Below are 57,671 nucleotides of genomic sequence, written 5' to 3'. Positions count from 1 at the left end.
AGACGATGCGAAACGAATGCACCGTCTCAGACAAATGGGCATACCACTGGCCGCCACGGGAGATGTATATTATCATGAAGCCAGCCGCCGGGAATTGCAGGACATCCTCACCTGTATCCGGGAAAAATGCACGATCTATCATGCAGGATATCGATTACATCCGAATGCAGAACGCTATCTTAAGCCTGTAAAAGAGATACATCGCCTCTTCCGTGATTATTCTGCAGCGATAGACAACACTCTGACCATTGCGCAATCCTGCACTTTTTCACTGGACACACTTCAGTACATTGAGCCTGAAGAAAAAATCATAGACGGGCTTACACCTCAGGAGCGATTAAGGAAACACACGGAGGAAGGAGCTCACAAACGCTATGGCAGAGATATCCCGGACCAGATCGGTAAGCAGATTGATTTTGAACTGGCTTTTATTGAAAAGCGTAAACTTGCCCCTTATTTTCTGCGGGTATATAAATACACACAAAAAGCGGAAGAACTGGGCATCCTTCACCAGGGCCGCGGCTCTGCCGCCAATTCAACCGTCTGTTATTGTCTTGGCATCACTGCAGTAGACCCTATGAAATCAAGGCTTCTCTTTTCCCGCTTTATGTCGGACGCCAGGGAAGAGTGGCCGGATATTGATGTTGATTTTGAACACGAACGGCGTGAAGAGATCATTCAGTACATCTACGAAGATTATGGACGAGAACACGCCGCAATTGTTGCCACCGTCTCCCAGGAAAGACATAAGGGCGCGATTCGCGATACAGGCAAGGCGATGGGGTTATCTGAAGATATGATTAAAAGTATTGGAGCCACCATATGGGATTTCCATGATGAGGGCTTTGATGAAAAGCGCTTAAGAGAACAAGGCCTCAATCCGCAGGATCCGCACATCAGAAAAGTATTGGAGTTAACCGCCTTGCTGATGGGCTTTCCGCGCCAGCTGGGGCAGCATACGGGAGGTTTTGTGATCACCGACAATAGGCTGTCTGACATTTGTCCGGTACTGAATGCCCGCATGGAAAACCGCACCCAGCTGGAATGGAATAAAGACGACCTGGAGGCCCTCGGCATATTGAAGGTCGACGTGCTGGGACTGGGTATGCTGACCATGATACGGAAAGCTTTTGATCTGGCAAACCTCCATTATGGGAAAGAGCTAACGCTCGCCAATGTGCCTCAGGATGATGAAAAGGTCTATGAAATGATCAGTCATGCCGATACTCTGGGAGTCTTTCAAATCGAAAGCCGGGCTCAGATGGCCATGCTGCCCCGCCTGAAACCAAAATGTTTTTACGATCTCGTCATCGAGGTCGCCATTGTAAGGCCCGGCCCTATTCAGGGAGATATGGTGCACCCTTACCTGCGCAGGCGTAAAAAAGAGGAAGACCCGGACTTCCCTTCAGAAGAGTTAAAAGAGATCCTGGGACGGACTTTAGGCGTCCCGCTATTCCAGGAACAGGCAATGGAGATCGCTATTGTGGCTGCCGGCTTTACACCAGCAGAAGCCGACCAACTGCGCCGCAGCATGGCAACTTTCAAAGCAAATGGCAAGCTCCATCTCTACGAAAAAAAGCTGGTGGAGGGGATGGTGGCCAGGGGATATGAAGAAGACTTTTCACGCCGGGTTTTCAAGCAACTGCAAGGTTTTGAGGGGTATGGCTTCCCGGAAAGCCATGCAGCTTCTTTTGCCCTGCTGGTTTATATTTCCTCCTGGTTAAAGTGTCATTATCCTGATGTATTTGCAGCATCCTTGCTTAACAGTCAGCCCATGGGATTTTACCAGCCTGCTGAGATTGTAGACGACGCCAGGAGCCATGGTGTTATTGTCAGGCCTGTTGATATTAATCATTCAGCATGGGATCATAAACTGGAAGAGAAACAAGGTGATCATCATGCCTTGCGACTGGGATTCCGCCTGGTGAAAGGGCTGGGGGAAGATGAGATGAATTTATTGGCCGCTAATGCCCCTTACCGGCACATCACCGATCTGTCAAAAGCTGGCATCCCGCAACCGGCACTGGAGAAACTGGCCGATGCGGATGCTTTCCGGTCTATTGGCCTCGACCGCAGACAGGCACTTTGGGAAATAGCAGCCCTGGCTGACCGTCCATGCGCTTTACTGGAAACCTTGCCACCGGCCAGCCTGGGGGAACAAATAGAATTACCCCTGATAACGGAAAGTGAGCATGTAGTACAGGATTTTGCAGCAACCGGATTATCTGTTAAAGCCCACCCGCTTAGCTTTTTACGATCAGACCTTAAGCAAGCTGGGGCTATTCCCCTGGAGAAGCTAAGATCTATGAACAACGGAGATACACTGCGCATTGCGGGAATGATCACCGTACGTCAGCGTCCCGGCACAGCCAAAGGCATTGTATTTATTACGATTAAAGATGAAACAGGATTTGCCAATGTGGTCGTATGGGAAAAGTTCTTTCGTAAATACAGGAAAGAGATCATTCAGTCGCAATTAATCCTGATAGATGGGCGCTTGCAGGTGGAGGGAGAGGTGGTTCATGTGGTGATGCAGAGGTGTTATAATTATAACGTACTTCTTAAGAAACTAACAAATCCCGCGAGTTCCTTAAATGGATTAACGAATGATGATACAGGTACTAAAGTGCAGGACGTGCCAGGAAAAGGGCAGAAGAGGGTGTTCCACAAAGGACGGAATTTCCATTGAGATAAGCGCCCAAGCCGAATTCCTCTTATCCTGTCAGACCTCATATTCTAGTCCATTATAGCCCACCGGCACATCCATTTCAAATTGCCTCAGTAAGCTGCTCACATCTGCCTGCCTTCCATCTTTATCCGGATAAACTTCAACAAATTCGATGCTTCAGTATCCATTTCTACCTTATACTGAATGGTTCTCCCCTCCGCATATTTTTTTGCATCGATCAACTCCTGTTTATTAAATCCGGGAAGTTCCTCTAACATAATCTTCTGAAAAGCCGGTTCTCCAAAAGTAAAGGAGGCTCGAAAATGCCCGGCCAATGGTATCAGGAATAAAACGTTCCTTTTTTTACAATAAAGCTTCAGTATCCATCCGGATTTCTTTCCGTAGAATTTCCATTCTGTGGTTGTCTTGCCGTATTGATCTTCTATTAAAGAAATGGCCTGATCGAAGTAAGGTTTTGTGTGACCCAGCGCTGCAGTGAACATATCCCGGTCCGGTTCAACAAGAGGATTGTCAAATATACTTACAGACATGATATCTTAATTTAGTTTTACAATCTTAAAAAAAGGCTTTAACAAGGGTATGTCAGCAGCGCTAAAACCTTCAGCCAGTCATTTCCCTCTTTAACTTTGCCGGGACATCGCTTCCCTCCTCATTTCCGGGGACATCTTCTCTATGGAATATCTTAAAGCCGTACGGGGCATCAGGGACTTATTTCTGAGTACAAACTCAAAAACCGCTTGCTGATCCGCCTCACTTGCTGCTTTTAGCATCCATCCATATCCCTTCTGTACCAGGTCATCTTCGTCGATCAAAAGAGTATCTGCTATTTGGAATATCTCCTGAAGGAACATCCCTTTTCTCGCCGGTATGATCAGGCTTACAGCTGAAGCTCTTTTCATCCACCTGTTTGTGCTGCTTGCAAAAGACTTTAATTCTCCGATATATGAAGGAAACATTTCCAGAAAAGCACCTACCGTATGATTACAAAGCGTATCGCATGACGCCCAATTAGAGACATACTGGTTTATCCAGGATTTAAAAACGCCGAAATCATCTTGCTCGTACTGCTTTCTGACAGAATAAGACCAATGACAGGCCACTATTGCCTCTTCTTGATAGCCCGATTGCCAGAGCTGGGTACACAGATTAAAAATTTCATTTTTAGGCAATGTATTGATCTCTCTGAAACAGGATTGCGCAATCTTCTGCACTTTGGGCATCGTTACGCCGTATGATTTTATCGCTTCCTTAAAAAATTGCTGCGCACTTTTTCGTACTCCTTCATCACTTTGCTCCTTAAGATTTTTTCTTACAGACAACAAGACTTCATTCATGTATAATAAGCTTAGAAGACAAAGATAAGCAACCTTAGGTTATCTTTCCTTTCTGAGGAAGGACAGCACTATATTATCCTTATAATAAGTGATCTGGTGGATCTGGATGACCCCAATTAAGCTTTAACACGCCGGGCTGTAAGAGTTAAAAGTACATCCTTAAACCCAAAGTCACACAAAAAAGCGATATTCTGGTTATCCATAAAACTTAATCTTCTATATATGGATAGCATCAATCAACAACAACCCGAAGATAACTTCAAAGATTTGAAAGGGACCGAAGCAATAGAAAAGATGAAGACACTGGCTGACCATGCAGCGAGCTGTTTCTTTTGCTCAAACATCAAGACCGGCATCCCTTTTTCAACCAGGCCAATGACGGTACTCGAAGTTGACAACAAAGGCAATTTCTGGTTTTTAAGCTCCGATGACAGCTTTAAAAACGAAGAATTGAGTAAAGACCCGTTTGTTCATCTGTTATTTCAGGGCTCATCCTACAGTGACTTCCTGAACATCTACGGATTAGCCGAAGTGAGCAAGGATAAGGAAAAAATTCGTGATCTCTGGAAACCGGAACTCAAAACATGGTTCACAGAAGGAGAAGATGATCCGCGTATTTCAGTGATTAAAGTAGAACCGACAGAAGGATATTACTGGGATCATAAGCATGGGAAAGCAATCGCTTTAATCAAGCAAACTGTTGGTGCCATAGCGGGCAAAACGTATGACGATACCATTGAAGGAAAGCTTGAAGTAGAATAAGCCTGTTATCTGCAAGATATAAAAATGCCTTCAGACGAGCCGGATCCGGGTTCGTCTGAAGGTATTTACACCTGGCTTAGTTAAACTGACTAACCCCGGCGTTCAAACCATTTAGTCTTTATACGACTGATCCGCGTCAACCAGCCCTCGTTACGTTTATAACGACCATATTCCGGAATGCAGTACTTTTCAATAAGGAAAGGACAATAGCTATTAATATTTCCGTTTCCAGACTTTATACCAATGCCTGTTTAATGGATATCTCCTACTGGGTGTCATATTATTACAAACGATTGCTACTAACAGAAGGATAAGTACACCTGATAAGACGGGGTTTAATACAAAAAGAAATCCAAGCGACTGAATCTTAGGTGATCCAATATTGGCGATGAGAGCTGTAGCACCACCGGGAGGATGCAGGGTCTTCGTGATCTGCATCAATACTATTGAGACCGAAACAGACAAGGCCGAAGAAAGCCAAAGCTCTGATGGGATTAATTTGTGTATAAATACCCCGGTAACAGCACAGATCAGATGCCCACCGATCAGATTTCTCGGCTGAGCAAGCGGACTGTTTATAATCCCATATACGAGAACAGAGGAAGCTCCAAATGAACCAATTAAAAAGAGATTATCTTCCGATCCCAGAAATCTGCTGTTTAACAAACCAATCAGGCCTATTCCTAAAAAAGAACCGATAAAGGTCCAGATATGCTCCTTATAGTCAATAAGAGTTTCCTGGTATGCAACCCTCTTTACAACATGAAATCTTCGGTATATATGCTTTCTCATTTTTCGATTGCAAAGATAAAAAATGATGGCATCTGCCCATACGTAGAATACATCTGCTGATTTTATTGTAACCTTTCATTTGTTTCTCAGTAAAAAGGAGTTAGAAAAAAACAAAACATCTCATCGGGGTAATAAAACAAGTGACAATGCTACAAAACAAATCAGCAAGTAGGAAGCTCTACAAAATAAGTTTCACGGCATTACTTCTCTTTGGAGGAGTAAGTGTATTCGGGCAACAGAAATTCGGGGATAACCTGGGAAATCATCAGGCGGTAAAACCTCTTGATATGAATGGCAACAGTATCGACAAAGCGAGTGTTGTTAATGCAGAAGGAGTAGTGATTGGTACGGCTTCTGCCGTAAATAACACATCGGTAGCCCTGCAGGTAAACGGGACGGACAAGGCGATCCTCCTTCCCAGGGTTACAGATCTTTTTAATGCAACGTCTCCGTCGATTGCGAATCCCCTTGAAGGGATGATGGTATATGACGTAGCCACGCGTAAATTCTATATAAGGAACAACAGCGCCTGGGTTACATATGCAACAATGAGCCTTCCTAACGGAATGATTTTCATCGGAAATTCTGCTAATGTTCCTCAAGCAGTGGCTGTTTCGGGCGACATTACCATCAACAATACAGGCTTGACGGCTATTGGGTCGGGTAAAGTAGTCACAGGAATGCTGGCAACTGACGCGGTTACTTCCGTTAAGATCGCCGATGGTAATATCATCACAACTAAAGTCGCAGACCAGAATATCACAACAAGTAAAATTGCAGACGCAAATGTAACGCCTGCTAAACTGGCTGCCTCAGCAAATTATGCAAATAAAGTGCTGGTCACAGACGGTTTAGGAAACAATACATGGGCGGATAAATCCCAGCTCACTTTCCCGACTATGACCAGCGGACAGGTGATCGTGGCAAATGCCTCCGGTACTCCTGCTGCGGCTACCATGAGTGGCGATGTGACCATCAGCAATGCTGGTGCGACTACTATTGGAGCAAGCAAAGTGGTTAATGGAATGATCGCTACTGATGCGGTTACTACCTTGAAGATCAAGGATGCCAATGTTATTCCAGCGAAATTAGCCACCAGTGGAAGTTATGTAAACAAGGTACTGGTGACCGATGGCCTGGGAAATAATACATGGGCGGATAAATCACTTCTGACAATCCCAACTATGACCAGCGGACAAGTGATCGTGGCGAATTCCTCCGGCACTCCTGCTGCGGCTACCATGAGTGGCGATGTGACCATCAGCAATGCGGGTGCGACTACCATTGGAGCAAGCAAAGTAGTGAACGGAATGATTGCAGCTGATGCGGTTACGACTGCTAAAATCGCGGACAATAGTATAACCAATACAAAAATAACAGATGCCAGCATCACGACAGCTAAGATCGCTGATGTTAACATTACCACTAATAAAATCGCAGATGCGAACGTAACGCCTTCAAAACTGGCTACATCGGCCAATTACGTTAATAAGGTCCTTGTTACTGACGGTTTAGGAAACAATACATGGGCGGATAAATCTCAGCTCACTTTCCCGACCATGACCAGCGGACAGGTGATCGTAGCTAATGCCTCCGGCACTCCTGCTGCGGCTACCATGAGCGGTGATGTGACTATCAGCAATGCCGGGGCTACTACTATCGGTGCAAGCAAAGTAGTGAACGGAATGATTGCTGCAGATGCGGTTACAAATGCTAAAATCGCAGACAACAGCGTAACCAATACAAAAATAGCAGACGCCAGCATCACGACAGCTAAGATCGCTGATGTTAACATTACCACTAATAAAATCGCAGATGCGAACGTAACGCCTTCTAAGCTGGCTACATCGGCCAATTATGTTAATAAGGTCCTCGTTACTGACGGTTTAGGAAACAATACATGGGCGGATAAATCCCAGCTCACTTTCCCTACCATGACCAGCGGACAGGTGATCGTGGCTAATGCCTCCGGCACCCCTGCTGCGGCGACTATGAGCGGTGATGTAACCATCAGCAATGCCGGCGCTACCACCATCGGTGCAAGCAAAGTGGCTAACGGGATGATTGCAACTGATGCTGTCACTACCTTGAAGATCAAGGATGCCAATGTTACTCCTGCGAAATTAGCAACCAGCGGAAGTTATGTAAACAAGGTGCTGGTGACCGATGGTTTAGGAAACAATACATGGGCAGATAAATCCCAGCTCACTTTCCCAACTATGACCAGCGGACAGGTGATCGTGGCGAATGCCTCCGGTACGCCTGCTGCGGCTACCATGAGCGGTGATGTAACCATCAGCAATGCCGGCGCTACTACCATTGGAGCAAGCAAGGTAGTGAACGGAATGATTGCAAGTGATGCTGTCACTACTTCTAAGATTCTTGATTTAAATGTAACGACAGAGAAAATTGCTGATGCAAATGTAACACCGGCAAAGCTGGCGGCATCGGCTAATTATGTTAATAAGGTCCTCGTTACTGACGGTTTAGGAAACAATACATGGGCGGATAAATCCCAGCTCACTTTCCCAACTATGACCAACGGGCAAGTGATCGTGGCGAATGCCTCTGGTACTCCCGCTGCGGCGACCATGAGCGGTGATGTGACCATCAGCAATGCCGGTGCGACCACCATCGGTGCAAGCAAAGTGGTTAACGGGATGATTGCAACTGATGCTGTCACTACCTTGAAGATCAAGGATGCCAATGTTACTCCTGCGAAATTAGCAACCAGCGGAAGTTATGTAAACAAGGTGCTGGTGACCGATGGCTTAGGAAATAATACATGGGCAGATAAATCCCAACTCACTTTTCCAACCATGACCAGCGGACAGGTGATCGTAGCGAATGCTTCCGGTACTCCTGCTGCGGCGACCATGAGTGGCGATGTGACCATCAGCAATGCAGGCGCTACTACTATTGGAGCAAGCAAGGTAGTGAACGGAATGATTGCAAGTGATGCTGTCACTACTTCTAAGATTCTTGATTTAAACGTAACCACAGATAAAATTGCTGATGCGAATATAACACCGGCAAAACTAGCTGCATCTGCTAATTACGCGAATAAAGTGCTGGTTACTGATGCCTCCGGAAACAATACATGGGCAGACAAATCCCAGTTAACTTTTCCAACTATGACCAGCGGACAGGTGATCGTGGCTAATGCCTCCGGTACTCCTGCTGCGGCTACTATGAGTGGTGATGTGACCATCAGCAATGCCGGCGCTACTACCATCGGAGCCGGAAAGGTAGTGAACGGAATGTTAGCAGCAGATGCCGTTACGACCGTAAAAATCACGGATGGGAATGTTACCACTAACAAAATCGCAGATGCCAACATAACGACAGTTAAAATCGCAAATGCGAATGTAACACCTGCCAAGCTGGCTACATCTGCCAATTACATCAATAAAGTCCTGGTGACTGATGGTTTAGGAAACAATACCTGGGCAGATAAATCCCAGCTCACTTTCCCTACCATGACCAGCGGACAGGTAATCGTGGCAAATGCTTCGGGTACTCCTGCTGCGGCTACCATGAGTGGCGATGTGACCATCAGCAATGCCGGGGCTACTACTATTGGAGCAAGCAAGGTAGTGAACGGAATGTTGGCAAGTGATGCTGTCACTACTTCTAAGATTCTTGATTTAAATGTAACGACAGATAAAATTGCTGATGCGAATATAACACCGGCAAAACTGGCTGCATCAGCCGATTATGTTAATAAAGTGCTGGTTACCGATGCCTCCGGAAACAATACCTGGGCAGACAAATCCCAGCTTACCTTCCCAACTATGACCAGCGGACAGGTGATTGTGGCTAACGCCTCTGGTACTCCTGCTGCGGCTACCATGAGTGGTGATGTTACCATCAGCAATGCTGGTGCGACAACAATCGGGGCTGGAAAGGTTGGAACCAACAATATAGCTTCGGGAAGTATTACATCGGACAAAATAGCTTCCGGTGCGGTTACTACTTCTGCAATAGCCTCGCCGGCAACCGGAGATGTGGTACTCGCAGCTGATGCATCACAAACAGTAGGTTGGATTAACAAAGCAGACTTATTGCCAAGCAGCCTGACCGGCAAGGCTAACGGAACGTCCACCATTTCCAACTATAGTGCTGTGTTCAATGCTAAGACAGCCACCTATACATTGGATCTGACTGATAATGGTAAAATTATTACCGTAAATAATTCTGCAGCGGTTACTATCTATGTACCCAGCCTGGCAACCGGTTTTAACTGTATGATCATTCAAACTGGAAACGGAGTGGTTTCTATCCTGCCAAGCCCGTCTTCGGGTGTAGTGATCAACAATCGTTTAAATTTAACAAAGACCGCAGGCGTAAACGCTGTAGCAACAATCATTGCTACTTCAGCTACCAGTTTCATTACGTCAGGAGACATGCAATAACCCCGCTGATAAAAGATAATCTATAAAGACAGCATCTAAGATGATCAGAATAAAAATCATGAAAAAACAATTTTTTTTAATAGTAGCGTTGATATGTTTCCTAAGCGGATACTTAAATGCCCAGACACAATCTCAACCACCATATCAATTCAACTATCAGGGAGTATTAAGAAACCCCGATGGAAGTGTAGTGGCCAATAAAATGATAAGATTACGGCTGTCTGTACTGGACGGTTCGGCAACAGGCACCTCCGAATACACAGAAGAACGCCAGGTAACAACAACACCACTTGGACTATATGTGGTTGCCATAGGCGGCCAGGGAGCAATCTCGACCCAGGGAAGCATTGCAGCAGTAAATTGGGCATCGGGTCTTAAATTTCTGAAAGTAGAAGTGGATCTGGATGGCGGCACAAACTTCGTCACTGCAGGAACTTCTCAGCTTTTGAGTGTACCCTACTCTCTTTACTCTGTAAAAGCTGGTACCGCTGCTCCTGTCGGAACAGCTTCCGGTGACCTTTCCGGTTCCTATCCGAACCCGCAGGTTGCTAAGATCAGGGGTATTGATGTAAGCAGTACTGCTCCGTCAGAAGGGGAATTCCTGAGATATGATGGTAACGCATGGACTCCCGTGAAACTTACGCTCGGAGATCTGGCAGGGAAGGATGTAACAACATCAAATCCTGATATCATTCAACTTACAAATGCAACAGGAGCGGTTCTTACAGATTTGAGCATTAATGTAAAACCCGGGAATGCAGGCAGCGTACTGGTTACTGATAATGACAACAAAGTAAGCTGGCAAAAAGCAACAGATGCTCACCTGGTAACCGGCACACTTTCTAATATTACGCTGGACAAATTGGTTGACAACAGCTCTGACATTGCTGCCAATACCTCTGCTCTTGCTAAAATCACTGTACCTGGTGCAAAGCCTGGTGATCCTGTCTTCATTACAGTACTTGAAGACTCCGGAGATTTTTCTGTCGCAGCCTCCTGGGTAAGCGCCTTGAATGAGGTAAGTGTAAGGTTCGCAAACTATCAGCCTGTTCCGGTATCGATCAGCGGCAAAAAATACAAAGTACTGCTGATTCAATAATTCAACAGATTATACACAACCTGGATAAACAGGAGAGTTTTATTCTCCTGCCAGTACAGGGACAAAAAGAAACACCGGTACTCTCAGCAAGGAGTGGTACCGCCAAGGAAATCCGACATGAAGAAAATACTACTTTGTGCTCCTTTGCTAATCTTAGCAGGATCAGTTTGGGCCCAGAATAACACAGATGGGAACCTCCTGACAACAGCAGGCGGAAGCACAAGAATTGGTACATATTTAACAGATTGGTCAGTGGGAGGAACAGCATCCTCTGATTCGTTTCAACTTCCTTCCGGTCATTATCTGACTCAGGGATTTTTGCAGCCAGCCTCATCGCTGATCCAGTTGCTGCTAACATTTGACAGTCTTCCGGGTAAAACGTATGGGGACGTAAATTTTGAGCTTCACGGAATTGCAAGTGATGGAACTGATCTTGTCTATACAAGTGAAGACGAGAGCATCGCAAAGATCGTCAACGGCAATACCGTTGTTATTGTCGGAGCCGGAACAACTTCCATCACAGCAACGATAAAGAATACCAACATCTCGAAGAAACAAATACTAGCGGTTGATAAAGCAACGCAGACAATCACCTTCGAAGTAATTGACGTATTGATGAAAAATGGCTCACCCGTAACGCTAAAAGCCACGTCAACAAGCGGACTTCCCGTTCAGTTTACGAATAAGAATCCGTTTGTTGTAAAATTAAACGGTGCTGAATTAACTCCGGTAGATATCGGTACAGCAACGATGGAAGCTTCGCATCCGGGCGACAAGAATTACTATCCGGCGTTGGTTTCGCAAACCGTAAGAGTGATAGACCCTTCAGGAGCCCAGCTTTCGGTGCCACTGGTTGTTAGCCCGAACGGAGATGGAATTAATGATCAGTTTGTGATTAAAGGTATAGAGAATTTCCCAGACAATCACCTTGTGATTGTGAACCGGAATGGCACAAAAGTGTATGAAGCTAGCAATTACAACAACAGCGAACTGATATTTTCAGGCGCTGGAGATGCCCGTTATGAGTTTAAGGGCAAACCAGCACCCTCACAGTCTTTCCTTCCGCAGGGTACCTATTTTTACGTAATAGATTACAAAGACGGTGCAAACAGAAAGAGGCATACCGGATATTTCGTTTTAAAGTTCTAAGCCTTTTGCAAAGACTGAGGAATCAATTTCCCTGTCTGGCTGATCCTGAAAGATAGTTATCTTTTTATCAGCCTGACAGGGATTTTTTTATTAGTGAATATCGAATACAGACTTAGGACACCATTTAGTAAAAACGCTGTTCACTACGGATTACGCAATTAGTTTCTTCAGCTTTAAAATGACACAATTTAAACAGATTGCAAAAAATTAAATTGCGTACAATATTTATCTTTGACCGATGGAAAAGAGAACAGGAAAAGGAATGGAGAATCAGTTGCCGGGTTTGGATAGTCAGGTCTGTTTTTCTGTATATGCTCTTTCAAGGCAAATTACTCAGCATTACAGGCCAATCTTGGATGAACTGGATATTACATATCCGCAATATCTCACTTTGCTCGTTTTATGGGAAAAGGAAAGGCAAAGTGTCAATCAGCTTGGAGAGAAGCTATACCTTGATTCGGGTACTCTCACTCCTATGCTAAAAAGGCTGGAACAAAAGGGCCTGATTAAAAGAGAGAGAAGTATCAGGGATGAAAGAGTTGTTGAAATATCTCTATCTGAAAAAGGCAGCCAGCTACGTCACCTCGCATGTGCTATCCCGCAAAAGCTTCTTGCTTCTTTGAATATTACCAGAGAGGAACTTTCTCAATTACACCTTATAGTAAACAAGATCCTGGGCCAGACACGGCAATCATAACAAAGGAATTTATTATTGACATATATGAAAACGTTGTATTCAGCAGTTGCAACTGCAAATGGAGGCCGGAACGGCCATGTTAAATCTGATAACGGGGTTTTGGACCTTCAAGTGAGGGCACCCAGAGCACTGGGCGGAGCTAATGATGACTATACTAACCCCGAGCAATTATTTGCAGCTGGTTATTCCGCCTGCTTTGACAGCGCACTGAGCCTGGTTATAAAAAATCAAAAGATAAAAGCCGGCGAAACGTCTGTAACAGCAACGGTAAGTATCGGCCAGCTCGACAACGGCGGATATGGTCTGGCAGTCGAACTCCACGCTAATATCCCGGGAGTATCTGAGCAGGAGGCAAAAGAATTAATAGAAAAGGCTCATCAGGTTTGCCCGTACTCTAATGCCACCAGGGGAAATATTGAGGTTAAGCTTACGGTAAGTACCAACTAAAACATGTAAGAGACTGCATTTTAGCAGTCTCTTACATGTTTTTCCGGATTCTTTATTCAGCTAATTCTGCGACCATGCAAAAACTGCTGGTACTAGTCTACGGGGTTCACATACTTTGAAATCTTCGAATAAAGCTCCCTGGGGGTAAAGGGTTTGCCCACATAGTCGTTAAATCCAACAAAAAATGCTTTGTCCCGGTGATCCACCATCACTGATGCTGTTAAGGCAATTATAGGCAGCTTCTGATATTTTTCATCAGTGAGCTCCCTTATTTTTTTCGTAGCCTCATATCCGTCCATTACAGGCATCTGAAGATCCATCAATATAACAGAATAATGATGCTGCTGTACCATATTCAATGCCTGAAGTCCATTTTCAACTACATCGCATTCTACATCCCAGTGCTTCAAAAACTGCCGGGCGACTAACACATTAATCTTGTTATCCTCCGCAATAAGAACTTTTACACCCTTGAATGATTTGAACTCAACCTGCTCCGTAAGGATCTTCTCGTCGAACGGATGCTTATCACTGCTGTCCAGGCGTAAGGTAAAATAGAATCTGGCTCCTTTGCCTTCCTCGCTTTCCAGGTAGATCTGACTTCCCATCAGCTGCAGAAGCCGCTTTGTTATTGCAAGACCGAGTCCGGTGCCGCCATAATTACGGGTGATATCTACACTCGCCTGGGAAAATGATTCAAAAATCTTCTCTTGTTTATCGGGGCGGATACCGATACCGGTATCACGAATTTCAATTTCAACTACAGTATCTGTAGTATTCCGGCTGATAAGATGAGCTGCGATTGTTACCTTGCCCTGGTTTGTAAATTTAACAGCGTTACTGATCAGATTGTTTAACACCTGCCCGAGGCGAACAGGATCCCCTTTTACCATGGGAGGAAGGTCATCGTCAAGAAGCAGTTTTAATCCAATCGCTTTTTCTGCAGCCTTCTCCTGAAAAGCTGCTTTAATATTACTGATCAATCCTGCTATACTAAAATCTACGTTTTCAAATTCAAGCTTGCCAGCTTCTATCTTATTAAAATCAAGAATATCGTTAATGAGAACGAGAAGATGCTCTGCTGAAAATTTAAGTATGTTAAGAGATTCAGTCTGATCCGGCCGGGGATCTTTAAGTAATAAATGTGTAAATCCAATCACGGCATTCAGGGGGGTCCTGATTTCATGGCTCATGGTCGAAAGGAAAAGAGATTCCATTCTCGCAGCATTTTCGGCTTCCTCCCGTGCTCTTATCAAAGCCTCCCTGGTTTTCACATAGTCGGTAATTATTTCGGTAAAGATGATGATCCCCCCGATCTGGCCAGACTCATTATACCAGGGCCTTATCTCATATCTTATCCACTCCCGCTTACCGGAACCCATAAATTCATCTTCATCACACTTTACTACTTCTCCGCTTAATCCCCTCCGGTGTGCGTCTTTCCATCGCTGTGGAATCCAACTAAACAATTCGTAATGATTTTTTCCTGAAACGTCACGGTCTGGCGCTCCATACAAAGAGATCCATAGATTGCTGGCCTCTATGTAATTCATATTGTGATCAAGCATAGCTACTGCTACAGGACAATATCTTATAAAATTTCTGAGTTGTTCCCTGCTGTGTCTTATGCTTAATTCTGCTTCATAACTTTTTGCCTCCGCTGCCTTTTGCTTTGTAATATCAACATGACATCCAACTGCTCTTAACGGCTCACCCTCAATACCCCATTCTACTACCTTTCCCAAGGTTAAAAGATAGATATATGATCCATTCTTGTGACGGTACCGGCCCTCCACCGTAAACTTTATTTCTCCCCGGGATTGTACATGCTCTTTAAAAGCTAGATTTACGCCTTCTTTATCATCAGGATGTATCAGGTTCTTCCAGGCGTCAAGAGAATTTTCAACTTCATAGTCCTGATATCCCATCATTGCCTTAAAAGCAGGAGTCATGTAAATAACGTTACTCCTGAGATCCCAATCGAAATAGCCGGCCAATGAATCTTCGACAATTGTTTTATACAACAGGTCCATAAAAAGAGAAAACTTGTGCGTTTGCAGCGTGTACGTATGTTTTTGTAACCCCGATATTTACACGCCAAGATAGTAATATATGTTAAAACAACCGGTTCAGGAGCCACTGATGACACGAAAAGCCACGTTGCGATGAGCGCGATCATAAGCGCCTAAACCACATCATGTTTAAAACAAACAACCAAGAAGGATAGTTTTGAATGAATGAATATTCCTGTCCCCCTATCCACTCAAATGCACTAAAACATTTACCCTTTACAGTCTGCAAAGTTTTCTATCTTTAAATATGCAGATCGGCAAACGAATTATTCTCCTGATTTTAATGCTTACTTTCTCTTTTACGGGTCAATCTCAGGACATAAAATCCCTGATAACAGAGGGGAACCAATTGAATGCAAGCGGAGACTTTAAGGGCGCTATAAACCAATATGAATCGGCTTTAGCCATAGAACCAAACAATATTACAGTTAAATACAATCTTGCTTTTTCGCTGGAAGCAGCGGGACGGGGAAGGGAATCAATTCCTTATCTCGAAGATGTGGTAAGGTCGGATGCATCGAAAACAATTATTACCAGTTCATACCAGCTTTTGGGGGGAATCTACGACCAGCAGGGGCTTACCAGGCAATCAATTGACAGCTACTTAAATGGTCTCAGGATTGCCCCGGCAGACCATCATCTCCTTTACGGGCTCGGGCTTGTTTATTTTCGAAGCCGGCGGTATGATGAAGCTGAAAAGGCAGCTGTCAAAGCATTTGCATCGGACCGTGAACACGCGGCGACTATACGGCTTTATTCATTAGTCTCTTTTCATCAGAATAAACGGGCTCAGGCATTACTTGGTCTTTGTACGCTTCTCTTACTCGAACCCAGAGGGCCTCACGCGGAAGAAGCATACAACAACATTCAAAGCATCCTGAGAGGGGGGACTTTGAAACAAGAGCCGGGAATAAAGCTCCCAAAGCTGGATTCCGAAGCGATCGCTTTTAACCAGATAATCCGGTCTGCGGTACAGATTGCAGCTAACAAACCGGTTAAAAAACCAGACCTGTTTACGGAACAGTTACAGTCAATTTTTTCTATGATGGGAGAATATTCTGAAAAGCAACAAAAGAGTTCTTTTTTCACTACAGAGATAGTGCCCTTCTTCCATAAGCTCAGCCAGTCTCCCGATCTCATTACTTATTCGTACTACATCAGGCAGAAGACAGATAAAAATGCGGCAACCTGGCTTACTGCTCACGGTCAGCAGACAGAACAGCTAAAGGATTGGATAGCAAAGTATGAAAAAGGGAATTGAGTATCTCCCATATGAAAGGAAAAAAGTATAACTCGCCGGCGAAGAGTAATTTTCTGACTCTGAAAGTATCAAGGCCATTAAAAATTACCGTTTTATATGTTACGGTTAGCATAATCTGGATTTTAACCAGTGATCCGCTAGTCAGCGTCCTCGCACAGAAGGGAATTTCACTTCAGGCACTAAATTCAGGAAAAGGTATTTTTTTTATCCTTCTTACGGGCTGGCTTCTTTTTGTTACTATAAAAAAACAGTATGTCTCCTTACAGGAATTACACGAAAGCGACCAATGCCTGAAACAGGAACTCGAAAATAAAATTATAATTATACAGAGATCTCTCGCGGAAAACAAGAGGCTTGCCGATGTAATAGACCGCATTAATAACATCGTTATTATAACCAACAGCGAGGGATTGATAACTTGGGTGAACCGTGCATTTGAAAAATTCACAGGGTATTCTTTTGAAGAAGCCAGAGGAAAAAAACCTGACTTCCTTCATGGAACTGGCTCCGGAATGGAAGAACTGAACAATTCACAACCATGGGATAATAAAGATTTTTTTAGCATGGAGGCCCTCCACTATACTAAACAGGGGGAAGAATATTGGGTTAAAATAAATGTCACTTCTGTATACAATTCTCAGAGCACTGTGGAGAGTTTCATTTTAGTTCATGATATCATCACAGAGCAAAAAATAAGAGAAGAGAAAATAAAAGAGCAAAACAACATACTCAGGAAAATCGCATGGGCCAACTCTCACGCTATCAGGAAATCTGTGGCATCGATCCTGGGACTTACCTATCTGATCAAAGAATCGCAAAGCCCGTATGAGCTTGCCGAATTGAATAATCTTCTTGAACAAAGTGCGACAGACCTTGATTCTGCCATCAGAATAATTGCTAAAGATATTAATACCGGAGAAAATGACACTCCCCCGAACATAATGGCTTAAGACTAAAACTTTTCTTTAATGATGTAAAACTTATGCCTGCATGAGCCACACGCATATCTCTTTACCGGCTTTCGGAACAAAATCATTTTAATGAACCATTGCCTTTTAATTCTTGCTGTTAAAGGAAGTCCGCAAAATGGACATATTAACAGAGAATCACCTTTCTTTTCTACTTTAACTCCTGACATCGAATCCACCCTATTATAATTGGTTTTTGCAATGTCCAAAAATAAGATCTTTTAGCCTTAATCTGAAATACGAAATCTTATTCTTCGGAAACGAACAACATCAAAAACATTGCAGTTGACCAGACAGCGCTTCCTGGTAGGTTAAGGGGCTGGCTGATTCAGCCGGGCTTACTGTGTAAACTGCGGTCTCTGCATAGCGCGATGCAACAACAATAGTTGTGTCTTCAGAATGGCCGGTAAACATTGAATGAACTAAATCGGGACAATTATTATTCTCGGACAAATGAGAAAGCAGAAGGTGACGCAATTGGGGAGACCGGTAAGAAATAAAAAGCTCCAGCGCCTGTTTGTTGGAAAGATGCCCCATCCCTCCTCTTATTCTTTGTTTCAGAAAATATGGATAACTGCTTTGGTCAAGCATCGCTTCATCGTAATTAGCTTCCAGAAAAGCGGCATGACATCTTCCGAACTGTTTTATAACATGCTCACATGGTCTGCCGATATCAGTAAAAATGCCCACATTCAGGTCGTTATAGCTTACTATAAAACTATGAGGCTCTGACGCATCATGATACTTCGGAAAGGCCAGGATACGGAGCTTACCTATCTCGGTATACGTATGCGGACTGAATGAGAATATCAGGTGGTTGGGAATTGACAGGCCACCACGCTGGAGGGTTCGCTGGGTAATATAAACAGGCAGATTATATTTTTTTGAGAGAACAGGAATCCCTTTTATATGATCGGAGTGCTCATGCGATACAAATACAGCCCTGACTTTATCCATAGAAAGCCCCAGCTTTTTCATTCTTCTTTCAGTTTCACGACAGGATATACCAGCATCAATTAGAATCGCCTCCTGCCTGTTCCCTACATAATAACAATTTCCGTTGCTGCCTGAGTTTAAAGATGTGATAAAAAGCTCCATGATCCCCCTCCGGTATAAAGATACCAAGTTAAATACAAAACTCCTCAACTGAAAATAAAAACCGTGTATACCTCACGCAAAACAGTGATGAGAATCATTTAACATAGTGTAGATTTTACACTATGTTTTCTTACCTTTAAAAATAAAAATAAACAATTATGATACTTATTGCAGACGGAGGATCTACCAAAACACATTGGATCACTACTGATTCAAGTATTGATTTTCATTCTGAAGGCTATAATCCATATTATGTGGATGAGGACTATATTGTCGCATCTCTTAGTAAAAGCCTTCCACAAAACTTTAATCCGGAAGATGTTACGGAGTTATACTTCTATGGTGCGGGGGTGCACAATGAAGAAAAAGCAGCAATTCTGAAAAATGCATTCAGAAAGATTTTCAGTAAAGCACAAATTGAAATTGATCATGATCTGCTGGCGGCATGCCGTGCGCTTCTGGGCAATAATCCAGGCTTTGCTGCAATCCTGGGAACAGGCACCAATACCTGCCTCTATAATGGTAAAGACATTGCTCTTAATATTGACTCTGCTGCTTATATACTTGGAGATGAAGGAAGTGGCTGTTATATGGGAAAAAGGCTTCTTAAGGATATTATCCGGGATACTGTTCCGCCTGAAATTAAAGAGAGATTTAATAAGATGTACCATCTCAGCAGCCATGAGATCATGGACAACATCTATACAAAACCGCTGGCAAACCGTTTCTGCGCAGGGTTCGTCAAATTCTTTGACAACAACATGGACAATGAATATTGCCGGAACCTGATCCGGTCTTCGTTTACGGATTTCTTTCAGGAACTCGTTGCTCTTTACCCTGGTTATCAGGAACTCCGGTTTAATTGTATCGGTTCAGTTGGATTTTACTTCAAGGATATATTAACATCTGTTGCGGCTGAATTTGGAATGGAAGTGGGACTGATTCTCCAGTCTCCTATAAGCGGACTAAGGGAGTTCCATGCCCAAAAGGCCCACATGATACAAGAATAATATTGAATAATGAGGGGCCTGTATGAAAACAAAGCCCCTCATTACATCATTATAGCGTACATCCGATACGCCGGCTCAGCACGGGCGCTGCCTGTCATCTTTTGTTCTTTTGAAGATCAAAGAGAAGTTCCGGCTCATTCGTTGTAATCACATCTGCCCCGGCCGCCAGCAAGGCTTTCAAATCTCCGATATCATTAACTGTCCAGAAGTTAGTTGATATACCAGCTTCTCGGGCATCCTTTACTATCCCCGGATTATTCTTAAAAGCGCTAAAATGATAATCCAGACCATCAATTTTATCCGCCTTTAACTCCAAAGGTGTTTTGCCTCCGGCCAGAAAGGCAAGTTTTGCCGCTGGGTCCAATTGCCTGACCCTCTTTAGACAATCATAGCTGAAACTGATATAGTCTACCCAAGCCTGTGCTTTCATAGCATGGACCATTGCCACCACTTTGTCAGTAAGGGCCAGTGTCCTCTCCGGACTGATAACCGAAGGCTTAATTTCCAGGATCAGTTTCGTTTTATTTTGGGCCATTCCTTCTTTTAGATAGGCCGCAAGAGTAGGCAGATATTCTGAATTTGATAGCCTTAATTTTGCCAGGTCCGAAGATTTGGTTTTCTCAATCCTAACTCCGTTCAGATCGGGATCATGATGAATGAACAAAACAGAGTCCTCTGACATATGAACGTCAAACTCGGCCCCTTCACAGCCCATTTCAATTGCCTTTCGTAAGGCGCCGATCGAATTCTCAGCCTCCCCAGTGTTCTTCCAGGCTCCCCTGTGCGCAATTACTTTATTATGTAAAAACTGATCTCTTACCAGAATAAAGTCGCACTGCCTGCGCCCCAGGCTCACACTTATCTCATACTTATAACCGGAATTCTGAGGCAGGTTGTTTTTCTTTAGCTTTAACACGTTATTCCGGTCTAGCATAAACAGGCCGGAGGTGTCTTCCACAATGCTGCCTCTACCCTCTGCATTATCTACTGACACAACTTTACCAATCTCTCTGCCTTTGACCGGAATGGTATAGCTGTCCAGCGCAAAAGGATTGGGACGATCCTGACCTTTACATGTAAATATCGCTGCCATTGCTATTATTATATGGAGCATTCTGCTGACTAAGACCCGCATTCTTTCAGGAAATGTAACTCTGTTCAAATTATACAGAAAAGACTATACAAAGTTCAACCAATTGCTTTGCTCTGAATAGTTTTCAATGATCTTAACTGAATTATCGAATTGGAAGGAACTGGCAAGTGCTGTAACTTCCTGTCTTACGGTCACAATGCAGTTATCGATTAAATCCTGACGGAATCCCTTTTCACCAAGCTCCAAAACGTATCCAAGAGACACAACGCGTGCTATAATTTTACCAAGATCGACAAGCTTCCTTTGAGAGAGGGAAGCATTAAGTGCAAAATTCAGGCTCGGTTTAAAATGCGATACCGGTTTAGCAGTAATTTCGAGAGAACTTAGAAACTCATACAGATTAGATTCCTTCTTCTTTTTCATCAATCGTGTAACGGTTTCCGCGATCTGCGAATATAACATTTCATTAGACCCTTCAAAGATCTGGAACGGACGGCTGTCCATTATTCCTCTGCCTCCGATATGGCTGATCCTGTATCCATTAGCACCTGAAAGCTGAACATTGAGTTGTGCCGATTCCTGCATCAGATCAGTCACAACTGCCTTCATGCTATTCGCTTCAACACCCTCTGTCGCTAAATTATGCTCGATTCCGCTTATTTGGCTACTTCTCGCACACATAGCAGAACAAATGGTATAAGCAGACTGTATCCGCGACAACTGGAATTGAATCTGATCCATTGCAAGAAGGTTACCTGCGCCAACTACGCGGTTAGTACAATGAGTAGTTGCCTCGTCAAGCATACGCTTAATGAACCCCATCCCCATCCCCGGGAATTGCATCCGGCTTCGGTGAAGGATATCAAGCATCATTTTAATACCGGTAGATTCCGGCTGAAGCTTATAATTGGCCGGCACTTCCAGATCCAGCTTGTTTAGCCCGTAAGGAATCATATACAGACCCAGATTATCATAGTATTCTTCTACCACTACTTTCTGACCAGGCTGCTCATTATCGGCAATAAAGAAGTCAATATCACGGCTTAGTTCGCCATCCGCGTTTTCCTTCCTGCAGGCAATCAGCCAATAATCTGCCATACCGGTCAAGCCTTGCCAGTGTTTGGTACCCTTTATCGAGAATCCGTTTGCTATTTCCTTGTTAAAGGTTTTCATATTAAGAGCATCGCTTCCATAATCAGGTTCCGTTATCATGAGTCCTCCCATATTCTGGCTTTCCAGGAAACGGCGGAATATCCCTTCCTTTACCTCGCTTTGGGCATACTTTGCAACAGGCTCAAGGAAAAGCGCTATGTTAATTCCGAAGATCAACGAAAGAGAGAGTGATTCATAAGAAGCAGCGGACAGAAGACCCAGGCATTCCTTAACGATGCTTCCCCGGCCACCATATTGCGCAGGTACAGCTACCGACAAGGGCTTCTTCAGCATAATCTCATGCATAATCTGATAAGGCAACCCCCGGTCTAAACTCAACTTATTGATGTCTTCTTTTTCCCGAAACAAGTGTTTTAATGTTTCCTCAAAATCCTTAATAAAATCCGGGAAAGAAAGCGGAGCGAATGTCATATAGAAAATATACTTTGAACTTTTGAACGTGTATTATTAAAATAAATGAACTCCCGCAGCAAACTGCGGGGAGGACAAGATAATAAAAAACGTGATAGTTTTCGCAGGAAAACTCATCAGTATCTGAATCCGTCCTACCGGACCAGAAAACTCCGGATCTTTATCAATTGATTAAGAGCGCTTTGAATGGCGATGAAAAGTATACAAGGCCTGATGATATTCAGTTGAACAGTAAATACACGTTCTGCAATGGCCATGGTATCTCCGCGCTTCCTTCACCGCATCCTCAACATTATCAAAATAGCCTAAAAAAGTTCTACTCATCGGCATGAAACAGCACCCTTCTTTGTGGACTTCATACGCTCCGTCGTACTGCCGGTTATTATTTACATAGTAGAATGACATAATGGTTTATATTAATAGTTAGAAAACAAATTATCTCTACTTAATTAAATGCTAAAAACAGAGAAATTGTTCTAAAAAAGTGCATAGTTCCCGATCTTTTTTTTTAATTCGAATGCAAAACAAACCATCTAATTATCAAACACATAAACACTTCCCATCTCGATACATCAACAATTCCTAAGTAAACAAAAAACAATGAGCCCTAATATGATTATTCCCCAAATGACACTCGTCCAAATAAATAGCTTTTCTGCACGGTCAAGAGGAACAAATTCAAAAGCATCTTCCGCAGGCTCATCTTCCTCCAATACAGGCAGATCTATTTCTTTCTCGTCTTTAATTTTAACGCTGGTCATTACTTAAGAACAAGTTTAATAATTGCAAAGAATTAAAAAAGTGATTCTTGTCACAATATAGAAAGCCAGTTTGCTTCTTAAGATAAAATCGTTGTGAAACACAGTATAAAAGTAACCCTGGGATTCTTCACTATAGAGACGGGCGCAATAGATAAAGTTGTTGAGATGCTCAACATTATGTTGTATAGAAATTAACCAACGAATAACCCGACCATCAGAACAAGCCGCACAAACACCTATTTATCAACAAATTACTCAAAAATCTATTTTTGGCACGAATTTACTGTATAGACATACATAACTAAATTAAAATATATCATTTATGAAAAAAATAATCTTGTCGGTTGCCTTTGCCGCAACTATGGGAATCACAACAATTAAAGCTCAAACACAGGACAGCACTGCTTCAGACAATGCAGCTGCTTCACAAACTGCCGCTGCTACAGGCGACGTAGTACAAGCAGTTTCGCAGTCGGGATATAATAGCGTATTAACTTCTGCCATTAAAACAGCTGGCCTCGAGAGCACATTGAACACAGGCGGGCCATATACGATCTTTGCACCGTCTGACCAGGCGTTTTCCGGAGTAACACAGATGGATAGCCTTCTGAAAGATCCGGAGAAGCTAACCCCAGCACTACGTGGCCATGTTGTGAATGGAAAATATACAAAGGCCGATATAATCAAAGCTTTGACTGATGGTAAAGGTACCGCAACCCTTAATACAATTGACGGGGGAACGCTCACCCTTAAAGTGAACGCAAGCAAGAACCTGGAATTGTCAGACGCATCTGGCAACACCGCTCTTGTCACCGTATTTGATCTGCAGGGCACAAATGGGGTAGCACATGTTATTAACAACGTATTGCTTCCCAAACAGTAAACTCTTATTCTCTATACATAGAAGGTCTCCGTTGTTTCGGGGGCCTTTTTTTGTCTTATCAATTCAAATTCAGTTTATCAGCTCAGCTCAAACAAACAGGCAGGCGAAAACGATATAATGAGAAGATTATCAAATAACAAGACTAATTAATTATCTGCTTTTCTAAAATATAGATATATTTATAAAAACTCACTTTGTCCGGCCCATGAATAATAGAGCGAGTCTGAGCAGCGATCAGTTACTAAAAATTCTATCTCTGTCTGAAAATGCAACCGCTATATACACTACAGAGAAATTGTACATCGAAGCTGCCAGCGATGCTATGATACGCCTTTGGGGAAAAGACCACAGCATAATCGGAAAGATGCTGGAAGAAGCAGTTCCGGAACTCCAGGACCAGGCGTTCATTCCTATTCTTCGTAATGTTTGGAGAACAGGGGCTATTTATCAGTCCAAAAACACCCCTACAAGACTTAAGACAAATGGAAACATACAGACTTTCTATTTCGATTTCACCTTTCAGCCTGTTAAAAATCCTGAAGGCGAAGTTTACTGTATACTTCACACCACAACAGACGTTACTGAAAGGAATCAGCAAAAGCAACTGATCAAAGAGGGACTTCTCAGAGAACAAACTTTAAACGACGAGCTTTCCGCGTCCAATCATGAACTAGCGTCCATAAATGAAGAACTGACAGCTATAAATGAAGAGCTGCAAGACTCGTACGAGCATTTACAGGTCCTGAACAGAAGCCTTGCGCAGAGTGAAATTCGCTTCCGTACACTGGTAAAGGAAGCACCTGTTGCTATTTGCGTATTTAGCGGACAGGATCTCATTATTGAGATCGCAAACGATAAGATGCTCAATATATGGGGGCGCACGAATGAAGTCATTGGAAAACCGTTAGTACAGGCCAGACCCGAAATATCTAACCATCCATATTTACAAGTCCTTAAAGACGTATACATTTCAGGCGAAACCTACCACGGACGTGATATTAAAAGCGTGGTCATACGCGATGGCAAACTGCAGGACAGATTCTTCGACATTGTTATTCAGCCTGTAGCAGATGAGTATGGCTCGGTACAAAGGATTATGTCTGTAGTTACAGACGTGACAGAGCCTCTGAAGGCCAAAATGGAACTCGAACGGGTTCTTGAACAAATTCAGCTTGCAAAAGAGGCCGGGGAGCTTGGGATGTTTGACCTGAACGTAAAAACAGGCAATCTTGAGTGGGATGATCGTTGCCGGAAGCTATTTGGCATAAACGATACACGTACCGTTTCCTTTGAGCAGGACTTTGTAGCCGGGCTGCATGAAGAAGACCGGAAAAGAGTACTGGAAACAATCAGTATCAGCTACAATAAAAGCATAAATAATGGAGGGTATGATACTGTCTACCGGACTATCGGTGCTGATGATAAGCTATTGCGCTGGGTGAAGGCCAAAGGAAAGGTCTTTTTCAACGAAAACGACGAAGCAACACGTTTTATTGGTACAGTGCAGGATGTCACAAGTCAGATGTCCGCGACTAAAGCACTTCAGGAGGCGGAAGAAATGCTAAGACTGTCTATTGATGCTGCCAAACTAGGCACCTGGCATCTCGACCTTGGCAATAACGTCTATACATTTTCGGCAAAATTAAAAGAACTGTTTGGCTTTTCAAATGATGAGGACGTCACTTATGAAGATCTGGTTAATCAGATCTTGCCAGAGGAACGCGCAAAAGTGGAAGCTGCCATAAACTCCACATTATTGAAAGGAGAAAGTTACAGTATTGAATATCCCTTAAATAATCATAGGGAACAGAAACGTCACTGGTTACGCGCTATAGGAAAAATGCACTTTGATTCCGATCATAAACCAACTCATTTTGCGGGTGTGGCGATGGATATTACCGAACAAAAGCTGGAAGAACAACGAAAAAACGACTTTATCGGAATGGTCAGCCATGAACTTAAAACACCTTTGACTTCGCTTAAAGCTTATGTTCAAATGCTGCTGGGAAAGGCGAAGAAACAAAATGATGCTTTCGTTACAGTTTCACTGGAAAAAGTGCATATTCAGATCAACAAAATGACATCAATGATTAACAGCTTTCTCAATGTCTCGAGACTGGAAGCTGGAAAGATGGATTTGAACAAACAGCATTTCGACCTTAATAAGCTGGTTAATGAGATCATTGAAGAGACAAAGCTGATCAATCACTCACATATCCTCAATTTTATTCCCGATGGTTCTTTACCGGTATATGCAGACCGGGACAAAATCGGGCAGGTAATATCCAATCTGATCAACAATGCAATTAAGTACTCTCCAAACAACACGGAGATAGAAGTAAGAGCAGAGAAGGCAGAAGCCTGCCATGCGCGGGTTAGCGTGAAGGACCAGGGCATTGGAATTGCTCCGAAAGACGCGGAGAAGTTGTTTGAAAGATTCTATCGGATCCAAAATAGCCGCACTCAAACCATCGCAGGATTTGGTATTGGTTTATATTTATGCTCTGAAATTATAAAACGACACGAGGGAAAGATCTGGGTAGAAAGCGCAGCAGAGAAAGGCTCAACGTTCTTTTTCAGTCTGCCGTCTGATAAAGAAAAGTTCAACGACTACACGCATTAATACTAGCCGGGTAGCCCTGTGGATTGACTGTAGAAAAACTGGACCGATTTAATTCTATTATTAAAGTGTATAAAAAACAAAGGCTAGCTGTAAAAGAGCTAACCGTCTTTGCCCTTGCCAGGGGGCACTTTCTATGATATGGCATACTATATAAACAAGATTCGGAGTAGAATAGTTTAAGCGAGATAAAAAAACATCAAAACAAGTTCTTATAGCCTTGCATCTACCTGCTGCCGGGCAAGAAGCCCCTTCGTATCAAAGATTACTCCATTCTTACGTCTTACCTGATCATAGTCAAAGTTGCGAAACTCATCATGAGCGACAGCTATAATCACTGCCTGATATCCGACAGAAGGATCTGGCTCTTTCAGAATTTGTATCCCATATTCATTCCCTACCTCCTCTTTGTTTGCTTTAGGATCATAGACATCAACTTCCAGCCCAAACTGTCGCAACTCCCTGAAAATATCTATTACGCGAGTATTCCTTACATCTGAGCAATTCTCTTTAAATGTAATGCCCATTATCAGTGCCCTGGCTCCTTTAATCTTATGGTCCTTGGCAATCATAAGCTTTACTACCTTATTTGCAACGAACTGCCCCATCATATCGTTCACCCTTCGACCGGAAAGGATTACCTGAGGATGATAGCCAAGAGATTGAGCTTTGTGTGCCAGGTAATAGGGATCTACCCCGATGCAATGGCCGCCGACAAGACCAGGCTTATATTTTAAAAAATTCCATTTTGTCCCCGCAGCTTCTATTACGTCTGCTGTATCAATCCCAATGCGGTCAAAAATCAGTGACAACTCATTGACAAATGAGATATTAAGATCACGCTGCGCATTTTCTATTGCCTTGGATGCCTCGGCTACCTTTATGCTTGGAGCAAGATGAGTCCCCGCTTGAATGATCGAACGATAAAGATTGTCAACACGTAATGCAGCCCCTGGAGTGGAACCGCTTGTTACTTTCACAATCTTCGTCAAGGTATTGATTTTATCGCCCGGATTGATTCTTTCAGGAGAATAACCCGCAAAAAAATCAATATTGAATTTGAGCCCCGATGCCGCCTCCAGAACAGGAACACAGTCATCCTCCGTGCATCCTGGATAAACTGTTGATTCATAAACAACAAGATCTCCCCTTTTTAATATTCCGCCGATCATGGCCGTAGCTTCAAGTAAGGGTTTAAGATCGGGAGCTTTAAATTGGTCTACAGGAGTTGGCACAGTAACTATGAACATATTACAATCACCTAACTTCTCCTTGTCTGATGTAAGAACGAGACCGCAGTCCCCCTCTCCCCCGCCGGCGACGATACAATCTTTCAGGTCTGACGCACTTACTTCTCCTGTATGGTCGAAGCCCTGGTTCAGGTCACAAACTCTGTCTCTCTTTATATCAAAGCCTATCACCTGATACTTTTTACTAAACTCAACTGCCAGCGGTAAGCCAACATAACCTAACCCTATTACCGCGATCCTCACCTTATCAATTGCAGGAATAATTCCCATCTGATCCATGAGTGTAAAGTAAGGGAGAAATGACGAAATTTAAAAAGAAGAAATCGAAGTTGAGCTAATTTGCTCAAATAACGGAAACCGCAAGGACGCGTTAAGACACTTGGATCCTACTGCACGCAGATATCAGGAAAAAACTATTAATACAGGAGAATATTAGCTTTCATATTCCCAAACGAAGTAAACTACACAGGCCGAAAAGAGGAAAAATTCAATCATACACTTATCATATTCTCAAATGTAATATTTATGTCACTTAATATCAATATTTACACTGATGTATTTTACATGTAACCTTTTGCTTTTCAACACCTGTAGCTCCTGCCTGTTTCAGGATCTGAAACCCTGACCTTGAGACAACGCCCGCGACTTACCAGATCTCTCCTCTTTTGAATAAAGAAAGGTGAAACTATCTTCGAATGCAGGCTGGTCGCAATTACTCAAACAAAGAGGTTTCTTACCGCTCTAATTATCACGTGATCCAGATCGAAAGAAGAAGTCAGAAAATTAAATTCTCTGTCTGTGGAGGAGAGTAGCCGGGAAAGATTTAGTAATCAGGAATATCCTGCCCGGGATTTAGAAGAAGACAAAGGCAAAAGGCTTAAAATGAAAAGGGCCCCAATTGCAGGAGCCCTTTTCTCTATTCAAATTGATTCTTTATCGAATATCCGAGATCTTTTAATGTCTTCTCCCGTCTAAACAATTCAAGATCCGATGTCATCATATCCTTTATAAGCATCGGGAGGTCATATTTGGGTTTCCATCCTAACTTGCTCATAGACTTAGAAGGATCTCCTATTAAGAGTTCCACTTCGGTAGGCCTGAAATATCGCGGATCTACAGAAACAACTTCTGTGCCTGCCACCAGCTGGTAATCACGATGACTGCAGCTGACAACATATCCCTTTTCGTCAACGCCTTCTCCTTTAAACTCCACTTCAATGCCCGCTTCTGAGAAAGCCATTTTCACAAAATCACGTACAGTCGTTGTAATACCGGTAGCGATAACAAAATCCTCTGGTGTATCCTGCTGCAGGATAAGATACATCGCTTCTACATAATCCTTAGCATGTCCCCAATCGCGCTTTGCATCAAGATTTCCAAGGTACAAACATGATTGCATTTTCAATGCAATCTTTGACACTCCTCTTGTAATTTTTCGTGTCACGAACGTTTCTCCACGTAAGGGGCTCTCATGATTAAAAAGAATGCCATTGCAGGCATACATATCATAAGCTTCCCTGTAGTTCACCGTAATCCAATACCCGTACAGCTTGGCTACAGCGTAAGGTGACCGCGGATAAAACGGGGTTTTTTCTGATTGAGGGACTTCCTGAACAAGCCCGTATAACTCAGAAGTTGAAGCCTGGTATATTCTTGTTTTCTTGGTAAGTCCAAGCAAGCGCACAGCTTCCAGTATTCTGAGTGTGCCTATGCCGTCGGCATTAGCTGTATACTCGGGAGTATCGAAACTCACCTTTACATGGCTCATTGCCCCTAGGTTATATATTTCGTCAGGTTGAACCTGCTGAATAATACGGATCAGGTTTGTTGAGTCTGTTAAATCGCCGTAATGCATCGTAAAACGTACATCCGTTTCGTGTGGATCCTGGTACAAATGATCAATCCTGTCGGTATTAAACAGAGAGCTTCTCCGCTTTATACCATGTACTTCATAACCTTTTGACAGCAGGAGTTCAGCCAGGTAAGCTCCATCCTGGCCTGTAATACCTGTAACGAGGGCCTTCTTTTTCATTAAGTGATTAATATGCCGCTAAAATAATAATTTGTTTCCTACAATAATAACCTTTAATCGCTGGCACAGGGGCATAGAGAATGGATTGCAAGGGCGATAAGGAAAGGTATATGGGGTTTACCCACTCTCCTGCCCCGGCCAGCATGTCTGGAATCCGGATTCTGCACTACTGCAGCGGTTCCTTTATGATATAATAATTACAACGGCAGGAGGGACAGAAATATCTCTTTATAGGCCTCTTGAAGAGAAATAGTTTTACAAACCATTCTCTATGAATTCGTGCTTTAAAGGGAATTCCGCACTGCGGGCACAAGGGTAGGATATATTGTTTGGATTTACTTTCGCTCATTTCAGATTAAATAAACTAATACGCCGGCTTCTTCTGAATCATTAAGGATTTCATCTCAATTCTATGTGAGGTGAAAGCAGTGTAATAATGTACAAATTGAATGCTTCGAAAAACATATCTCTTCAGAGTTCCGAGCCTGATAAATATCATTCCGTATTAATAAAATATTTCCTCACAGTATATACCCAACTCTTGAACGGAAACGTTGACTTCCTTTTTTTCTTTAATGAAAAGAAATTTACAACACCGTCGAAATCACTTCCCCTAGTATCTGTAATACAGGAATCGCCGTTACAAATTTACCTCCCCACGACCTTACATAACTCAGTTGATCTACAATTTCGCTCTTGAGATTCCATGGCAAAATAATCACATAATCCGGTTTCTCACTTTCCAGGACATCTTCACCCACAACAGGAATATGACTTGCCGGAAGCCATTTATTCTGTTTATAGGGGTTTGCATCTACCACGAAATCTACCAGATCTGCTTTAATCCCACAATAATTCAACAATGTGTTCCCTTTCGCAGCAGCGCCATACCCGGCGACCTTCTTGCCTGAAAGCTTCGCATTTATTATAAATGTGTTCAGTTCAAACTTTACTTTTTGTACTCTTTGTTGAAAGCCACTGTAGTAAGCCAGAGAATCTATGCCTTTATAAATTTCTTTTGCCAGCAATTGGTTAACCGCCGGAGCTATTTCTTTACTTAAGTCTTCTTTATGCTTAGCATAAATCCTTAGCGATCCACCGTGCGTAGGAATCTCCTCAACATCAAAAAGCTCGAGTCCCTGTGATTCAAAAATTCTCTTAACCGTAAAGAATGATAAATAGGAGAAATGCTCATGATAAATAGTATCGAACTGATTATTTTCAATCAACTGTACTATATGAGGAAACTCCATAGTTATAACACCGCTTTGCTTCAGTATAAGCTTCATTCCGGCCACAAAGTCTACTATATCCGGAACATGCGCAAGCACGTTATTCCCGATAAGCAAGTCAGCCTTTCTGCCTTCCTCTGCTAATTTTCCGGCTAAAGATCTTCCGAAAAATTCGGTGATTGTCTCTATTCCTTTAGATCTGGCAACCTCTGCTGTATTTGTAGTTGGCTCTATACCCAAAACCGGGATGTCCTGCTCTTTAAAATACTGGAGTAAATAGCCATCATTAGAGGCAATCTCTATTATCTGCGACCCCGAGTGAAAACCAAACCTCGACAACATTTTGCGGCTATAGGCCTCGGCATGCTTTAACCAACTTTTAGAATAAGATGAAAAGTAGACATACTGATCATCAAAGATTGTATCATGTTTCTTATACTCTGCGATTTGCACTAAAAAGCACTTACTGCAAGTGTAAACCTTCAGCGGATAAAACTCTTCCGGTTCCTCCAATTGCTCCTCACTAAGGAAAGAATTTGCCGCCGGAGAATTCACCAGATCAATGAATACGTCTTTAAGTTCTGATTGACAAAATCTGCAATGCATAGGATCTAATTTTTAGGTTCAAAAAGTTCAATTCTTATTTATTCAACCAGATCTCCGGCAGTAATCTCAGAAAGAGAGGGAAATAAATCCTGCGACTTGTAAAAATAGTCGTTCTGCTCCTGCCGAAGCCGGTCAATTAGCCGCCCTTTAGGCAGAATAATATCATCGTATGTAAGAACAGTATCTTTTTCAATATCTCTCTTTAACACGCATCCTTCGGCAACTCCAATAGGCAAAAGATTCTCTGATCTTGCGGCATCGGCATTTTCTGCCAGGCCATAAGTCATATAATGACCCAACCCGTCTATCGTTTCTCCCGCTTTTAAATGCATCTTAGCGGCGGCAACTACCTCTACCATGGGCGGACCTGCCGGAGCAAGCGTCGCATCATTAAACAATACAGCCCTGGCAACAGTATGAGGCACCTCAAAGTGACAAAGATGATAAGGAGTATAGAATAGATATAAAGGTCCTTCTCCTAGTTTGTACAAATTCAGATAATGCTTCTGAAGAGGATGATCATGCGTGCCAAGTACAAAGACTCCGGGGCCTGGTTCTGCTCCTACAACATAATCTACTATTCCCGGCCCTTCCTGTAGTTCGTCTGCAGAAAAAAGTTCGATAGCTTCTCTCAGTGGGGTGCCTGAAGGTAGGGAATAACCATGCATTCCTCTTTTGGCAACCTTCATTCCCGTTCCGTTTGCAACAATCGCCTGTTCAAAGGATATCTTGGTACCATCTGCAAAAGAGGAAACCATCTCCGGCTTTTGTCCCCATTTCTTTGCGAAACCTTCCTGGGTCGTAGGATTACGGTAAGGGTCGTGAAGACCCTTGATATTTCCGCATAGAACAGGTTTTACACCTAATGATTTTACAAATCTATACAGGTTCATTATTACCCCTGGCTGATCCCCATCGCTGTTGGTGTATATCACACCCTGACGGTCGGCGTATACCTTTAATATCGGCCCCACGGTACCATCCAGCTCCGCATCCATCAGAATCAGGTGCTTCTTGTTTTGTATGGCGCTGATTGCCACTCTGGCAGCATATTCAACAGCTCCCGTCACCTCAATGACCGCGTCGATTCCCTCAGCCTGGCATAACAAAAACGGGTCTTTGCAAATACTAAACTTCCCGGTTTGGATATTTTCCTCCAGGTTGTTCAGAGATGAGACCTCTTCGATATCGGTTATTCCCGCATCCTCATAGGCCTGTCTTGCCTTTTCAATACTACGGTTACAGATCGCCACTAATTCCATTCCCGGAACAAATCTGCATATCTGGAGAGCAATCCCTCTCCCCATAAATCCAGCACCAACCAAACCAACCCGGACAGGATTGCCTTCGCTGGCGCGCTTTTGTAAAGCTGTGTCTAAAATTATCATTCCTGATCTGCTAAGTGTTTATTATTCTGTTATCAAGCTTGAATTCTGGAAACTGAACAGAGGATGTGCCTGATCCTTTTCTGAAACCACAACAGGATTAAAGGGCCAGACAATACCAAACGCCGGATCATCCCAGCGATACCCTCTTTCGGCTGAAGGTGTATAAAACTGTGTTACATTGTAAGCCACATCTGTATTATCTTCAAGTGTGATAAAACCATGGGCGAAACCCTCCGGCACACACAGCATGCGGTAATCTTCTGCTCTCAGTTCAACGCCAATCCACTGTCTGAAAGTATCAGAACCTTCCCTAAGATCAACAATAACATCGTAGATTGACCCCCTTGTACACCTCACATACTTAACTTCTGAAAAGGGAGACAATTGCATATGCATGCCCCGCAAAGTCCCTTTAGCCTGATTGAAACTGAGATTCGCCTGAACAATATTTGCGTTGAGGCCATATTCTTCAAACTCTTTCTGGCAAAATGACCGGGCAAAAAACCCTCTGTCGTCTTCCAGTTTTTTAATATCAATGATAAATGCGCCTTCTAACTTGGTCCTTGTAAATAACATATACTGTTGGTTATATAACTTCCGTCTGGAGTTTGTCGTTATAATTAATTCTGTTGGAGGGGATCCACTGCAGATCCCCGTTAACCTGCTTGGTGTTAAGCAAGTGGCTAAGAGCTTTCAATCTCATCAAATGAGAGCTGCGAAACTCGGGATCCTTAAATTCCATTTCGCTTAATCCCAGATAAAGCTCTTCAATTGCTTGAGTTAAAGTATACAAAGGCTGATAATCTGGAGCAAGAGAGTTGAATAAACTAAAATCTACTCTGTACGATCTTTTGTCTGGAGCGGCGTTTTTGTTGACACTGACGCGGGTGCCCGGGATGCATGCAGAAACCGCCTCAGCCAGCTCCAGAACCTGAAAATTCCAAAGATTGCTGCCGGTGTTTAATGCCAGAAATTCCCCCCCGTTCACTGCCTCCCTGCCAACAGCCCATTCGATAGCCCGCGCCATATCTCTTACATGAATTAAAGGTCTCCACGGACTGCCATCACTCAGAATGTTAATTTCTCCTGAAGCCACGGCACCTGCGACAAAATCATTGAGGACTAAATCGAGTCTCAAGCGACTGCTCATACCACAAGCTGTTGCAAAGCGCAGGCAGGTAACAGTAAAATCCTGATCTGCCAGAGGATTAAGACCTTGCTCAGTAAACACTTTTGATCGCGCATATGCAGTAAGAGGATTAAGCTTAGAAGCTTCCGTCTTGGCCTCATCTTCAGCTGCGCCATACATACTGCAACTGGAAGCGAAAACAAATGCCCCAACACCTTCTTTCTTTGCAAGTTCTGCAATCCTCACACTCGACCTGTAATTGACATCCAGTGTCACATCTTCATACTGGTTCCCCATCGGATCATTGGAAATTGCAGCCAGGTGAACAATCGCATCAACCCCTCTTAACACGGAAGCCGAAATTGTCCTCACATCTCCAAAGATCTGCATATCAAGCTTACTCTCTGGAAATACAGTTGCATTGGTAAGATAAGAAGCAAAATAAGCCATGTCATATCCAATTAAGGTTGCCTCCGGGAATGTAGCCCTGAGCTGACTCACAACAGCGGGCCCAACATAGCCCATGTTACCAGTGATCAAAATCTTCATAATAAAAAAATAGATTATTAGCTGTAGCCTTAAATATTTAAAATTCATTTAACCGGATACGGTTCCTCATAATTGCTTCTTCATGCCATGGCGCCGTTCCAGCATTCCATAGGCCTTCCAGCACATTCTTATCTCTCAATGTATCCATGGGCTGCCAGAAGCCCGAATGCCTGAATGCTGATAATTGTCCCATACGGGCAAGGGTTTCAAGAGGCTGATGTTCCCAAACGGTTTGGTCTCCTTCTATATATTCGAAAATGGAAGGTTCTAAAACGAAAAAACCGCCGTTTATCCAAGGCATTTCTGTCCCTTCCGGCTTCTCCTGAAAATGCTCGATTTTTGTTTCTGAAACGCCAAGATTAAATGCTCCAAAACGGCCAGGCTGCTGAACCGCTGTAAGCGTTGCTAAATTTCCCTGTAGATGGTGAAAACTAATGAGCTCACTGATATCAATATCACTTAGTCCGTCTCCATAAGTCATACAGAATGTTTCATCACCAATATATTCTTTTGCCCTTTTTAACCGGCCGCCCGTCATTGTATTATAACCTGTATTGACCAGTGTAACATTCCAGGGTTCTGAATTGGTCCGGTGGACGGTAAGGTTATTGTTTCTCATGTCAAAGGTGATATCAGAATTATTAAGGAAGTAGTTTGAGAAGTACTCTTTAATAACATGTCCTTTATAACCACAACAAATAATAAAGTCATTAATGCCATGACATGAATAAATCTTCATGATATGCCAGAGTATAGGTTTCCCCCCAATTTCAACCATTGGTTTTGGCCTTACTCCACTTTCTTCACTAATTCGGGTTCCATACCCCCCTGCAAGAATAACTGCTTTCATTTTCTTAAGATTTGGATTATTTATTATGTATTCTGCTTAAACAATTTGTAAACAAGCTATAAATACAATCAGAATATTATAGAAAGGACATTCAGATATATTATACCAGACTGTGAGGTTTGATAGATCTTATACTTATAGTAATTAATAGGACCCAGATGGTAACTTACAAGAAGTAATTGCGCAGACCAGTAATAAACAGCACTAGAACTGCTAAAGCTTCGCCACTCCACTTACAGTGGCACCCTTTTATATAAAAAATAAACCAACTTATTTTCACCCCAAACCCGGGCACTGATCCCCGGATTTTTTTGCTAAAAATAGCGCAGGAAATCAAATTTCCGAAGCAGAAAAGATGTATTGGTAAAAAACTGTAAACTAATGTGCAACACTGAGAAACAACAACTCAATAAAAGAGGAATTCGCATACTCTATTTATAAGTTGTATGATATTTCAGCAACAACATGGGGTTTTATCCCATTTCTCTAGTTTTAATTCATGTTTTCACACAGACAGAACAAATTTCACATAAATTCACATAGTAATATACATATTGGTAAGCGTCACTTTGATGTGCCATATTATTTTCTATTTTCGATTAACGTTACTCATCGCTCTCATATGAATAAAAGATTTTTACCAACCGAACGCTCGGAATGGCTGGTTATTTATACCAGGTCAAAGTACGAGAAAAAAGTAGATCAACTACTTAAACAACAAAACATTGAAAGTTATTGCCCATCAGTCCGGACACGAAGAAAATGGGCAGATCGGATGAAAGAAGTCGAGCTTCCCCTGTTTAACTCTTATGTCTTTGTTAAAATCAATAACCAGGAGCAATCCAAAGTACTTCAAACAACAGGAGTCATTAATTTTATAAATTTTTCAAATAAACCTGCAGTTGTCCCGTCAACTGACATTGAAAAAATCCAAAAGTACGTTTCCCAATATTCCGACATAGAATCAGTGAGTCTCAGGAATCTCAATATTGGCGACCAGGTAACCTTTAATGATGGCATCTTTTTTGACCAGCATGGTGAAGTGCTCGAGGTTCAGGGGAAAAGGGTTCTAATAGTAATTAAACAACTTGACTGTGCTTTGATGGCTAAAATAAAAACCGATCCCAGTTCAATAACAATGCGAAATTCAACTAATTATCAAACACTAGCAATTCAATAACTGACCTGCATTTCCGGAAACGGACTAAGTACATTTACTTTTTATGAATCAGCACCATGGGCAAATAGTTGAACGGATAATAAGGCGAAACGGCTATAGCATTAGCGAATTGGCCCGCCTGACAAAGGTAAACAGACGCTCTGTTTACAATTGGTTCAATCAGAAACATCTGAAGGCGGAGATTATCTACCGCATTGGACACGTATTGAACTACGACTTTTCCGGCGAGTTTCCCGAATTGTTCAACAAAGAAAAACAAACAAATATCTCATCATCTATTGAAAATCCCGGAAAACCAGAAAGCACACCTTCAAACAACCAAAACACCTGTATGTGGAAAGACAAGTATATTGATCTCCTTGAAAGATATAACAAACTATTGCTAAACTGCATTGAAAGTTCGTCGCAGTCCACTACTTCCCGGCCATCAGCCGATGAAAGCAATAGCGCCACAAATATGTAAAAACTGAAGGTACAGGATTAAAGTTGATTTATCAGGGGAGTAGCAAGATTCTTAAGCAGAAAGCCTACTTCCCTGATAAATTTAAGCTGAGGACGCAACTCTTCTATTGTTGTCCCTGCAGGTGCTCCGTCCAGTAAATTATCAGATATTATCTGAACCATTGTATCTATACCACTGCTGTCTACAGACATAAACTGCTCACATTGCTTTAAAAACGCCTCAAACTCCTTTATATTAACAACATGAGGCTCTCCATTTATTGCAATTACGTGCTGCACGTCCTTATTCGTTTCAACTATCATTTATTCTATATTCTTATTCTGCCAGAACTTAAAATTACTATTAACGTCGTTATCCCCGGAACCGCACTATTGATAACTAAAAGAAGAAGCTTTAAAAAGCGAGTAAAAATACGGAATGATTATGAGTATTAAACACAAGCTGCCTCAGATTTTGTTTTACGCCGGTGCCATTATAAAGGTTATAGTATTATTTCTTATTTGTTTACCGGCGGGCTGCTTATATAGATATGGATTTTTCCGTCAAACACCATATCGGGGAATTACTTGTACCAGCTGTGGATAAATTATCCCCTAATACCACATGCTAAATTTACATATTAAACAAACATTATAATAAACATAAATTACAAAAAGAATTCAAACTTATAATTTCCGGAATACAGAACAATCAAAATAATAATTCTCTGTTTTTCATAGGATAATCTTTCAAAATCTTACCGGCTGTTCCACTCTGAACAAACTTCTTTAAAATATCCAAATGACGCCTGTGATGTAAGTCCGTTCCGCACAAATCAATCAGCTTATCCTGTAAAAGACTAAGAGCAACCTGGCGAACTGATTTACCATAATAACCCGACAATGAAAGGAGGTTCAATTGCATAAGGCAACCCCGCTCCCGTAGCTTATGATATTGCTGATAGCTATTATGATAGTAAATATACCTTTCCGGATGAGCGAGAACAGGCTTATAGCCGTTTATATTCAGATCAAAAATATACTTTTCAATATTCCGGGTTTCAACCTGATAAGACATCTCTACCAGCACGTATTTATCCTTTAAACAAAGTAGCTTTTTCTCCTCGAGCAGCTTATCAAAATCAGGGTCCAGCATATATTCTGCTGCTGCCGATACCTCCACATTCAGGCGATGACTCTTCAGTTCGTTTTTTAAAGTATTAAGAGCAGGATTTATAGTTTCAATACTATTGGGATAAACCTCCATAAAAACATGGGGCGTACAAATAAACTTTTCGATTCCAAGCTCATGAAGCTCTTTTATATATCCCGCAGAAGTCGGAGCATCGGGCGACCCGTCGTCTATACCGGGAATAAGATGAGAATGCATGTCTACACCCATCCATTCAAGGTTTTTAACTACAGATTTTCGTGAAAAGAATGAAAACATTATCTCTAAACAATGTACGGGCAAAAGAAAGCTCCATTATAGAGCACCTCCCCCTATTACAACCACTTATTATTTATTATGCCCAGACAATACAAACTGAATCTTTCACAAAGATAAGATATTTATAAAGCAAATAAGCTTTAGCTTGTGTCTTAGTTTACTAAAACCCAGGCTAAAGCTTATTGTTTGTAAATATATCCCGACCGGTTACAGTTCTTCCCCGTCTCTTATCATCTCCTCATCTTCAGCCAGTACGCCGTTCTTTGTAACCAGCAAAGTACCCTGCATGTACTTTTCATTATGTTGGGTAGCGTCAAGCCCAAGCTCTTCCTCTTCCTGTGAAACCCGGAGCGGCTGAATCAGGTTTATCACTTTAAAAATTACATATGAAACAGTAAAGCTATATGCCACAGCTATTGCCATTGCCTTAAGCTGGGTAAAAAAGAATTCAGGATTTCCGTAAAACCACCCATCTGCACCAGCACCGTTGACAGATTTAGTTGCAAAGATCCCTGTAAGAAGCATCCCAACCATTCCACCTAAACCATGACAGGCAAATACATCCAGCGTATCATCAATTTTCGAATTAGTGATCTTATGCGCCACTACATTGGATATGATGGCAGCTATAAATCCAATGAAAATACTTTGCGGAATTGCTACAAATCCGGCAGCTGGAGTTATTGCGACGAGGCCGACTACAGCCCCGATACAGAATCCAAGCACCGACGGCTTTTTCCCTTTAATTACATCGAAGAACATCCATGCAAGTCCGGCAGCTCCCGCCGCAGTATTTGTAGTAGCGAAAGCTGAAACAGCCAGGGCATTCGCACCCAATGCTGATCCTGCATTAAACCCGAACCATCCAAACCACAGCAATCCTGTACCAATAAGAACATACGGGATATTCGCTGGAGGAACCTCTTTCTTTTCAAGATGAGCCCTCCTCTGCTTCAAAACCAACGCTCCTGCCAGAGCCGCACATCCTGCTGATATATGTACAACTGTTCCCCCTGCAAAGTCAAGCGCTCCCATTTTAAAAAGAAAACCAGACGGATGCCAGCTCCAATGAGCAAGCGGAGCATATACAAATAAACAGAAGAGCGCTATAAACGTAATATAAGAAGTAAAGCGGATCCTGCCTGCAACAGCACCAACCACTAAGCCCGGAGTAATGATCGCAAACATCAGCTGAAATACTGAAAAAAGCGTAAATGGAATGGTAGGAGCTCCAGGCCATGGACTTCCAGAATTTACTCCCTTAAAAAATAAGTGAGTCGCCGGATTTCCTATTATTCCGCCAATAGAATCTCCAAAGGCAAGACTAAAGCCCACAACGATCCATAAAACAGTGACAATCCCCGCAGCAACAACGCTTTTTATCATAGTCGACAAAACGTTTTTTCGATGCACCATTCCTCCGTAGAAAAATGCAAGGCCAGGTGTCATTAAAAACACAAGAGCGGTGGAAACAAGAACCCAGGCGATATCTGCACCATTGTAGATTTTGCCGCCATCATCAAAGTGAGGCAGAGAAGGAATGAAAATAGATACACAGGCCGCTGCCAGCAGAAGAAGGAACGGAACCGTTTGCTTTACTAAACTTTTGCTCATATCAATACTTTTTATTGGTTTAAAATGCTGTTATTACAAAAATAAACGATTTTTAAAGTAAAAGTGAAATTTATTTTACGAAAAATATTAAAAATCTCAAAAAAAACAATCAAATAGCCGATTAAAACAAAAAAAACAAAACAATAGCAATAAAAAAGAGGGCTGAAACCAAATTCAAACCCTCTTAACAACACTAAACCTAATTAGTATCTTAAAAAATCATTAACAAATGACCAAAACTACAACAAACACTAAAAGGCATATACCAATGCCAAAGAGAACTGAGAAGCTGATTTCGTCATATCTCCATTGTTGTTTTTAAGGAACGCCTCAGCTGAATCCCGATCCAGCCTTAACTCCGGAATAACAGTCAAACCTCCAGCCTTTATATTCCCCGACAAGGTAAAAGCTGTCACTTTTGTACCAGCTTCCGTCACCCCCCCCACAACAACATCTTTACGCTTAAAATACTCACCACGCAAACCAAGTGCAAACGAATCAGAAAATGCATACTGAGGATACAAGGCCACTCCGGAGAAACCACCATCATCCTCATTCGGCTTGGAATAATCCGCCGCATTAAGACCAAGCTTAAAAGATTTCGTAAGCTGATAAGCAGTTGTCAAATCAAACTCAGTTCCCGATGTCGGCCCGGTTATTACATTCAGATAGGCACTCCAACCCTCCACTGGGCTCAGGGACAATTGCGCACCAAAATCCGAAACTCCATTAAAATCCTGATAAAGATTCCAGTCATTGAACAACCCAACCATAACCCCAACCTTGTCAGATATAGCATAATTGGCCTTTATACCAGCATTCTGAAAAGGCCCGTTTGTAAACAAATAAGATGTAGAATAATTAAAATTCCCAACAGGAGATATAACTTCATACCCTACAAAAGTCCCCATATACCCAGCCGTCATAGAAAACTTATCAGTAAACGCATAGGTCATATACAGATTCTGAATATGAAAACTATTACTCACCTCCCCAGGACTTTCGTCATAAGTCCCGTTAGAGTTCAGGAGCGACTGATATTGCCCGCGTGGTCCAAAAGAAACCTCACCGACAAACGATGCCTTCCCGGTCGCTTTTTTCAACATAATATCTATCATCCCAAGCGATACAGAATTATTTTCACTCGCAAAAGAGGTAGGAATATTCCCCACTCCCCCTTTTAACCCAGCAAAGTCATACTTATAATAAGCATCAGCGGATCCGGAAATCTGAAGAGGAGAACTGGATGTCGTATCCTGAGCAGATACATAACTTGCAGAAAAAGACAGCAAAAACAGTACGCAGAATTTCTTTAAAATTTTTGTCATGGTCGTTAGTTATTAAATAAGGTCGATTGATTAATTATTTCATTGATTATACTCCTGAAGAATCACACCATTGCCACCACCGCTAAAGCTAGTTAAAAACAAAAACTAAGGAACACCCCCCTTTCTAATAATGGAAAAATTCCAAAAAAAACCCAAGAAAAACTCAAAACAAAATAAAACAACGAGGTAAAACTGTTTCATACAAAACAAAAAAGACAGATTAGTAATAAAAAATTAAAAAATTCTGATTAATATCATAAAACTAATAATATAAAAACAAAAAAACAATTTTTTTGCATATAAAATTACAATATCATCAATAAAAAGCATTAAAAATTCAAATAAAACAACAACCAACTAAGCAAAATAGAAATTATTGCCAAAAAAAAGACATCAAAAAGAGGAAACACCCAGAAACAGACCGAACGAAAAGAAAGGAAAAAGAATCAAATCACATAAAACGACAGGATCAAAAATTACAACCTGGGGCGGCTGCTAAGATCTGCCGTAGCTATAATAAGGTTAAGGCCAGAAGAACAGTTAAACACGGATGTCATTTTCCGTAGTTCGCAGAAACAAAGGCACTCCCCTGAAAAACACCCCTTCTCTCAAGCTCCTTGTCAATATAGGATTGAATACCAGACTTCTTCAATCCCCAGTTGGGAGCAATGAGAAGATCATAATCTGAAATCCCGAAAAGTCTTTGTAAGATAATATCAGGTCGCAGAAGCGGGATAAAGGCCGCAAGGAAATCCGTATATTCCTCCAGCGTAAACAACTTGAAAGGATTCCTTTTATATTGAACACCCATTATGGAACCCTCTACTACATATAATTGATGTAATTTTACAAATTTGATCTGCGGAAAACGATTTATCTCTTCCGCATACCGCAGCATCATATCCTTCGTTTCCCAGGGAAAACCAAATACTGTATGAACACATACATCCAGTGAAGAATCCTTAACCAAACCTAAGGCTAACTCTAGTTCCTCGTGGGTACATCCTCTGTTAATCCTCTGAAGGGTATCGTTGTATATAGACTCCATTCCCATTTCAAGGTCAACATCAAGCCCTTTCTCCACATAACTTTCCAGCAGAGCCACTTTCTCCTGATCAATACAATCAGGCCGGGTACCAACTGCCAGCCCCACAACATTCCCGGGAGCAATACTTAAGGCCTCATCATACATCATTTTCAAATAATGAGCCGGCGCATAAGTATTCGTATTGGGTTGAAAATAAATGATAAACTTCTCGGCTGCATACCCGTTTATCGCCCGATCCATCCCTTTTTCTACCTGTTCCCTCACCGTAGGTAGCTTTCTTGATAATTCAGGAGTAAAGGAATCAACATTACAATAAGAACATCCACCGTATCCTTTACTCCCGTCTCGGTTAGGACAGGTAAATCCTCCGTCCACGATTATTTTGAATACTCGTTTACCCTCGTACTTATTCTTAAGATAAGCTCCGTAGTTATTATACGTCTTAAACCCAAAATCAACATTCATATCATTTACTAAGGAAGAGTTGCTGATCAATTCCAGCTTCACAGGCATTAAACCAAAGAACAAAGATACGATTATAAAACAGTTTTTAGGATTTCACACTTATTTGCTATGTTGTAACTTTGAATTCCGGATGAAGCTGCTAATCCATGCAGGTATCCTTTTCTATTGAAAAGGGAGAAACCGCAAAACTACAGCACCAAATCAACAATATGTTAGGGACACACTTCGCTTAGACTATAATATGCTTAGAATCTATTATAAAAAAGACCGCAGACTTGCCAAAGAAAGTGACCTGGAGGCACTGAGAGACATCCCAATGGAAAGCATGATTTGGGTTGACCTTCAGGACCCTACTGTAGAGGAAAAGATTACCATCGAAACATACTTCGACATTAAGTACTCGTCGGAAGAAGAATCTCAGGAAATTGAGAGCTCTTCGAGGTTCAGTGAAGTGGAAGATGAACTGGTTATTAATTCCAATTTTCTTTCTATGAGAGAAAAAGGGTTTGTTTACTGCCCGGTGTCTATCATTATGGAGAAAGGCATTCTTTTCACCTACCGGGACGATGATCTCAAGACTTTTAGCGAATCCGTAAAAAGAATAAAAGCAAGCCCGGCATCATATATTAACGGATACCAGATCCTCCTCACTCTGCTTGAAACATCCATCGACCACGATGCAGATCTGATTGAAGGACTCGCCCGGCATATTGCCGAACTTAATCAGCAACTCATCCTGAGAAAGAAAAGATCAGATGAAGAGATCCTTATTCAAATCTCATCCTTTCAGAATGAAACAATGTCTCTGAGGGAGAACATTATCGACAAACAACGTCTGATATCTGCATTAATGAAAAGCAGCAGCTTCCCCGAAGAATACATGGCTGTCTTAAGGATTATGATCCGCGATATAAGCTCAATATTAGAACACAACAAGTTTGCTTTCGAAAGACTGGAATACCTTCAGGATACTTTCATGGGATTCGTAAACATCGAGCAAAACCACATTATTAAGATCTTTACTGTGGCAACCGTTGCTTTTATGCCCCCCACACTTATAGCCAGTGTCTATGGTATGAATTTTAAGGCTATGCCTGAACTTGATTGGGGCTGGGGATACGCCTTTGCAATTCTTCTCATGGTTCTCTCATCGGCTTTAACACTAATGTACTTTAAAAAGAAAAACTGGTTGTAATAATAGCAAACCATTCTTTCCGGAAAACGTTCTCCATTCGTTTGCAAATTCTCTGACGGATGGATTGGTACATTGGATGCTCAGGATTTCACTATAAGCACTGGAAAGGTTCTTTCTACCCTGATGGGCTTCCACAGACTAAATGGTTCGATTATTATTGCCAGTCCTTTAACACCCTTGAACTAAATGTCACATTCTACAGATTTCCGCAACTGTCTTTTTTGCAAAACTGGTATAAAAAAAGTCCTGACACGTTTAGGTTTGCTATTAAAGCGCCCCGGGCTATAACGCACTATAAACAATTTTCAGGTACCACCGATATGCTTTCCGACTTTTACACAACAGTGAGAAGCGGCCTTAGAGAAAAATTGGGATGCGTCCTGTTTCAAATGCCACCAAAATTCTCTTACACAGAAGAACGTCTTCAAAAGATAATAAACAACATCGATCCTTCATTCCTTAATGTACTCGAATTCCGGCATCCAACATGGTGGTCTGAAACAGTATTCAATATCCTGGCAGAAAGAAACATCACGTTTTGCGGAATGAGCCACCCTACTTTACCAGATACAGTAGTTGCCAATACCGAACTTTTATATTACCGGCTTCATGGAAAAGAAAAACTCTATGCCTCCAATTACACTGATAACGAACTATCTGCACTTTCAGAAAAAATCAAGAACAGCAAATTGCCGGGAGAGGCATACGTCTTTTTCAATAATGATATTCAAACTTTTGCAGTATACAACGCACAAAAAATGATCGAACTCAATGCTTCAGTTTGACAACAAGTAACTCATTTGACAAGGCCACCCCCATTCTCTCCAATACATGTTCTTATTTTCTCAATCTCTAACCTTAATTTCTCGACCGTAGTCTCAAAATGACTTATGTATTTATTAACATCTTCCACCGCATAAGATAACTCCTCGGAATATTTACCTTCAGCTCTCCAAATTTCCTTTATATCATCAAACAGAAGGATACGCCGCGCCAGCGGATCCGCATCTGAAATACAGATGACAACTCCCGAAGTTTTGTTCGACACCAGAACACGCTCTATCAGCAACTCCGACCCTGTCACCAAAACATATACATGCCGGTCCTCGATTTCAGCAGGAGAAGAAATAAAACGGGCGATCACAATATCACCACTAAAAAGAGCGTTCCGCATCGAGTCCCCTTCAACCTCAAACGCCCTGATTAAGCCAGGCCGTTTCCACATAATATCCGGAAGAACTTCAAATTCCTTAGGATTGCCATCTGTGGCCATCCGGATATAATGCTCCCTCTTCCTGCATAAAATCAGCTGGATGCCGCTAGCAGCAGAAGCGGCATCCGGCTTTATAAAACCCGGATGCTCGTTCGCAAAAAAAAACTCATCCTTCACAATATCATCACTTCCATGTAAAAACCACTCATAAGACTTGCTATAAAAACTGGCAAGTCTATATAATACCTCAAAGGTGGGGAATTGGTTCCCCAACTCTATCTGCGAGTAATTGCTCCTTGAAATATTAAGGCGTTGCGCAACTTCCGCTTGCGACAGCCCAGCATGATGCCTCAAATCTTTAATTCTCGTAGCTATAGAGATTTTTGACAGTATTTCTTGCATTTGGAATATTTATTTACTTTTGAATTGGTTAATATTATAAAAAAGAGCGGGTAAGTTTTTGATTCTCTTAATTTATAATCGTTAAGCGTCAACAAAATGAATTTAAAAGTCAGCTCTGCTTTCTGTTTCATCAACGACTTTATACCAAAATCGAAATCAGCGGAGCGGGTGTTAGAGTCTTTCAATTATCACTTAAATCCCTTTTTACGAATTATGGGCATTACAGGTTCGTTTACAATTCATCTTTCGTTTATCATCTTTTCCTCCTCATCCGGATTGCTAATAAATTTTACAAAAGCAATGCCATTAACGGCTGAGAGCGGTTTGAAGCCCCGGAATCAGTGTATATCAATGAATAAAAGACATTGAACCAGTATGAACAATCTGAGCACTGCAGAAATATATGAAACTAAATTAATTGAAGCCTTATCTCTCTTATCTGCTGTATGCCGGCTCACTCTTACCGGGACATGGGAGATACAAATAAGAAATAACAAGGGCAATCCGCTCGATATATCCAATTTGTCAGAAGAGGCACAATTAATAACAGGATACACGAGAATACAGGATCCTGTGGCTTTTTTTGCATCTGTTATTCCTTATGAGGACCAGATACAGATGCAAAACAGTTTCAGTGTCGCCCTCGAAAACAATTCAGTATACAGCGTAAAACACCGTATAATCCAGGGACAGACTGAACGTCTTATATATCAGAGAGGAGAATTGATATTCGACAGGCAGACAGGTATAGCCTCCAAGATGCTGTGTATCTGTAGTGATATCACCAACTATCAGCCCGGCTCGCAATTTCCGGAAGATGAGGGCGAATTAGCTTTCATTACTTCTCACAAGCTAAGGGCTCCCCTCACTAATATACTTGCCCTATCCGACATGCTTAAAAATATGTCTGATGATTTAGTTGGCGCCGACAGAATTAAAGAGTTACTTTTGGTGATAGGAGAACAGGCAAAACATTTGGACGACGCCGTTCAAAAATTAAATAAATTGGTTTCACACACGAACCAAAGCACTTTCAAAACAAAGCTTTTAAAAAAAGTGAAAGAACTCATTTTAATCGACGATGAGCCCCTGGCCAACAGGATCCACACAAGGCTTATAGGATCTATGAATCCACAGCTTCACGTTACTGCTTTTACTGATCCCAGCCAGGGAATGCACTTTATCAAAGGTTGCGAGATAGACGCTCTCCTTCTCCTCGACATAAATATGCCGGTAATGGACGCATGGGCATGCCTGGATTTCATGCGGGAAAATGAAATAAACAATCAGGTGATCATTCTCTCATCTTCAATAAATCCCCTCGACAAGCAAAAAGCATCAGAATATAATAATGTAGTTGGTTTTCTGAACAAACCATTAACGAAGGAAAATATTAAATGGCTTTTAGAGCAACATTAATATGAGCGCCGGATCATGCTGTTGCCTTCATGAGGCTTTCAATAAAGCGGCTCAGCACTCTTGTCTTAAGAAGATACCGGAATAATATAATCCCTGATATTGCGCACAGGATCCCCGCAAGTACGTCAACTACGTAATGATGACTTGAATATACTGCCGCGAACCAGATTCCCCCCATGATGATCGCAAAAAGCACATTAACATACTTAAGCTTGCTCTTTAAACCATAATAAAGAACAATAACAGGATAAGACGAATGCAATGACGGCATAGCCGCAAATACATTTGAACTCTTCGCATAGATCGACTTAAATACCGGCATGCCAAGTAAACTGTCAAACCTGGATAAACCGGCTGTATTACCCGGAGTATGAGGATTGAAATCATAACCATAGCTTTGGATATACCATGGCGGAGCAGCGGGATGAAGATAATAAATAACAAAACCTATAAGGTTTACCAGAAGAAAGGTCAAAGAAAAATAGAAAAAATACAGACGCTTCTTAAAAAAAAGAAAAACGGCGAAAATAAGAGGCACCGGAACCCATGTAAGATAGAATATACCACTCAGGATATCCAGAAAAGGAGAGGCAAAAAACTTAAGATATTCATTAGGCGTTAAGGTAGTATTACCGAGTTTTATACCAAAGATATCTTTTTCAAAATAATAGATTCCTTCAATATCCACCGTGTGATACTGGTAATTCGGGAACGCCTTCATATAATCAAATATTATCCAGTATACAATAAAGATCGAGAATCCCAGTATAAGCCTGCGTGTATCGCCGGAGGCAAAGTACAATGTATTGAAAAGCCCCACCAGCACAAGCTGTTCCTGTTTGTAGCCAATCAGGAACCACGACAGCAGGAGATACATTACAGATACCAGGGCTACTATGTACGTATTTCTGCCCGGAAGGGAAATAGATTTTGTTTTCGTGGTAACAGACATTTTATTTTTTCAAGAAATTAGTTCTGAACACATCATCCCAAAGTGCCGAACTCACCCCATACCCCTTAGTTTCATCAGAATAATGATGAAGCATATGATGTTTTTTCAACTTTTTCCAGAATTCATTCTTAAAATTATAATGGTGCAAAGCATAATGCGTCATATCATATATCAGGTAGCCAGCTATAAATCCCGCGAAAAAAGCATACAAATAATACGCAGTAAGAAGCGCCTTAAACAATAAAAAAAACAGTGTTGCTAAGGGGATGCTCGCAGACGGAGGCATTACAAGCCGCTTCAGGTCATTCGGATAATCATGATGTACACCATGAAAAATGAAATGAATGCGTTTTGCCCATGGAGCTTCAGGATGGAAATGAAAAACAAACCGGTGAAGAACGTATTCCACAATACTCCAAACCAGGATTCCTAATGCTAAAGCCACTGCAAAATGCAGGATTTCCATTTTTTCCTCTGCCAAAGCCATCCAGATCATATATCCAATCACAGGAATATATACTATTAAAGGCACATAAAACGGCACCTTTGAAAGGTTTTCAAGTAAATCGCTCCTGAACATTCTTTGCGATTCAGGCGAATTAGATACAAAATTCTTTTTCATCGTAAAACAGATTAGGAGTTTACACTTTCATACGTTCAGTCACCTCTTCTCCAGTGCTGGCATCAAGCCCTCTCAACTCAACGTACTTTACATTAGGGACAAATAAGGTACCTCCCTCTATATGAACATAAATCCGGTTTAATATAATCTGCCTCTTGTTTATCGTTGCATAAACACGATACTGGTCAGATTTATCTTTCATCAGATATAACGGAAATTTCCCGTACGAAACAAACTTAAGCTCATACTTCTCATTACCAAGAGGCCTGCTGTTTATCCCGTAAGCAAACTTACGCTGAATATAGTTCAAATCAGCCTTTTGCCCTTTATCCGCATACCTCATCCAAAACACATTCACCGGATTCTCTTTGTCAACTGCACCCTTCTCGTCGGTGTTAAGCTGACAAATGATCGTATTGGTATTCGGATCCCTTTGCAAATAGAATAACTGACGGCTGATCCCTTTAGGGGTTGGAAAAGATATACTCTGAGATTCGGGACTCCTATCTTCTGCAGCAACTTTTTGCATGCTCATTGCCGACAGCAATACAAACAACACAACAGATGCTTTTTTTCCTAATGACAATAAAGCATCTTCCCTGTCTTTAGCTTCCAGCCCTTTCTTGGAATCTAGAAGACGTTTTACTGCCGTTATGTTCGTCAGAATAGCCATTATAGTAATCGGAATAGTGAAGATCGACATCGTCTCGAACACGTGGAAAGGGATTCCCGGAACATACACCTTATAATCTCCGCCGATAATGCCTGCAGTAATTCCGCATACAATAGCACTCACGCTGATCAGCACCACACGCTCCGGTCTTTGCATAAAGCCTCCTTTACATTCAATGCCAAGGCCTTCCGCTCTGGCCCGGGTATAGCTTACCATCATGGATCCGATCAGGGCTATAAAAGCAAACAGCGAACTCAGGAAATAATGGTGAGACACGAGGTAATAACAAACTCCAAGAAACATCACCAGTTCACTGTAACGGTCGAGTACAGAATCATACAATGCTCCAAAAGTCGATTTCATATTTCCAAGGCGCGCAACCTGGCCATCCAGCATGTCAAACAATCCTGCAAATAAAATGAGCGCACCGGCCCAGCCAACAAAACTAAGATCTCCCCGGTTTCCCTTCTCCGCACCTGCTATAAATATGACAGCTACACCGATATTAAGAAGAAGTCCTATTGTGGTAACCGCATTAGGAGTTAATCCCATGCGGATCAGGAACCTCACGAATGGGTTTATGATTTTATAAATGCCCTGTTGAAGGCTGGTCCTTAAAGACACGTCTGACATATTCTGTTCAATATTAAATTAACCTAATCCTTTTGCAAAGGTAATGTTAGAAATCGAATTTTACGCGTGCCCGTACTCCCCATTCTGCAACATCCGGATGGTCAAGGTAGGTAAAACGCTTTACTAAATCTACCCGCAATAACTTGAAAATATTTGCCAGCCCGACACTACCCTCTATGTATGGCTGCTTTTCCAGGGTATAGGTCGTCCGGATTCCCTCATCATTAACAGGAAATTGTAGTGAAGAGGGATGACTCAAAGGATCATTCTCCTGCCTTAACCCACCGTACAGGCCTTTAAAACTGACAACTTCTCTTAGCTTAAGCCTCCTTATCAGAGGCATTTTATTGAGGAAGAACCCGTTAAAACTATGATCTATATTCAAACTGGCATAGTGATCACTTACAAACTCCAGGAAATTCATAAGATTATATGAATTAAGCTGGTATGCATAGGTCTGGTTCGCGCGATGGATCCCCAAAAGAGCAAAAGGTGCGTTTCCAAAAATATACCCGCCCTCTACAGTCACGTCACTATAGCCCAGTTGGGAGAGGTAAAATCTCTTTTGCACATTACCCGTAACATTCTGATAATTGTAAGAACTGCCAAGGATCCCTTTTATTCCCTGCGTATAACGCAAAGTAAAGATGGGATCCGGACCGAAGACCGGTACTCTGTATATTTTGCCCTGGTAAAACTTTTCGTTGGGCGCATAACGCAATTCCATGCTCACCTCAGAGGTTGTGATACGATCAATAGGAACAAGGTCATTGTTTACCAACCTGTTATATCTGAGACCGCCGGCAGGAGTTTGCCGCCAATTTTTAAACCCTATACTATACGAGAAGTGATTTTCATATTCATGCACATAATCGATTCTCCACAGATCATTATACAGCCATTTATCATTCTCTCCCCTCTTAAACGAAAGAAGAAAATTATCTTCCTGAACAAACTGTAGTTCCTGCCCCGGTATCTTGGTGTCTCTTTGATAGCTTGTGCGAAGGTAATGCTGGGGAAAAGCATAGATCGACTTATTATTGATAGAATAAGTGGCACTGCCGAAATACTTCCATTTCTCGTCCCGGGTACCGTAAGCCGCGTAAGTTTCAAAGTAATATCTCTTACTGAGCTCCGGAGTTGTCCGTCCACCCAACCTCAATCTCAGTCCCTCAACCGGGTTAAAGCTGTAAAAGGTATTCGCCGGTCCAATTTCGAACGGGCCAAACCCTTTGTACCCGGCAAATAAAAATGTAACCAGTTCAGCAGTCCTCTTAAAAGACTTCATGTTCTGAAGACTGTCAATATCTTTGTAAATGCTGGCTTCAGCCTGCGTAAGCACCTCGTGCCTGTTCTGTTCCAGCACCACTGCCTTTTTATCGTCTGTTGTCTTTGCAATAACCACAGGAGGCCCTTCATAAACACTGTCAGGAGCCGGTTGATTTATCTTATAATCCTTGAAAGAAACCGTTCTTTCTCCGACTACCCCGGTGCCTTTATTCTTACTGATCCCGAAGTCAATAGAAAGAGTACTTTTGCTTAGCAGGTAATGCCCGTCAGCCATATTCTTAGAAAACTCCAGCTGGCTTTCAAACTGCCGCACAAAATTCAGGTTAATGTTTTTATGAACCGTCAGATACGCTCCCTCAACCGCATAGTTGCCGTCGAGCGTAACATACAATTTGCCCTGAAACAACATATCACCCTTATTCCGGGGCGCAAAGCTTAGTTCTACCAGCTTCGTGTCCCCTCTTGATATAGTATCCGTTATAAAATACAGGTAAAAAAGAGGCGCGCTGTTCGCTATCGGGCTTAAAAACTGGTTACTAACCACAGCAATATTGTTATCATAGATATCAATGTCCTGATACATGCGGTTCATATATGCACTTACCCCCTGCTGATCTATATACTTAGGATCAAAGTCAACCTTCTTTTTTCCCAGAACAATTGATTTATTTTTGCTGGGATTCTTCCTGAAATAATTCTTGGAAAGAGTTTCCTCCATGTATAAAGGCATAATAGTTTCTCCACCGACTGCTGTAGAGTCCTGTTGCTTAAAGAGAAACTGGTAATTTTTAAATACCCGTTTATCACGGAAGTCCTGTGAGATATGACTTAAAGCAAAAGATAGCTTCTCGTATTTTTCATATTCAGTAAAAGCATAACCTTCGAGCCTGTTCTTCGGTTTATTCTCAATCACTTTTTCGATCAGTTCAACCGCTGGATTTCCTTTATTACGATATTTTTTCCGTCTCCCCGACTTCACCACTACTTCATTCAACATTTTGGCAGATGCCTGCAACTGGACGTTTAAAGTCTGCTCCTTTCCCGGAACAACAGATCTGACCAACTGATTATAGCCAACATAAGTGAAGGAGATCTTGCTGTAATCTCCGCTTATCTTCATTGAATACCTTCCATCAGCATCTGTGCGCGTGCCTAAAGATGTACCCGGTATAATAATACTTACATAGGGCAGTGTTTCCCTGGTCTTTGCATCCGTTACAACGCCCCTGACAACGGTTTGGGCAACTGACAAAAATGATAAAAAAGTCAGCGCCAGGACCAGCACATTTCTGATATATTGATATTTGTTATATTCTTTCACGACTGCTTAAACACAAAATAATTCTGTAAAAGGTAGTTATAAGTAAATCCCACCAGCAAGGATACCACTACCTTGCTTATTATATAATTTATGCCATAAAAATGAGTCAGAACAAAAACCCCCGAGGTATTAAGGGCTATACTTCCTGCCCAGACAATGACATATTTGATTCCTTGTATATATACTTTCCTGTCCCGCGAATTAAATACCCAATTCCGCCCCAGGTAAAAATTTGTTATTCCCCCGCAAATGTTCCCCGTTATATTTCCTGCTACATACCATACATTAAAAATCTCAACACTGACTAATGTAGTTAAAAAGTCAACAACCGTACCAGAAAACGATGCCACTTGTGCTTTTAGGAATTTTAGCATGTTTTTTTACAGCAAATTGTATGCAACTGCAATTTGTAAAAGAATATTTGAATATATTCCTGCCAGAACGTCATCTGCCATGACTCCAATACCTCCGGGAAGGTTCTCCATCTTTCGGATGAAGAAAGGTTTTCCAATGTCAAATATTCTAAACAAAATCAATCCGGCGATGATATAACTTAATTTTACCGGTATAAACAGCAAACTAATCCACATCCCCGCAATTTCATCAATTACCACCCGGTAATTATCTTTTCCCCACTCAGATTCTACCTTATAGGAAGTCAGAATCCCAACTGCTATCAGTATAACAGTGACAACAGCAGATATAGAAATATCATAATAATCTCCACCGGGCCGGAAGAAATAAATGCAAAGACAACAGGCAACGGAAGCAACCGTCCCCCCTCCCTTTGGAATATACCCGATACCCAGTCCGGTGGAAATTAATTTATACATTTTAATGCATCGACTCAACCAGGTCCTGGTAATAATCCAAACCCAAATGAGTAATTAAATCTTCTCCCATCATGTGACGAAGAGTGTTCTGCAACTTCATCAGCTGCTTGAAGATGTCATGCTCCGGATGTAAGCCTTCCGCAGTTTGAGGAGACTTCAGGTAGAATGACAACCACTCCTGAATACCACTCATTCCTGCTCTCTTCGCAAGGTCCGTAAACAATGCAAGATCAAGCGCTACCGGAGCCGCGAGAATTGAATCCCGGCAAAGGAAGTTAATCTTTATCTGCATTGGATAACCCAACCATCCAAAAATGTCGATGTTATCCCAGCTTTCCTTGTTATCACCGTGAGGAGGATAATAGTTAATCCTCACTTTGTGATAAAGCTCGCTGTACAGATCAGGATTTGCCTCAGGACGGAAGATCTCGTCAAGAACACTTAGTTTCGATACTTCCTTCGTCTTGAAGTTATCAGGATCGTCCAGTACCAAACCATCCCTGTTACCTAATATATTCGTAGAGAACCAACCGCGAACACCAAGAGCCCTTGCACTTAAACCAGGAGCGATGATCGTTTTCATCAGGGTCTGACCTGTCTTAAAGTCTTTTCCGGCAATTGGATTCCCTGTTTCTTTTGCAAGTTCAACTAGTGCAGGAGTATCAACTGTCAGATTTGGAGCTCCGTTAACATAAGGCACACCTTCTTTCAAAGCAGCATAAGCATAGATCATACTTGGAGAAATGTGCTCATCATTGTTTTCCAAACCAGCTTCAAACGCTGCGATAGAATGATGAACAGAACCTTCCTTCTGATATATTTCGGTCGAACCACACCATACCATCACCATTCTGGTACAACCGTTCTTTTCTTTGAAGTTCCGGATATCTTCACGAACCTGATCAGCCAGATCTTTTTTAGTTGTAAAAGATTTAACGTTAGTTCCGTCAAGGTTTTTCACATACCGCTTGTCAAAAGCAGCTTTCATCGGAACAAGCGCTTCCAGTTCCGGCTGAATAGCCCTTAAAAGCTCAGCGTCAAGAACCTTTGCTTTCATCGCAGCATCAAAAACATTGTCTTCATAGACATCCCATCCACCGAAAACAATGTCGTTAAGCTCAGCAAGAGGCACAAAATCCTTGATTTTCGGATATCTGCTCTCTGTTCTTTTGCCAAGACGAATACTTCCCATTTGTGTAAGAGAACCTATTGGCTTAGCCAACCCTTTTTTTACAGCTTCTACCCCTGCAATTAAAGTAGTGGCAACAGCACCTAAGCCGGGGATTAAAATACCCAACTTTCCTTCTGCGGGTTCTACATATTCTTTCATTTTTGTTTTTTTTTAGTGTTCAATTATTGTTGTATATCTTGATGCGTTAGTCCGGATTACAAATAGCTTGTAAATTCCCTATTCCACCTCAATCACCTGACCAGCCCCATACCCGTCAGATTGATTTTTCCAGTATCCGGTACTTCTTATAAACGACACCGTTTATTTGTTCTATAGCATTATTCATCAGGTAATTATCCTCAAGCATCCAAGAACATTCGGCCCCTTTAATGTTATGGCGTCTCGCGTTCTTGATAATCCTTCCATAAAGACAAGCCTCTATCCCGGATTTACGATGTCCCTCTACTACGCCAAGGATCAATACACGCAGCCTGTCTATTTTCTTCATCCCGGTAAGAAGCTTGAACAACCCAAATGGCAACAGTCTTCCTCTCCTGATTTTAATGAGAATTTGGTTAAGATCTGGTATCCCGAGAGCAAAACCGATAAATTTACCTTCCTGCTCAGCGATCAGACAAAAGTCAGGATTCAATATCATCTTAAGATCTTTCGCCATATGATGGAATTCTTTCTCCGTCATCGGGACAAACCCTGTATTCTCACTCCAGGCCTGGTTATATACGTCCCTCGCCTTTGCTGCATCCTCCCAAAAGTTCTTCATATTGATCGTACGAATCACTATATTGCTCCTTTTGAGCCGCGCTTCCAGAGTATCCAGCAGCTTTACAGACCTGTCATTATGAGTATCGTATGGAACATCATAAGCCAAAAGATCTGTTTTCTTTTTTAAGCCCGCATTCTCAAGCAATTCCAGATAATAAGGGGCGTTGTAAGGCATCATAACTACCGGAGGAGTATCAAATCCTTCGATCAGCAAACCAAGCGTCTCATTTGTAGAGAAATTCATGGGACCGATTATCGTAGTCGCCCCATGTTCTTTAAGCCACTTTTCAGCCGCCCCAATCAGCAGTTCAACGGTTTCCTGATCATTTACACAATCGAAAAAACCAAAAAAGCCATCACTCGAATTATTGAAAGCATTGTGATTGTTGTTCAGAATCGCCGCTATACGCCCTGTCACTTTTCCATTTTCAAAAGCCAGAAACAACTGCACCTTCGAATGATCGTGAAAAGGGTGCTTACCTGGAGTAAGCAAATCCCTCTGAGCTATATACAGCTCCGGAACATAATTCGGATCATCTTTATATAACTCATGGGGAAAATCAATAAAGAGTTTGAGTTCCTTCCTGAAATCAATTGGCCTTACCTCTTTCATGTCTCCTATTTAAAGGCAAAAACCTCTACTTTTCTGAAAGCTTCAACAAGCTTCTCCACGGCCTCTTCTATCTGTTCAAAGGTATGAGTCGACATCAGAGAGAACCGGATTAAGGAAGAATCAGAAGGAACTCCCGGAGAAACAACAGGATTTACAAATACCCCATTCTCCTGCAAAAGGTTCGTTACCTGGAATGTTTTATCGTTATCCCGGATATAAATAGGGAGAATAGGACTTTCCGTAGCACCAAGATCAAACCCTGCATCTAACATAAGCTTTTTCGCATGATTCGTATTATCCCAAAGCTTATCAATGATCTCAGGCTCTTCCTCGATGATATCAAGCGCTGCAAGGACACTCGCAACGGATGCAGGAGTCATACTTGCACTAAACAGCAAAGACCGGGCACGATGCTTTATATAATCGATCGTTATCTCGTCGGCTGCAATAAAACCGCCCAAAGAAGCAAGAGACTTACTGAAAGTACCCATGATTAAATCTACCTCATCGGTAAGATTGAAATGAGATGCAGTACCCGCCCCATTCAAACCAATTACACCTAAACTGTGGGCGTCATCAACAAAAATATTAGCTCCGAACTCATTGGCTAGCTCAACAATCTCCGGCAGCTTAACAATGTCCCCTTCCATACTGAAGATCCCGTCAACGGCTATAACCTTCGCCGCATCTTCCGGCAGGAGGCTAAGTTTCGCCCTGAGATCTTCCATGTCATTATGCGCATACTTAATGGTGCGCGAAAACGACAACCTGCTTCCATCAATAATAGAAGCATGATTGTATTCATCCAGAATTAAATAATCATTCCGGTTGGTAATACAAGACAAAACTCCCAGATTCACCTGAAATCCTGTACTGAAAATCACAGCAGACTCCTTGCCAACATACTGAGCAAGCCGTCTTTCCAACTCCAGGTGAATATCTAATGTACCGTTCAGAAATCTCGACCCTGCACAACCCGTCCCATATTTATCTATGGCTTTCTTGGAAGCTTCCTTAATCTTCGGATGGCTGGTAAGTCCGAGATATGAATTAGAACCGAACATCAAAACTTCCCTGCCATTTATAAACACCTTCGTATCCTGCCCCGATTCTATGGGTCTGAAATATGGATACATTCCCTTTCTTTTAATCTCTAATGCCTCTGTAAAAGAAAGGACTCTATCTTGTAATTTTTTACGCATTAAGGTGAAGTTAATTTTTTGTAAAAGTAAAGTTCATTTATCTGATTACCTGC

General features: G+C 42.1%; 47 protein-coding genes (1 of these 47 running past the window's edge). 17 read left to right on the top strand and 30 right to left on the bottom strand.

Translation table 11 applies throughout. The features are described from left to right. Nucleotides 1–2,689 carry the 3' portion of an error-prone DNA polymerase gene (locus DDR33_RS19870; protein ID WP_317047462.1) on the top strand. It extends 581 nt beyond the left edge of the window, so only the last 2,689 of its 3,270 coding nucleotides appear in the window; its start codon lies off the left edge, out of view; the stop codon is at nt 2,687–2,689. A gap of 101 nt (nt 2,690–2,790) precedes the next feature. Here the strand turns inward: DDR33_RS19870 and DDR33_RS19865 are convergent, their stop codons facing one another. Continuing rightward, nucleotides 2,791–3,219 carry a DUF3788 family protein gene (locus DDR33_RS19865; RefSeq protein ID WP_109417552.1) on the bottom strand — a complete coding sequence of 143 codons (429 nt, stop codon included), beginning with the start codon at nt 3,217–3,219 and terminating at the stop codon, nt 2,791–2,793. 90 nt (nt 3,220–3,309) lie between these two features. Beyond that, nucleotides 3,310–4,023 carry a DNA alkylation repair protein gene (locus DDR33_RS19860; RefSeq protein WP_109417551.1) on the bottom strand — a complete coding sequence of 238 codons (714 nt, stop codon included), beginning with the start codon at nt 4,021–4,023 and terminating at the stop codon, nt 3,310–3,312. Nucleotides 4,024–4,245: 222 nt separating this feature from the next. Between DDR33_RS19860 and DDR33_RS19855 the strand changes: the two genes are divergently transcribed. After that, nucleotides 4,246–4,785 carry a pyridoxamine 5'-phosphate oxidase family protein gene (locus DDR33_RS19855; RefSeq protein WP_109417550.1) on the top strand — a complete coding sequence of 180 codons (540 nt, stop codon included), beginning with the start codon at nt 4,246–4,248 and terminating at the stop codon, nt 4,783–4,785. Between the two features lie 213 nt (nt 4,786–4,998). On the opposite strand, the gene DDR33_RS19850 is transcribed toward DDR33_RS19855, so the two are convergent. Further along, entirely contained in the window at nt 4,999–5,577 is a 579-nt protein-coding gene (locus DDR33_RS19850) for an HPP family protein (protein ID WP_109417549.1), read from the bottom strand. Nucleotides 5,578–5,723: 146 nt separating this feature from the next. On the opposite strand from DDR33_RS19850, the gene DDR33_RS19845 reads away from it, so the two are divergent. The 5 genes from DDR33_RS19845 to DDR33_RS19825 all read left to right on the top strand — a co-directional run bounded on the left by DDR33_RS19845 (nt 5,724) and on the right by DDR33_RS19825 (nt 13,384). Next, nucleotides 5,724–9,992, top strand: coding sequence for a beta strand repeat-containing protein (locus DDR33_RS19845; RefSeq protein WP_109417548.1), 4,269 nt, complete (start codon nt 5,724–5,726; stop codon nt 9,990–9,992). Nucleotides 9,993–10,050: 58 nt separating this feature from the next. Further along, nucleotides 10,051–11,091 carry a hypothetical protein gene (locus DDR33_RS19840; RefSeq protein WP_146198814.1) on the top strand — a complete coding sequence of 347 codons (1,041 nt, stop codon included), beginning with the start codon at nt 10,051–10,053 and terminating at the stop codon, nt 11,089–11,091. A 117-nt stretch (nt 11,092–11,208) separates the two neighbouring features. Continuing rightward, on the top strand, nt 11,209–12,240 hold the full coding sequence (locus DDR33_RS19835) for a gliding motility-associated C-terminal domain-containing protein (RefSeq protein WP_109417546.1): 1,032 nt from the start codon (nt 11,209–11,211) through the stop codon (nt 12,238–12,240). A 238-nt stretch (nt 12,241–12,478) separates the two neighbouring features. Continuing rightward, a complete protein-coding gene (locus DDR33_RS19830) occupies nt 12,479–12,937 on the top strand; it encodes a MarR family winged helix-turn-helix transcriptional regulator (protein ID WP_317047461.1) in 459 nt (152 codons plus the stop codon). Between the two features lie 24 nt (nt 12,938–12,961). After that, nucleotides 12,962–13,384, top strand: coding sequence for an organic hydroperoxide resistance protein (locus DDR33_RS19825; protein WP_109417545.1), 423 nt, complete (start codon nt 12,962–12,964; stop codon nt 13,382–13,384). A gap of 92 nt (nt 13,385–13,476) precedes the next feature. Here the strand turns inward: DDR33_RS19825 and DDR33_RS19820 are convergent, their stop codons facing one another. Beyond that, nucleotides 13,477–15,417: an ATP-binding protein gene (locus DDR33_RS19820; protein ID WP_109417544.1), complete on the bottom strand. Its 1,941-nt coding sequence runs from the start codon at nt 15,415–15,417 to the stop codon at nt 13,477–13,479. 286 nt (nt 15,418–15,703) lie between these two features. Between DDR33_RS19820 and DDR33_RS19815 the strand changes: the two genes are divergently transcribed. After that, nucleotides 15,704–16,717: a tetratricopeptide repeat protein gene (locus DDR33_RS19815; RefSeq protein WP_109417543.1), complete on the top strand. Its 1,014-nt coding sequence runs from the start codon at nt 15,704–15,706 to the stop codon at nt 16,715–16,717. A gap of 11 nt (nt 16,718–16,728) precedes the next feature. Next, nucleotides 16,729–17,667 (top strand): PAS domain-containing protein, encoded by a 939-nt coding sequence (locus DDR33_RS19810; RefSeq protein ID WP_109417542.1) that lies wholly within the window; start codon nt 16,729–16,731, stop codon nt 17,665–17,667. A 288-nt stretch (nt 17,668–17,955) separates the two neighbouring features. Here the strand turns inward: DDR33_RS19810 and DDR33_RS19800 are convergent, their stop codons facing one another. After that, nucleotides 17,956–18,783, bottom strand: a complete 828-nt coding sequence (locus DDR33_RS19800; protein ID WP_109417540.1) for an MBL fold metallo-hydrolase — start codon at nt 18,781–18,783, stop codon at nt 17,956–17,958. 158 nt (nt 18,784–18,941) lie between these two features. Here DDR33_RS19800 and DDR33_RS19795 point away from each other — a divergent pair, with 158 nt between their 5' ends. Beyond that, nucleotides 18,942–19,793, top strand: a complete 852-nt coding sequence (locus DDR33_RS19795; RefSeq protein ID WP_109417539.1) for an N-acetylglucosamine kinase — start codon at nt 18,942–18,944, stop codon at nt 19,791–19,793. A 94-nt stretch (nt 19,794–19,887) separates the two neighbouring features. On the opposite strand, the gene DDR33_RS19790 is transcribed toward DDR33_RS19795, so the two are convergent. From DDR33_RS19790 to DDR33_RS19775, 3 genes are all read right to left on the bottom strand, one after another. Continuing rightward, nucleotides 19,888–20,886, bottom strand: a complete 999-nt coding sequence (locus tag DDR33_RS19790; protein ID WP_238387874.1) for a glycerophosphodiester phosphodiesterase — start codon at nt 20,884–20,886, stop codon at nt 19,888–19,890. Between the two features lie 84 nt (nt 20,887–20,970). Continuing rightward, nucleotides 20,971–22,470, bottom strand: coding sequence for an acyl-CoA dehydrogenase family protein (locus DDR33_RS19785; RefSeq protein ID WP_109417538.1), 1,500 nt, complete (start codon nt 22,468–22,470; stop codon nt 20,971–20,973). A gap of 572 nt (nt 22,471–23,042) precedes the next feature. After that, on the bottom strand, nt 23,043–23,231 hold the full coding sequence (locus DDR33_RS19775) for a hypothetical protein (protein ID WP_109417536.1): 189 nt from the start codon (nt 23,229–23,231) through the stop codon (nt 23,043–23,045). Nucleotides 23,232–23,553: 322 nt separating this feature from the next. Between DDR33_RS19775 and DDR33_RS19770 the strand changes: the two genes are divergently transcribed. Together DDR33_RS19770 and DDR33_RS19765 are read left to right on the top strand one after the other, a co-directional pair. Further along, a complete protein-coding gene (locus DDR33_RS19770) occupies nt 23,554–24,114 on the top strand; it encodes a fasciclin domain-containing protein (protein WP_109417535.1) in 561 nt (186 codons plus the stop codon). 205 nt (nt 24,115–24,319) lie between these two features. Further along, the gene (locus tag DDR33_RS19765; protein ID WP_109417534.1) at nt 24,320–26,737 is read left to right on the top strand and encodes a PAS domain-containing sensor histidine kinase; all 2,418 of its coding nucleotides are present in this window, start codon (nt 24,320–24,322) and stop codon (nt 26,735–26,737) included. Between the two features lie 209 nt (nt 26,738–26,946). On the opposite strand, the gene DDR33_RS19760 is transcribed toward DDR33_RS19765, so the two are convergent. The 7 genes from DDR33_RS19760 to rfbF all read right to left on the bottom strand — a co-directional run bounded on the left by DDR33_RS19760 (nt 26,947) and on the right by rfbF (nt 35,770). Next, nucleotides 26,947–28,263: a nucleotide sugar dehydrogenase gene (locus DDR33_RS19760; RefSeq protein WP_317047460.1), complete on the bottom strand. Its 1,317-nt coding sequence runs from the start codon at nt 28,261–28,263 to the stop codon at nt 26,947–26,949. Between the two features lie 637 nt (nt 28,264–28,900). Next, nucleotides 28,901–30,016, bottom strand: a complete 1,116-nt coding sequence (gene gmd, locus DDR33_RS19755) for a GDP-mannose 4,6-dehydratase (RefSeq protein ID WP_109417533.1) — start codon at nt 30,014–30,016, stop codon at nt 28,901–28,903. A gap of 587 nt (nt 30,017–30,603) precedes the next feature. Continuing rightward, complete coding sequence (locus tag DDR33_RS19750; RefSeq protein ID WP_109417532.1) at nt 30,604–31,854, bottom strand: class I SAM-dependent methyltransferase; 1,251 nt, start codon at nt 31,852–31,854, stop codon at nt 30,604–30,606. 38 nt (nt 31,855–31,892) lie between these two features. Next, nucleotides 31,893–33,242 (bottom strand): NAD(P)H-dependent oxidoreductase, encoded by a 1,350-nt coding sequence (locus DDR33_RS19745; RefSeq protein WP_109417531.1) that lies wholly within the window; start codon nt 33,240–33,242, stop codon nt 31,893–31,895. Between the two features lie 21 nt (nt 33,243–33,263). Further along, entirely contained in the window at nt 33,264–33,818 is a 555-nt protein-coding gene (gene rfbC / locus DDR33_RS19740; protein ID WP_109417530.1) for a dTDP-4-dehydrorhamnose 3,5-epimerase, read from the bottom strand. Nucleotides 33,819–33,828: 10 nt separating this feature from the next. Continuing rightward, on the bottom strand, nt 33,829–34,920 hold the full coding sequence (locus DDR33_RS19735) for an NAD-dependent epimerase/dehydratase family protein (protein ID WP_109417599.1): 1,092 nt from the start codon (nt 34,918–34,920) through the stop codon (nt 33,829–33,831). Nucleotides 34,921–34,957: 37 nt separating this feature from the next. After that, nucleotides 34,958–35,770, bottom strand: a complete 813-nt coding sequence (gene rfbF / locus DDR33_RS19730) for a glucose-1-phosphate cytidylyltransferase (RefSeq protein ID WP_109417529.1) — start codon at nt 35,768–35,770, stop codon at nt 34,958–34,960. A gap of 622 nt (nt 35,771–36,392) precedes the next feature. On the opposite strand from rfbF, the gene DDR33_RS19725 reads away from it, so the two are divergent. Further along, nucleotides 36,393–36,950, top strand: coding sequence for a UpxY family transcription antiterminator (locus tag DDR33_RS19725; protein ID WP_109417528.1), 558 nt, complete (start codon nt 36,393–36,395; stop codon nt 36,948–36,950). Between the two features lie 43 nt (nt 36,951–36,993). After that, nucleotides 36,994–37,413, top strand: a complete 420-nt coding sequence (locus tag DDR33_RS19720; protein ID WP_109417527.1) for a helix-turn-helix domain-containing protein — start codon at nt 36,994–36,996, stop codon at nt 37,411–37,413. A gap of 17 nt (nt 37,414–37,430) precedes the next feature. On the opposite strand, the gene DDR33_RS19715 is transcribed toward DDR33_RS19720, so the two are convergent. The 5 genes from DDR33_RS19715 to DDR33_RS19695 all read right to left on the bottom strand — a co-directional run bounded on the left by DDR33_RS19715 (nt 37,431) and on the right by DDR33_RS19695 (nt 43,344). After that, nucleotides 37,431–37,715: a hypothetical protein gene (locus tag DDR33_RS19715; protein WP_109417526.1), complete on the bottom strand. Its 285-nt coding sequence runs from the start codon at nt 37,713–37,715 to the stop codon at nt 37,431–37,433. 388 nt (nt 37,716–38,103) lie between these two features. Continuing rightward, nucleotides 38,104–38,793 (bottom strand): tyrosine-protein phosphatase, encoded by a 690-nt coding sequence (locus DDR33_RS19710; protein WP_238387873.1) that lies wholly within the window; start codon nt 38,791–38,793, stop codon nt 38,104–38,106. 255 nt (nt 38,794–39,048) lie between these two features. Then, the gene (locus tag DDR33_RS19705) at nt 39,049–40,455 is read right to left on the bottom strand and encodes an ammonium transporter (protein WP_109417524.1); all 1,407 of its coding nucleotides are present in this window, start codon (nt 40,453–40,455) and stop codon (nt 39,049–39,051) included. Nucleotides 40,456–40,706: 251 nt separating this feature from the next. Then, nucleotides 40,707–41,783 (bottom strand): porin, encoded by a 1,077-nt coding sequence (locus tag DDR33_RS19700; protein WP_109417523.1) that lies wholly within the window; start codon nt 41,781–41,783, stop codon nt 40,707–40,709. A 553-nt stretch (nt 41,784–42,336) separates the two neighbouring features. Next, complete coding sequence (locus DDR33_RS19695) at nt 42,337–43,344, bottom strand: TIGR01212 family radical SAM protein (protein WP_238387872.1); 1,008 nt, start codon at nt 43,342–43,344, stop codon at nt 42,337–42,339. Nucleotides 43,345–43,537: 193 nt separating this feature from the next. Between DDR33_RS19695 and corA the strand changes: the two genes are divergently transcribed. Together corA and DDR33_RS19685 are read left to right on the top strand one after the other, a co-directional pair. After that, on the top strand, nt 43,538–44,491 hold the full coding sequence (gene corA, locus DDR33_RS19690; RefSeq protein WP_109417522.1) for a magnesium/cobalt transporter CorA: 954 nt from the start codon (nt 43,538–43,540) through the stop codon (nt 44,489–44,491). A gap of 59 nt (nt 44,492–44,550) precedes the next feature. Further along, a complete protein-coding gene (locus DDR33_RS19685; RefSeq protein WP_109417521.1) occupies nt 44,551–45,276 on the top strand; it encodes a DUF72 domain-containing protein in 726 nt (241 codons plus the stop codon). A gap of 11 nt (nt 45,277–45,287) precedes the next feature. Here DDR33_RS19685 and DDR33_RS19680 read toward each other — a convergent pair whose 3' ends face one another. After that, a complete protein-coding gene (locus DDR33_RS19680; protein ID WP_109417520.1) occupies nt 45,288–46,106 on the bottom strand; it encodes an XRE family transcriptional regulator in 819 nt (272 codons plus the stop codon). Nucleotides 46,107–46,481: 375 nt separating this feature from the next. On the opposite strand from DDR33_RS19680, the gene DDR33_RS19675 reads away from it, so the two are divergent. After that, nucleotides 46,482–47,525, top strand: coding sequence for a response regulator (locus DDR33_RS19675; RefSeq protein WP_109417519.1), 1,044 nt, complete (start codon nt 46,482–46,484; stop codon nt 47,523–47,525). A gap of 13 nt (nt 47,526–47,538) precedes the next feature. On the opposite strand, the gene DDR33_RS19670 is transcribed toward DDR33_RS19675, so the two are convergent. The 9 genes from DDR33_RS19670 to spt form a co-directional block, all read right to left on the bottom strand. Next, a complete protein-coding gene (locus DDR33_RS19670; protein WP_109417518.1) occupies nt 47,539–48,477 on the bottom strand; it encodes a phosphatase PAP2 family protein in 939 nt (312 codons plus the stop codon). A 1-nt stretch (nt 48,478) separates the two neighbouring features. Then, nucleotides 48,479–49,099: a sterol desaturase family protein gene (locus DDR33_RS19665; RefSeq protein ID WP_109417517.1), complete on the bottom strand. Its 621-nt coding sequence runs from the start codon at nt 49,097–49,099 to the stop codon at nt 48,479–48,481. Nucleotides 49,100–49,118: 19 nt separating this feature from the next. Further along, nucleotides 49,119–50,405, bottom strand: coding sequence for a DUF4833 domain-containing protein (locus DDR33_RS19660; protein WP_109417516.1), 1,287 nt, complete (start codon nt 50,403–50,405; stop codon nt 49,119–49,121). A gap of 46 nt (nt 50,406–50,451) precedes the next feature. Beyond that, nucleotides 50,452–53,016 (bottom strand): DUF5686 and carboxypeptidase-like regulatory domain-containing protein, encoded by a 2,565-nt coding sequence (locus tag DDR33_RS19655; protein WP_109417515.1) that lies wholly within the window; start codon nt 53,014–53,016, stop codon nt 50,452–50,454. Then, nucleotides 53,013–53,390 (bottom strand): GtrA family protein, encoded by a 378-nt coding sequence (locus DDR33_RS19650; RefSeq protein WP_109417514.1) that lies wholly within the window; start codon nt 53,388–53,390, stop codon nt 53,013–53,015. The genes DDR33_RS19655 and DDR33_RS19650 overlap by 4 nt, the downstream gene beginning before the upstream one ends. A gap of 6 nt (nt 53,391–53,396) precedes the next feature. Next, complete coding sequence (locus tag DDR33_RS19645; RefSeq protein ID WP_109417513.1) at nt 53,397–53,849, bottom strand: phosphatidylglycerophosphatase A family protein; 453 nt, start codon at nt 53,847–53,849, stop codon at nt 53,397–53,399. A gap of 1 nt (nt 53,850) precedes the next feature. Next, complete coding sequence (locus tag DDR33_RS19640) at nt 53,851–55,179, bottom strand: inositol-3-phosphate synthase (RefSeq protein ID WP_109417512.1); 1,329 nt, start codon at nt 55,177–55,179, stop codon at nt 53,851–53,853. A 115-nt stretch (nt 55,180–55,294) separates the two neighbouring features. Further along, nucleotides 55,295–56,416, bottom strand: a complete 1,122-nt coding sequence (locus tag DDR33_RS19635; protein WP_109417511.1) for a hypothetical protein — start codon at nt 56,414–56,416, stop codon at nt 55,295–55,297. A gap of 5 nt (nt 56,417–56,421) precedes the next feature. Continuing rightward, on the bottom strand, nt 56,422–57,618 hold the full coding sequence (gene spt / locus DDR33_RS19630; RefSeq protein ID WP_109417510.1) for a serine palmitoyltransferase: 1,197 nt from the start codon (nt 57,616–57,618) through the stop codon (nt 56,422–56,424). Nucleotides 57,619–57,671: the final 53 nt, after the last annotated feature.

The organism is Pararcticibacter amylolyticus (genome assembly GCF_003130405.1).
In the GTDB taxonomy this organism is placed as follows: Bacteria; Bacteroidota; Bacteroidia; order Sphingobacteriales; family Sphingobacteriaceae; genus Arcticibacter; species Arcticibacter amylolyticus.
Note: the sequence above shows the minus strand (reverse complement) of the source record. Positions and strands in the feature narration are given on the sequence as shown.

Coding starts and splice junctions, on each gene's coding strand:
- DDR33_RS19865 (WP_109417552.1), bottom strand. CDS start 3,219: ATGTCTGTAAGTATATTTGACAATCCTCTTGTTGAACCGGACCGGGAT.
- DDR33_RS19860 (WP_109417551.1), bottom strand. CDS start 4,023: ATGAATGAAGTCTTGTTGTCTGTAAGAAAAAATCTTAAGGAGCAAAGT.
- DDR33_RS19855 (WP_109417550.1), top strand. CDS start 4,246: ATGGATAGCATCAATCAACAACAACCCGAAGATAACTTCAAAGATTTG.
- DDR33_RS19850 (WP_109417549.1), bottom strand. CDS start 5,577: ATGAGAAAGCATATATACCGAAGATTTCATGTTGTAAAGAGGGTTGCA.
- DDR33_RS19845 (WP_109417548.1), top strand. CDS start 5,724: ATGCTACAAAACAAATCAGCAAGTAGGAAGCTCTACAAAATAAGTTTC.
- DDR33_RS19840 (WP_146198814.1), top strand. CDS start 10,051: ATGAAAAAACAATTTTTTTTAATAGTAGCGTTGATATGTTTCCTAAGC.
- DDR33_RS19835 (WP_109417546.1), top strand. CDS start 11,209: ATGAAGAAAATACTACTTTGTGCTCCTTTGCTAATCTTAGCAGGATCA.
- DDR33_RS19830 (WP_317047461.1), top strand. CDS start 12,479: ATGGAAAAGAGAACAGGAAAAGGAATGGAGAATCAGTTGCCGGGTTTG.
- DDR33_RS19825 (WP_109417545.1), top strand. CDS start 12,962: ATGAAAACGTTGTATTCAGCAGTTGCAACTGCAAATGGAGGCCGGAAC.
- DDR33_RS19820 (WP_109417544.1), bottom strand. CDS start 15,417: ATGGACCTGTTGTATAAAACAATTGTCGAAGATTCATTGGCCGGCTAT.
- DDR33_RS19815 (WP_109417543.1), top strand. CDS start 15,704: ATGCAGATCGGCAAACGAATTATTCTCCTGATTTTAATGCTTACTTTC.
- DDR33_RS19810 (WP_109417542.1), top strand. CDS start 16,729: ATGAAAGGAAAAAAGTATAACTCGCCGGCGAAGAGTAATTTTCTGACT.
- DDR33_RS19800 (WP_109417540.1), bottom strand. CDS start 18,783: ATGGAGCTTTTTATCACATCTTTAAACTCAGGCAGCAACGGAAATTGT.
- DDR33_RS19795 (WP_109417539.1), top strand. CDS start 18,942: ATGATACTTATTGCAGACGGAGGATCTACCAAAACACATTGGATCACT.
- DDR33_RS19790 (WP_238387874.1), bottom strand. CDS start 20,886: ATGGCAGCGATATTTACATGTAAAGGTCAGGATCGTCCCAATCCTTTT.
- DDR33_RS19785 (WP_109417538.1), bottom strand. CDS start 22,470: ATGACATTCGCTCCGCTTTCTTTCCCGGATTTTATTAAGGATTTTGAG.
- DDR33_RS19775 (WP_109417536.1), bottom strand. CDS start 23,231: ATGACCAGCGTTAAAATTAAAGACGAGAAAGAAATAGATCTGCCTGTA.
- DDR33_RS19770 (WP_109417535.1), top strand. CDS start 23,554: ATGAAAAAAATAATCTTGTCGGTTGCCTTTGCCGCAACTATGGGAATC.
- DDR33_RS19765 (WP_109417534.1), top strand. CDS start 24,320: ATGAATAATAGAGCGAGTCTGAGCAGCGATCAGTTACTAAAAATTCTA.
- DDR33_RS19760 (WP_317047460.1), bottom strand. CDS start 28,263: ATGGATCAGATGGGAATTATTCCTGCAATTGATAAGGTGAGGATCGCG.
- gmd (WP_109417533.1), bottom strand. CDS start 30,016: ATGAAAAAGAAGGCCCTCGTTACAGGTATTACAGGCCAGGATGGAGCT.
- DDR33_RS19750 (WP_109417532.1), bottom strand. CDS start 31,854: ATGCATTGCAGATTTTGTCAATCAGAACTTAAAGACGTATTCATTGAT.
- DDR33_RS19745 (WP_109417531.1), bottom strand. CDS start 33,242: ATGATAATTTTAGACACAGCTTTACAAAAGCGCGCCAGCGAAGGCAAT.
- rfbC (WP_109417530.1), bottom strand. CDS start 33,818: ATGTTATTTACAAGGACCAAGTTAGAAGGCGCATTTATCATTGATATT.
- DDR33_RS19735 (WP_109417599.1), bottom strand. CDS start 34,920: ATGAAGATTTTGATCACTGGTAACATGGGCTATGTTGGGCCCGCTGTT.
- rfbF (WP_109417529.1), bottom strand. CDS start 35,770: ATGAAAGCAGTTATTCTTGCAGGGGGGTATGGAACCCGAATTAGTGAA.
- DDR33_RS19725 (WP_109417528.1), top strand. CDS start 36,393: ATGAATAAAAGATTTTTACCAACCGAACGCTCGGAATGGCTGGTTATT.
- DDR33_RS19720 (WP_109417527.1), top strand. CDS start 36,994: ATGAATCAGCACCATGGGCAAATAGTTGAACGGATAATAAGGCGAAAC.
- DDR33_RS19715 (WP_109417526.1), bottom strand. CDS start 37,715: ATGATAGTTGAAACGAATAAGGACGTGCAGCACGTAATTGCAATAAAT.
- DDR33_RS19710 (WP_238387873.1), bottom strand. CDS start 38,793: ATGGGTGTAGACATGCATTCTCATCTTATTCCCGGTATAGACGACGGG.
- DDR33_RS19705 (WP_109417524.1), bottom strand. CDS start 40,455: ATGAGCAAAAGTTTAGTAAAGCAAACGGTTCCGTTCCTTCTTCTGCTG.
- DDR33_RS19700 (WP_109417523.1), bottom strand. CDS start 41,783: ATGACAAAAATTTTAAAGAAATTCTGCGTACTGTTTTTGCTGTCTTTT.
- DDR33_RS19695 (WP_238387872.1), bottom strand. CDS start 43,344: ATGCCTGTGAAGCTGGAATTGATCAGCAACTCTTCCTTAGTAAATGAT.
- corA (WP_109417522.1), top strand. CDS start 43,538: ATGCTTAGAATCTATTATAAAAAAGACCGCAGACTTGCCAAAGAAAGT.
- DDR33_RS19685 (WP_109417521.1), top strand. CDS start 44,551: ATGGATTGGTACATTGGATGCTCAGGATTTCACTATAAGCACTGGAAA.
- DDR33_RS19680 (WP_109417520.1), bottom strand. CDS start 46,106: ATGCAAGAAATACTGTCAAAAATCTCTATAGCTACGAGAATTAAAGAT.
- DDR33_RS19675 (WP_109417519.1), top strand. CDS start 46,482: ATGAACAATCTGAGCACTGCAGAAATATATGAAACTAAATTAATTGAA.
- DDR33_RS19670 (WP_109417518.1), bottom strand. CDS start 48,477: ATGTCTGTTACCACGAAAACAAAATCTATTTCCCTTCCGGGCAGAAAT.
- DDR33_RS19665 (WP_109417517.1), bottom strand. CDS start 49,099: ATGAAAAAGAATTTTGTATCTAATTCGCCTGAATCGCAAAGAATGTTC.
- DDR33_RS19660 (WP_109417516.1), bottom strand. CDS start 50,405: ATGTCAGACGTGTCTTTAAGGACCAGCCTTCAACAGGGCATTTATAAA.
- DDR33_RS19650 (WP_109417514.1), bottom strand. CDS start 53,390: ATGCTAAAATTCCTAAAAGCACAAGTGGCATCGTTTTCTGGTACGGTT.
- DDR33_RS19645 (WP_109417513.1), bottom strand. CDS start 53,849: ATGTATAAATTAATTTCCACCGGACTGGGTATCGGGTATATTCCAAAG.
- DDR33_RS19640 (WP_109417512.1), bottom strand. CDS start 55,179: ATGAAAGAATATGTAGAACCCGCAGAAGGAAAGTTGGGTATTTTAATC.
- DDR33_RS19635 (WP_109417511.1), bottom strand. CDS start 56,416: ATGAAAGAGGTAAGGCCAATTGATTTCAGGAAGGAACTCAAACTCTTT.
- spt (WP_109417510.1), bottom strand. CDS start 57,618: ATGCGTAAAAAATTACAAGATAGAGTCCTTTCTTTTACAGAGGCATTA.